Source organism: Gammaproteobacteria bacterium, assembly GCA_016705365.1.
Lineage (GTDB): Bacteria > Pseudomonadota > Gammaproteobacteria > Pseudomonadales > UBA5518 > UBA5518.
This window is the reverse complement of sequence record JADIYI010000008.1, coordinates 1199267-1256937: the sequence shown is the minus strand read 5'-3', so window position 1 is coordinate 1256937 and position 57671 is coordinate 1199267. Positions and strand designations below refer to the sequence as shown.

The window sequence follows — 57671 nt, the reverse complement described above, 5'->3', positions numbered from 1 at the left end:
ATGTGGGATGCCATAAGATTCGAAATACCAAATCCTCGTGGATTAAGTGGTGTTGCAGGGACAAACTCCTATGATCGGTTCAGGCGAAAAACGGACGCTTTTGCGGCTGTTCTTCCTGGGATAGTGGATTCAATCAGTACGAAGGCCCAACAGTTCTACGACGAACACTTTGCTGCTGATGACCCTGCAAAAGTGAATTTAAAAATCGCAGTGACAACAACACCGCGATCAATTGGCTCAACCCAAAGCACGTTCATATTTACGAAGCCAGTAATATCCTTCGGCATCCAGATTGATGATGAAGAAATCAAGCGACCTCAAAGCTTCTTGAACGAGGCAAAGCTAACTCAATTGGCACTGTCCGTCCGTTTTGCCGCGTCACTCGTCAATCTGCACGAATCCGACCTCAAGCTCTTGGTTCTTGATGACCTACTGGTCAGCCTGGACATGAGCAACCGCATGAAGGTGGTGGACATCCTGCTATCCGACACCTTCGCCAACTATCAGAAAATCATCCTGACCCACGAACTTGGGTTCTTCCGCGAGTTTCGCCGCCGCATCGGAAGCGGTCATGCCGAGTGGCAATTCGTGCGCTTGCAGGGCAACGCCGCACAGAATGTCAAAGCTGAAAACGATAAGCGCGATATTGAAAAGGCCGAGGACTACCTCAATGGCCATGACATTGAAGAGGCAGCGATGTTCCTGCGCAAGGCGGCGGAGGATATTGCCAAGCACGCTCGTGAATGGGCTGACGGAAAATCTCTTCCGCCAGGAGAGTTCGTCTCGTTGACTGAGAATTTGCGCAAGGCGCGGAAAAGGCTACTGGAGAGCGTGCCTGTTGCCCTTTATGCTCGGGCTCTCAAGGGCATTCCCGAAGAGCATCGCGCTCTATTGCTGTCTGCCGATGACAGTGATCTTGATGGCAACGCCAACTTGTCGCCACAAGAAAGGGGCATTCTCAAGTCGAAGCGCAACGCACTTCGCAAGGTGCTGAATGACGATGGCTGGGCCAAGATGGAGGCCGTGGAGGCCGTTGACCGCGTGCTGGAAATGACCGAGCGTGTGCTCAATCCTGCATCCACGGTAGCGCCACACCGCTCTACGAAGAGGAAGTGCGCCGCGCCAAGAAGCTGATAGATCGTCTTGAGCAGGTGCTGCTGGAGGTGCAGCGATGACGCGACCAAATCTATCCCAATTGCTGCACAGCCTGATGGCCACCTGGGAAAACGAGGAGGTGGAGTTCAAGCAGACTGGCAAGGCCTACTTTCCAAGATAGATAGAAGTGACTTGCAACCGCTCGTGCCCAAGCTCTCGGCTGATGATTTGTCGTGCTGCGGTATCCTGGGTTCGCTGTGTAGCACTCAGCGTCCTGACGGGTGGCCCACCCGCTGCAGGTGCTGACCACCCCGTCAGAGTCTCATAGCGGCTTTGCGCGTACTGATGGCGAAGGCCATGCATATGACTCAGACCCGCCGCCTTGCACTGTCCATCGTAGACGTGCCGCTGCTGGATGTAGGTCTTGTTTGCCGGGATCAATGATCCTGTGCCCGCCAGGCGGTGTGCTGCGTGGAGTGCGTCGCGTTGCTCTGTCGTGGTGATGGGCACAGTTCGCTCCCGACCGCCCTTGGTCCACGATCCCTTGAGGGCGATGTGGTCGCCCCGATCCGCGTAACTGGGCTGGAACTTGATCGCTTCCTCCCGACGCAATCCGAAGGCGGCCTGTAGCTGAAGGCTCATGCGTACGTGCGCGTCGGTGACCTGTTCAAGACCTGTGCCCAGTTCTTGGGCCTTGCTGATGTTGGTCACATAGCGGCGCTCGGCCACGCCGAGTTGCGTGTTGTCCGCCGGCAGAATGCCGGCCTTGCCGATCTTCTCGGCCCACCAGCGCAGGTGAGAGAGCCGATTCTTGATGGTGCCGGACGACAAGCCTTCTCCCTGCCAGCGATCCAGCAGCGCCTGGACGTGCTTGCCCTTGAGCGACGAAGCCTTCATCTGCCGGAAACCGGCCTCGCGTAGTTGCCGTGCAGCCAGCGAGAGAGAACGCATCCGGTCAGCCTGTGTGTTGTGGCTGCCGTCACGGTTGCGCTGGCATAGATGCCGCAGGGTATAGGTCAAGTCGTCCATCTTCCGGCCTCCAAGCAAAGCGCCGTACTGCGTTGTCCTGAAACTCAATGGTTAGTGTTGGTGCCAACTCGCCAAGGCGAGATCCCGTGAGGGCAAGGGCATGGTGTTCAGGAGACACCAGAGCCTCGAATGAGGCATCCGTCTTGCTTCCTGCTGGAAGCCCGGACGGAGGTACTACAAGACGAAAGTGATGTGAACGTGGACGAGTCCTCCTATGAAAGAGAGTGGGATGAGAAAAGCAGCGGGAGCCCTGTGCGTTGCGCACAGGCAATTGCCGCAAAGGACAGTGCGCCAGGCGGCGCGGTAGGGATGAGTTCAAACAGACGAAGAAGGCTCCGCCCTGGGTAGGGCCGGTATGCGGTCGGAGCCTGGGCATACCTGGGATGGTTCCGCCTTGACGGGCCAGCGCTTGCAGGAACCTGCGCTGTTGGGGTTGCCGATGTACGAAGCCCATCGGTCTTGGCAACTACCCGGGCAGTTTAGGGCGGCCATCATCATGTATGCCGCACGCAATAGGGACTGGCTTTCGCCCGCATTGTTGGCGGTGTTGCGCGGGTCGTCACTGCGGCGTGCAGTGACGACCGCGGTTTGCGGCAGCATTTGCTACGCAGGATGCGGCTGCCATCCCCTGGCCTGCATGGCCTGCGCTGCGATGTCCCCAGCGTTCGTCGGGGCGTTCAGCATCTTGCGGATGTTGGCGATGTGCGCCAGGGCGGTTTCACGCGATGCCGGTGGCGCAGTCGGTTCTGGGCGGTTTTCGATATGCGGCGGAGCTGCAGGCCGATGCTCGGCAGTCCGTGGGGTGGCAGACATCTCCTTACGACCTGCCCACAGGCGGAATTCGCCAGCGAATACGCGCTTCACCAAGGCGAAGAAGTAGGCCACGACATTGCGCACGGTGCCGCTCTGGCTGCGTGCCTGCAACTCGTCGAGTACCTCCTGGCGATGTTGCGGCGGCAGCCGCCGCAAGGCGGCCTGCACGTCCTTTTGCTGATCTGCCTTAGCATTGCTCAGGCAAGGCGGCAAGCTCACCGAAGGCGATACCGAATCGCCATCGCCTTCGCGCGCGCGGTACGTACGTTCCTTTTTATACATATACGTCTTATACGTACTGCCCTGCTCAGCCGTCATGTGGCGAGCGTGTTCGGTCTGTTGCGGAACAAGCGTGCTGCCAGCGGAATCGCCACCCAATGGCAGTGGGTCGGCTGCCTCGCTCTGCTGCGACGGCGGGGTAGGGGGCAAATCATCGTCATCGTGGCGCTGATCGTGGGTCGCAATGGAAACAGCTTCCGGCGCTTGCGCCAGCGTTGCCTGAATGTGGACAGCCACCCGATCCACCTGGTTGTTTTCGTGGCCGATGGAGGATTGCAGAAGCGCGAACAGACTGGCATCGAGTGCGCAGGCCTGCTCGAAGTGCAGGGCGCTTTCGTGAACCTGATATAGCTCGCTGAGCACATGGCCGGTCAGAGGGTCGCGGTGCTGGCCCACCAGACTGATCCACCCCGTCAGCCGAAGCACGACGAGAACGCGCCGGGCCGTCTCGTACCCGGCCCGCTGCCCCAGCGGGGTAGAGGTGAGATAACGGCGCAACTGCCCCAGGTTCGCCAGTGGGCTGATGCCCTCGGCAGAGCGCAGCATGCGTAGTACCTGCCAACCATTGCGTTCCAGCGGCGTGAGGCGGGCATCGAGCATGAGCGAGGCAGGTGTAGCGAACAGGGCATCTTGCCCCAGCGAGTTGTGGCGGGTGTGGTGGTCTGTCATGAGAGTTCTCCAAGGTCTGGGCCACAGCGGCCCGTTCCCCTGCATCTCATCGCGTACCGTTCCATGCGTCAGCCAACAATGCGGTCTGCGCCATAACCGTTTTATCCGGCAGGGTGCAGCGCTGGCACCGGCATCCGGACTGATCTATCATCCCGATACCCCCTTGGGGGTACAACTGGGGGTACTTCCAACGATTCCCGCAAAGGCCGTGGCTCGATTTCCCCGCGAAACCTAGCATTCACAGGCCTTTGCCGACCGATCAACGTTTAAACGTGTGATCAACGTCTGAGCAGATTGCCGGATTGCGGCGAACTTCGCCGGACAACAAAACCCCCGTATGGCCAAGCGCTTGGCGGGTCTTTTGTTCCTTGCTGGTTCGGGCTGATCCGGCCTGATCCGCCTTTGTCCATTCGGAGGGTATTCCAGTAGAGTAGCGGCCTTGCCGCACTTGCCCGGAACTACGCCCCTCCATGTTCGAACAAGCCTTCAAGAATATCGACGCCGATCTGCGCAACGAGGCCGGTTGCACCACCGAGCTCGACTACACCGAGCAGACCTCCTGGCTGCTGTTCCTCAAGTATCTCGACGGGCTGGAGCAGGACAAGGCGATGGAGGCAGAACTGGAGGGCAAGAAGTACGCCTTCATCCTCGACGAAGCCTACCGCTGGTCATCGTGGGCCGCGCCCAAGGACAAAGACGGCAAGCTCGACCACAACAAGGCGCAGACCGGCGACGACCTGCGCGAGTTTGTCGATCGCAAGCTGTTCCCCTATCTGCACGGCTTCAAGCTCAAGGCCAGCGGCCCGAACACCATCGAATACAAGATCGGCGAGATATTCGGCGAGATCAAGAACAAGATCCAGAGCGGCTACAACCTGCGCGAGATCATCGACCACATCGACGAACTGCGCTTCCGCTCGCAGGCCGAGAAGCACGAACTCTCGCACCTCTACGAAGCCAAGATCAAGAACATGGGCAACGCCGGGCGCAACGGCGGCGAGTACTACACCCCGCGCCCGCTGATCCGGGCGATGGTGCAGGTGGTGCAGCCCAGGGTTGGCGAACGCATCTACGACGGCGCCTGTGGCTCGGCCGGCTTTCTCTGCGAATCCTTCGATTACCTGCGCGGCCAAATCAGGCTGACCGCCGACAATCTCAAGACCTTGCAAGAACGCACCTTCTACGGCAAGGAGAAGAAGCCGCTGGCCTATGTGATTGCGATCATGAACATGATCCTGCACGGCATCGAAGCGCCGAACATCCTCCACACCAACACCCTGACCGAGAACCTCGCCGACATCCAGGACAAGGACCGGATGGACGTGATCCTCGCCAATCCGCCCTTCGGCGGCGGCGAGCGCAAGGAAGTGCAGCAGAACTTCCCCATCCGCACCGGCGAAACCGCCTTCCTGTTCCTGCAACACTTCATCAAGATGCTCAAGGCCGGTGGCCGGGCGGGCGTGGTGATCAAGAACACCTTTCTGTCGAACACCGACAACGCCTCGGTTTCCCTGCGCAAGCTGCTGCTCGAATCGTGCAACCTGCACACCGTGCTGGATTGCCCCGGCGGCACCTTTCAAGGCGCCGGCGTCAAGACCGTCGTGCTGTTCTTCGAGAAGGGCGCGCCGACGCGCAAGGTCTGGTACTACCAGCTCGACCCCGGCCGCAACATGGGCAAGACCAACCCGCTCAACGACGCCGACCTCGCCGAGTTTGTCGAACTGCAAAAGACCTTTGCCGACTCGCCAAAAAGCTGGAGCGTAAAAGTCGGCGCTGGCGACACGGCGTCCTTCGACCTGTCGGTGAAGAACCCCAACGGCAGCGAGGAAGTCATCCACCGCAGCCCGCAGGCCATCATGGACGAGATCGCCGCGCTGGATGTTGAGAGTGCGGAGGTGCTGGCAAAGATCAGGGAACTGCTATGAAACGCGCCGTTGCCAGTCAGGACGCACTCTACAAACACATCCGCGAGTTGATCGTTGCCGCACGGCAGACCATTGCCCGTGGCATTGATCTGGTGCAGGTGCGTACCAATTTCGAGATTGGTCGCCATATTGTCGAGCACGAACAGCAGGGCGAGCAACGCGCGACTTACGGTAAAGAGTTGCTAACGAGCTTGGCCGAACGCCTGTCCAATGAGTTTGGCAAGGGCTTTGCGCGCAGCAATATTGCCTACATGCGCAGCTTCTACCTTGCTTATTCGGAGCGTGTGGCAAATGTCCAGACAGCGTCTGGACAATTGGCTGACCGGGAGGATGCGACAGACAGCGCGGCCTTCCGGATTGTCCAGACACGCTCTGGACAATCCACCCGTCCCTTTTCGCTCAGTTGGTCGCATTACGTCTTTCTGCTCGGCGTCAAGAACGCCGATGAACGCAGCTTCTACGAAATCGAAGCCGCCGAGCAAAGCTGGACGCTGCGCGAACTCAAGCGCCAATTCGACAGCGGCCTCTACGAACGTCTTGCCCTGAGCCGCGACAAGGAAGGCATCCGCAAGCTGGCGCGCGAAGGCCAGCTCATCAGCCAGCCGCAAGACCTGCTCAAGGAACCGCTGGTGCTCGAATTCCTAGGCCTGGCCGAGCAAAGCCGCTATTCCGAATCCGAGCTGGAAAGCGCCATCATCGACCGCCTCGGCCAGTTCCTGCTCGAACTCGGCAAGGGCTTCCTGTTCGAGGCGCGGCAAAAACGCTTCAGCTTCGACGACGAACATTTCTTCGTCGACCTCGTCTTCTACAACCGCCTGCTGCGCTGCTATGTGCTGATCGACCTCAAGCTCGGCAAGCTCACGCACCAAGATCTCGGTCAGATGCAGATGTACGTCAATTACTTCGACCGCCACGTCAGGATAGAAGGCGAAAACCCCAGCATCGGCATCGTGCTATGCAAGAAAAAACACGAGGCGCTGGTAGAAATCACCCTGCCCAGGGACGCCAACATTCACGCCCGGGAATACCAGCTCTACCTGCCGGGCAAGGAGGAATTACGGCAGAAGCTGGAGGAGTGGATGGCGGAGGTAGGAGGGTGAGGGCGGGGTGGCAGACGAAGAATCTCGGCGACGTTTGTGAAGTCATTGGCGGAGGAACCCCATCAAAAGACAACCCAGCCTACTATTTGGGAGAAATTCCTTGGGCGACTGTCCGCGATATGCGGCAAGAAGTCATTACTGAGACAGAGTGCCAAATCACGAAGGAAGCCGTTAAGAGTAGCGCGACCAATATCATTCCGTCAGGCAACGTTGTTATCGCGACTCGCGTTGGTCTTGGGAAAGTATGCCTACTCGGTCAAGACACAGCGATCAATCAAGACCTTCGCGGCATCATTCCCCGAAATCCCAATGTATTGCTGGTCCGGTTCTTGTTCTGGTGGTTCAAAAGCATTGCAGACGTTATCGTCGCAGAGGGAACCGGTGCGACCGTTCAAGGCGTAAAGCTTCCATTCGTGAAGTCTTTACCGCTTCCAGTTCCCCCGCTTTCGAACAGCACCGCATCGTCGCCATCCTCGACGAAGCCTTCGACGGCATCGCCACCGCCAAAGCCAACGCCGAAAAGAACCTCCAGAACGCCCGCGCCTTGTTTGAAAGCCACCTGCAATCCGTTTTCACGGAGCGGGGTGAGGGGTGGGTGGAGCCTGCAAAGCAACTCTCCGAGTTGTGTGAGCTGATAGTTGATTGCGAACACAAGACTGCACCGATACAAAAGGTGGGCTTCCCATCAATTCGTACGACCAATATAGGCAAAGGGAAGCTGCTACTCGACGGAGTAAACCGCGTTTCACAAGAAACCTACGATGCTTGGACTCGTCGCGCAATTCCACAACCGGGCGATTTAATCTTCGCAAGAGAAGCACCTGCTGGAAACGTAGCAGTTATACCGAACGGACTCAAAGTCTGTCTTGGTCAACGAACGGTTCTGATTCGTTCCAAGATGGCGGTGTTCGATTCTGACTTCCTTGCCTCCTTGTTGCTCACGCCGCAGATGCAACAACGATTGGTTGCTCACTCGAAAGGGGCTACCGTAAAGCACATCAATATGAAGGACATTCGGGCACTAGACGTTGGGGCAATACCGTCCCTAGATGTCCAGCGAGTTTTGGCGAGAATAATGTCAGACGTATCGAACGAGCGGGAGCGCCTCGAAACCATCTACCAGCAAAAGCTGACTGCCCTCGACAACCTGAAAAAATCCCTCCTTCACCAAGCCTTTTCCGGCCAACTCTAGCGAGATCCGCAATGTCCACCCAACGCTATACCGTCACACCGCATCCTATCGAAACCATTCTGACCTGGATCAAGTCCGGCGAGATCGCCATTCCGGAGATCCAGCGACCGTTTGTCTGGGAAGCGACCAAGGTGCGCAACCTGCTGGATTCGCTGTATCAGGGCTATCCGGTCGGCTATCTGATCGCGTGGCGCAACCACACAGTCAAGCTGAAGGACGGCACCACCTCGGCCGGCAAGCGCATCCTGATCGACGGGCAACAGCGGGTGACGGCCTTGATGGCGGCCCTGATGGGCATAGAGGTACTAAATGACGACTACGATACGGTGCAAATCCGCATCGCCTTCAACCCGCAGATCGAGGCATTCGAGGTGGCGAATCCGGCGATCCGAAAGAACGCGGCCTGGCTGCCGGATGTGGCCGCAGTGTTCGACCCGGCGGTCAGCGTATTCCAGCTGGTCAGCGACTATTGCTCGGCGAATACCGGTGTGTCGCAGAATGATGTGTTCAAAATCATTGAGAAGCTGCGCGGCATCGTCCATAACCACGTCGGCATCATCGAACTGTCGGAGAACCTCGACATCGAGACGGTGACAGAAATCTTCATCCGCGTGAATTCGGCCGGGTCGCCGCTCTCGCAGGCCGACTTTGCAATGTCGAAGATCGCCGTCAATGAGACCTTTGGCGGCAACATGCTACGCAAGGCCATCGACTACTTCTGCCATCTGGCCGTGGCGCCCGAGTTTCTGGGCAAGATCAGGAAGGGCGACAAAGCGTTTGTCGAGTCGGAGTTTTTCGACAAGATGAAGTGGATCGCCGATGTGAATGACGACATCTACGACCCGAGCTACACCGACATGCTGCGGGTGGCCTTCACCTCGGAATTCGGGCGCGGCAAGTTGCAGGACCTGGTGGCCCTGCTGTCGGGCCGCAACTTCGAGTCCAAGCAGTATGAGGAGGCGATTGCCGAGGAGTCGTTCGGCAAGTTGAAGAACGGTATCCTGGCTTTCATCAACAAGACACATTTCGACCGTATTACGATGATCCTGCGCTCGGCGGGCTTCATTACCAGCAAGCTGATCAACAGCCAGAACGCACTCAATTTCGCTTATATCCTTTACCTGCGTGGCCGAGCCGAGGGAATCCCGCCGGCCGATCTGGAGCGGGCGGTGCGCCGCTGGTATGCGATGTCGGTGCTGCGCGGTCGATACAGCGGGTCGCCGGAATCAACCTTTGATTTTGACATTCGCCAGGTCGACAGCCGGGGCGTGCTGGCCTTTGTGGAGTCGGTGATTCCGAACGAACTGCCGGATAGCTTCTGGACCGGGATGTTGCCGCAGTTCATGGATACCTCGTCGATCAACAGCCCGTATTTCATCTGCTACCAGGCTGCGCAGGCCAAGCTGGGCGACAAGGGCTTCCTGTCGCGCGACATTACTGTGACCGATCTGCTGCTCAACCGGGCCGATGTGCATCACGTCTATCCACGCCAGTATCTGAAAGACCAGAAGCTGACCAAGGGAACCTATAACCAGATCGCCAACTACGTCGTCGCCCAGAGCGAAATCAACATCGCCATCGGCGCCAAACCGCCGGCCCGCTACTTCAAGGAACTGGCGGAGCAGTGCAGTGGCGGCGCGAAGAAATACGGCGGGATTACGGACAAGGTGGAAATGGCGGCCAATCTGGCGGCGAACTGCATTCCGGCGGCGATACTGGATGGGGAGATCAAGCAGTTTGGCGCGTTTCTGGAGGAGCGGCGGAAGTTGATGGCGTTGAAGATCAAGAGTTGGTTTGAGGTGTTGTGATGAGCGCACCTTTACCGGCAGCAGTCGAAGTGAAGGTCAAAATGCCCATCAGGACTTTGCTGCGATGAGCAAGACCGACCGGGTTCGGGCGTGTTATCAGCATTGCTGCCTGATGTATGTGAGCAACCGGCGCATGTCGAACCAGTCGCTGCGAGAGCGCTTCGGCCTACGGCATGCCGGAGTCGAAGGCGGCAACGGTTTCGCTGGTGATCGGTGCGGCCAAGGACGCAGGTGCGATCAAGGCAGACGAGTCGGAAACCAGCTCGACCCGCTATGCCCGCTACCTGCCGTTTTGGGTTTGAGAGTGCTTTAACGCAAACCCAGCCTGACCGGCGACGCATTAAAAATTGCTTTTATATCAATTAACTAAGTGCTTTAAGGCAAACCCGGGCGCACCATGAACCATGCCAGAACCCAACGCCTCGAATCCCTCTACCAGCAAAAGCTGGTCGCCCTCGACAACCTGAAAAAATCCCTCCTGCACCAAGCCTTCAGTGGGCAACTCTAAGGAATCATCCCATGTCGGTACAACCTGCATTCTTCGAGACTCAAGCCATCCGCCGCGTCTATGACGAGGAAACCGAGACTTGGTGGTTCTCTGTGGTCGACATCATGCAGGTGCTTACCCAGCAGCCGGACTATCAGGCAGCCCGAAACTATTGGAAGGTGCTGAAAAACCGACTGGTCAAGGAAGGCAGTCAGTCGGTTACAAACTGTAACCGACTGATTTTCACGGCGCTGGCGGAGTTGTCGACACGCCAGATTGCCGAGACGGACGAGGCCACCGGATTGGCCGAAAACACCGACGCCGCCACCAAGGGCGGCGCGATCGCCAAGCAGGCGCGCAAGGCGCTGGAGGCGAAAACCGGCAAATCGGTGGTGACGGGTGACAACTTCCTGCCGCCGGGAAAGGTGCCGCCGCGCAAGGTGACGAAGAAATCCTAAATCCCGCCGTCCTGCCAGCGCCGACTTTCAACTCGGCTTGACTCATAACTTGACTGATACTTGACTGATTATCGGCTTTTACTTAGGCTGCCGTCATGGCCTATGTCCCTTCGTTCACCATCACCCCGGCCCTGCTGGCGCAAGTCGAGCAGGTGGCGGCGTTGCGTGAGCGCATCCAGAATGCGGTGGTGGATCTGGCTTGGATTCCCGCCCTGCAAAAAGACACCCGGACCCGCAACGTCCACGCCTCGACCGCCATTGAGGGGAACCCGCTGACGCTCGAACAGGTGCGTGCGCTGGAAGAAGGACGCGAACTTTCCACTCCCGGCGCCCGGCCCAAGCGCGAGGTGATCAATTATTTCGCCGGGCTGCGCTACGTGGAAAGGCATGCGGGCAAAAAGAAGACCGGCCATACGGATATTCTCGAACTGCACCGAATTCTGGCCGGCGAGGTAATGGACCAGGGCGAGGCCGGGAAGTACCGAATGATCAACGTTCGCGTCGGGCAATACCGTCCGCCACCATCCGATGCGGTTTCGGGGCTGATGTTCGAGTTGCTGGAATGGTGGAATGGCGCGGCGGCAAAGCTCTCGCCCGTACTGAGTTCGGCGATCCTGCATTACCGCTTCGAGGCGATCCATCCCTTCGCCGATGGCAACGGCCGTACCGGGCGCGCGCTGGCGCTGTGGGAACTCTACCGGCGAGGCTTCGACACGCATCACATCTTTGCCGTGGACGAGTACTACTGGGAGGATCGGCCCGCCTACTATGCGGCGTTGCAAGGCGTGCCCGAGGCCGGGGATGATTTGAGCGCATGGCTGGAGTATTGCGCGGCGGGATTGCGCCAAACGCTGGAACGGGTCTGGCTGCGAATTCAAACCGTGCAGGTGGGTTCCGCCGAGAAGCTGATTTTGCGTCCACGCCAGGAACAACTGCTGCATCTGTTGCGTGATCACGGCGGCATGGCACCGTCAGAGATCTGGGCAGCGCTGGACGTGTCGCGGCAAGGGGCGATGGATTTGCTGCGCCCGCTGCTGGATGCCGGCGTGGTCGAAAAGGTCGGCGGCAACAAGACCGGCCGCTATGTATTGAAGAACGCATGAACGAAGCTGAAACTCGCGCCGAGCACATCGATCCGGCCCTCGCTGCGGCAGGCTGGGGCGCGGTCGACGGCAGCCGCATCCGGCGCGAGTATCCGATCACGCTCGGGCGCCTGGAAGGGGCGGGCAAGCGCGGCAAGCCGCTCACTGCCGACTACGTTCTGGAATACCGCAATACCAAGCTGGCAGTGGTCGAGGCCAAGGCGTGGGACAAGGCGCTGACCGAGGGCGTCGCACAGGCCAAGGACTACGCCGGCAAGCTGGCGCTGCGCTTCACCTACGCCAGCAACGGGCAGGGCATCTACGGCATCGACATGCAGACGGCGGTGGAAGGCGAAATTGCCGCCTTCCCGTCACCCGAGGAGTTGTGGAAGCGCACCTTCGTCAGCAAGAGTGCCTGGCGGGATCGCTTTGCGTCCGTGCCGTTCGAGGACAAGGGCGGATTCTTTCAGGGGCGCTACTATCAGGACATCGCCATCGAGCGAGTGCTGGCAGCCATTGCGGCCGGGCAGGAGCGCATCCTGCTGACGCTGGCGACCGGCACCGGAAAAACCTTCATTGCTTTCCAGATCGCCTGGAAGTTGTTCCAGAGCCGGTGGAATCTGGCCGACGGGAAGAACGAGGGCGAACCGACGCGGCGACCGCGCATCCTGTTTCTGGCGGACCGCAACATTCTGGCCGACCAGGCCTACAACGCCTTTTCAGCCTTCGATGACAAGGCGCTGGTGCGAATCGACCCGGCCGATATCCGCAAGAAGGGCAAGGTGCCGAAGAACGGCAGCATCTTCTTCACCATCTTCCAGACTTTTATGAGCGGGCCACAAAGGGACGGTCACCCCTCGCCTTATTTCGGCGAGTATCCGCCGGATTTCTTCGATTTCATCGTCATCGACGAATGCCATCGGGGCGGGGCCAACGACGAAAGCAACTGGCGCGGCATCCTCGACTACTTTGCGCCGGCCGTGCAGCTTGGCCTGACCGCCACCCCGAAACGCAAGGACAACGTCGATACCTATGCCTACTTCGGCGAGCCGGTGTTCATCTATTCGCTCAAGGACGGCATCAACGATGGCTTCCTGACCCCATTCCGCGTCAAGCAGATTACGACCAGCCTCGACGAGTATGTCTATACGCCAGACGACACTGTGGTGGAAGGCGAGGTCGAGGCCGGTAAACGCTACGAGGAAAGCGACTTCAACAAGATCATCGAGATCAAGGCGCGCGAGAAGAAGCGCGTCGAGATTTTCATGTCACTGATCGACCAGCGGGAAAAGACGCTGGTGTTCTGCGCGACGCAGGATCATGCCCTGGCGATCCGCGATCTGATCAACCAGATCAAGACCGGCACCGACCCGAACTATTGCCATCGGGTGACGGCCAACGATGGGGCCTTGGGCGAACAATGGCTGCGGGATTTTCAGGACAACGAGAAGCACATTCCGACCATCCTGACCACGTCGCAGAAACTCTCGACCGGGGTGGATGCGCGGAACGTGCGCAACATCGTGCTGCTGCGGCCGGTGAACTCGATGATCGAGTTCAAGCAGATCATCGGGCGCGGCACCCGGCTCTATGACGGCAAGGACTACTTCACGATCCACGACTTCGTGAAGGCGTATCATCATTTCAGCGACCCGGAATGGGATGGTGAGCCGATTGAGCCGGAGATTTGCGAGAAGTGCCATTCGGCGCCGTGCCTTTGCTTCAAGGAGCCGCCACCGCTTTGTTATCTCTGCGGCAAGTCGCCCTGTGAATGCGCGAAAGACCCGTGTCTGAAGTGTGGTCAGCGTCCCTGCGTCTGCAAGAAGAAAGCGAAGGTGAAGCTGGCTGATGGCAAGTCGCGCACGATTCAGCACATGGTGGTCACCAGCTTCTGGCACCCGGATGGCACACCGATGTCGGCGCAGCAGTTCATGGAGGCGCTGTTCGGCAAGCTGCCCGATTTCTTCACCGACGAAGACGAACTGCGGGAGCTCTGGAGCGCGCCGGATACCCGCCGCAAGCTGCTGGAAGGCCTGGCCGAGAAAGGCTTCGGCAAGGACCAGCTCGCCGAGATGCAGAAGATCATCGACGCGGAGAAGAGCGACCTGTTCGATGTGCTGGCGCATGTGGCCTATGCCCTGGAACCGCTCACCCGCGAAGAACGGGTGGATCGTGCGATGGCGGTCATCAGCGAGGTCTTCAACCCGAGGCAGAAGGTGTTCCTCGATTTCGTGCTGTCGCACTATGTGGCGATCGGGGTGGAGGAACTGGATCAGGCGAAGCTGACGCCGCTGCTGAAGTTGAAGTATCACGACTCGCTTCCGGATGCGGTGGCCGACCTGGGCAGGCCGGAACAGATCGGAAAGGTGTTCAGTGGGTTTCAGCGCTATCTGTATATGGAGCCGGCGTAACCTGGAAACGTGAGTCGTGGCAACTGCAGACCCTGACCGCGGAGCTCAGCATCCCGGTTGCGCCATGCAGTGAAGACGCAAGTTTGCACATTGACACCTCGGACCCGAATCCGCAGAATTGCGGCCCCGTGGCGACGTAGCTCAGCTGGTTAGAGCACAGCATTCATAATGCTGGGGTCGGTGGTTCAAGTCCACCCGTCGCTACCACTTTTCCCCCGTTCGTTTTCCGACTCTCCGGCGCCATTGGCTTGCTTTCGTGCGGTTGCCACGGTGAGCTTTGCAACCCGTTACAAGCACAAGCGGTTGCCTGATCGCCAAGCTGAAACGGTGCAGCGTATTCAAGGCGAGGAGCGTTTGTCTTGCGCTCGGCAGGGACGTTGCCGAAATCGCCCTCTGCGCTGGGCATCCCCGGCTGAACGCTGAATCCGGGTTGTCTCGATCGGACTTGTGAGCTTCCCAATTGTGAGCGGGTTCGCGTGGGTCCACGAACTAGAGCATGCGCTCCAACCGGGCAATCTCGTTCTTCAGCCACCCGGTCTCCCAGAAGTTTTTCGCGCCCGAGCGCGCCAGCAGCGCCCGATGCGCGGCGAGCGACAGTTGCAGGGCCATGTTGTTGTGAGGGTCCTGCGCCAGCGCCGCCTCGGCAAACAGACAGGCGGCCTCGGGGTCACCCGCATCGAGTTTTTCGCTGCCGCGCGCGAGTACCGCATCGATGCCGGCAAGTGCCACCAGTTCGGCATGGATCTCGCGCGGCTGCGTGGGATAGAGTTCGCTGGTGGCCTCGGCCTTGAACCAGCCCATATAACTCTCCCAGATCGTGCGCACGCACCAGCTCACCTTGCCGTAGCCCTGTCCGACATACAGCGATTCGGGCAAGTCGATGGTGCGCATCAGGGTCCAGATATCCGTGCCCCGGTTCATTCCCTCCAGCGTTGCCTCGTGAACATGGCGGACCGCCGCCTCGAGCCGGTCGAGGCAGCTGCGGATCAGTTCCCTGCCCACCACCGGCTCGAAGCGGCCGGGGATCAGCATCTCGGGTTCGAGCGCACGCACCCGCGCGAGCGACTCCAGGTAGGGTTCCACGAAACGGTAGCGATCGCCGCGGATGGTGTTGAAATTCGGGAAATGCGGGAACAGCGGCCCGAACATGTTGCCGCTGAACACGATTCCGTGCTCGGGCAGCCACAGCGCGCAGCTGTCGATGGTTTCACCGCCTGGCACCGACAGCAGTTCGAGGTTGAGCCCTCCGAGTTCGAGTTCGAGCCGGTCATCGAAACTGATATCCGGCAACGGCTGGTCCTGGTGAAAGTCCGCCCCCGGCTGGCCCGCCAGCCGGGCCATATCCTTGATCTGCTCGCCAAACCAGATCGAGGACTGGCGCTGGCGCAGCGGGCGGATGCGCTCGTCATCGCGCTGGCACGCCGCGTTGTTGCGCTGGGCGATGAGCCGGGTGCCGGGCTCGCGAAACCGGTTCACACCGCCGAGATGATCCACGTGCCCCTGCAGCAACACGATATACGGCGTGGGGCCGGCACAGACTGCATCGAAGGCTTTCTTGTGGATCGCCGCTTCGATGCCGAGACCGGTGTTGATGATGATGCGTCCCGCCTCGGTCAGCAGCATGTACGCCCAGGTCGAGCCCGGCGAGGCATGGATGAAATCGTTGATCCGCGCCGCCCGTTCGAGATGCGCGAATCGGTTCGCGAAAAAATCCGGTCGGCTCTCGACCAGTTGCCTGACGATATCCATCGGTGCCTCCAACTATGGAAAAGTACGTGAACAGCGCTCCGCCGTGCGCTGGCGGGCAGTTTTTCACATAAGCCGTGCGCTGTGCGCCGTTGCGGATCAAATAGTCTTGATCACCGCGCCGTGCGCACCTCATTATGCTCTTGCGCCGGCCGCCACGGCGCGGCCGCACAAACCCGCCCTCGCTCACGATCCAGGTACAGACCCGATGCAGCTTTCCGTTCTCGACCAGTCCATCGTCCGCGCCGGCAGCGACGCCCGCACCGCGCTTGCCGAAACGCTGCAACTCGCGCGCTTCGTGGAGCAGCTCGGCTATGCCCGCATCTGGGTATCGGAACATCACGATTCACCGGTGATCGCGGGCAGTTCGCCCGAGGTGCTGCTGGCGGCAATCGGCGCCGCGACCCACAGCATCCGCATCGGCTCGGGCGGCGTGATGCTGCCGCATTACAGCGCCTACAAGGTGGCAGAGAACTTTGCGGTGTTGTCGAACCTGTATCCCGGACGGGTGGATCTCGGCGTGGGCCGTGCACCGGGCGCGGACATGAACGCGGCAATCGCGCTGGCTACTGACGGACGCCCGAAATTCGAACGCTTCCCGCAGCTGGTGAAAACCCTGACCGAGGCGTTGTGGAGCCCCGACTTCAAGCCGCGCGTGGGGCCGACGCCGTACGGATCGATCCCGGTCTGGGTGCTCGGCACCAGCGCGGACAGCGCACTGCTCGCGGCCGAACTCGGCCTGCCCTACAGCGTGGCATTGTTCATCAACCCGCAATTCGATCCGCGCATCGTGGAGCTTTATCGCCAGCGCTTTCGCCCCGGCGTGCTGCAGCGCGAACCGCGCGTGATGATCGCGATGAACGTATTCTGCGCCGACACCACACAACAGGCCGAGGCCATGACGCGCGCGGCCGATCTCACCTATATCCGCTTCCTGACCCAACGCGGCGCGGTGCAGGTGTGCTCGCCCGAGGAAGCGGAGCAACATCGATTCAGTGCCGAGGAGCACGCCTTTGTGCAGGGTGTTTCAGCGGCCCGCGCGGTGGGTACCGCGGAAACCGTGCGCGAGCGGGTGGAAGAGTTCGCCCGCCGCTACCGGGCCGACGAGGTGATGGCGGTATGCAATACCTTCCATTTCAGGGACCGGCTGCACTCGTTCGAACTGCTGGCCCGGGCTTTTGGTCTCGAGCCCGGCACCGTCGCTTCATAGTCTGAGCGTTCGCTCCGCGTATCAGGGCTGCCGCACACCGTCCACCGACAGGTGCAGCCGTACCGCACACGCAGCCGGGCCGATCAATGAACTGCACGATCAGCCCGCTCCGGCGCCTTCACCCGCGGGTAGCGCAGGTCTGTGTCGCGACTCGGTGACCGGCGTCTGGAAGCTGCCGACCACCTTGTCGTGTAACAGTTTCTCAATGTCGCTGTCGCCGTACCCCGCCTCCCGCAACACTTCCCGGCTGTGCTCACCCAGTCGCGGGGGGTGGCGGTAGAGGGCGGCGGGCGTCGCGGAAAGATGCCCCGGGTAACGCACATAGCGCATGGTGCCGGCTTCGGGATGCTCGGCGTCAAAGATGGTGCGGTTGTGCCTGGCCTGCGGATCCTCGGCGAATTCGCGCACCGTTTTAACCGGTCCGAAGGGGACGCCTACGGCGTCGAGGCGCAACAGCAACTCGGCAGTGGTGAAGCGCTTCATCACCTCGCCGATGGCCTCCAGCCAGGGACCGAAGTCCGCGATGCGCTCGCCCACATTGCGCATTCCCTCCCGCTCCAGCAGTTCGCTGCATTCCAGTGCCTGGCACAGGTTCCGGAAGTGGTTATCCTGCAGTGCCATGCCCACCACGAAGCCGTCACCGGTTTCGAAGGTGCGCAATACCGCCAGTGGCGCCGGGTCCTGCATATCGTTGGGCACGAAGCTGTCTACCGGCATCATGTCCGGCAATGAGTTGGTGGCCCAGGCGTCAATCATCGGTACGTCCACGCGCTGACCCAGCCCGGTGCCACCGGGGCGATCGCGGGCGTAAAGCGCGGCCATCGCCACCCCGGCGGCAGTGGTCGCCGTGGTCTTGTCGACAATGGCGGACTGGATCAGTTGCGGCTTGCCGCCAAAGGCCATGCCCTGGATATGCATCATGCCGACCAGGCCCTGAGCCAGGGGATCGTAAGCGGGTTTGTGGGAATAGGGTCCGGTAGGGCCGAAGCCAGTGATGGATACATAAATCAATTTTTCGTTCAGCAGGCGCAGGTCCTCGTAGCCGATACCCAGTCGGTCGGGCACACCGCCGCGAAAATTTTCCACCAGGATATCTGCGGTTTGCGCCAGCTTTTTGACGATGGCAATGCCTTCGGGATGTTTCAGGTCCAGTGCGAGACTGCGCTTGTTGCGATTCATCTGGGTATAAAAACCGCTGAGGCCCGCCTTCTGCGGCGGCGCCATCCAGCGTGCGACCTCCCCGTGGATGGGCTCTACCTTGATGACATCGGCACCGAGGTCACCCAACTGCTGGCTGCACAATGGGCCGGTGATCATGGAGGTGATATCGATGACGCGGATACCCTTGAGCGGGCCTTGGGCTGAGCCTGACAGTTGTACATCCATGGAAAATAACCTCGAGTGTCGATTGAGCCATCCTACACGCGCACACGCCTGCTTGCCTGCTTGATTTGTCCTCGACGGTTGACATCCCCCGCAGTCCTTTCCGTGCAAGCATCCACACCGCGCGCACGCTCCATGCGCAACACAGCTTTGCCATGGAACCATGGCAACACCATCTATACGCTGTACTCGAGTACCATCGACTTGTGCATCGTGCTCCGCTGCGGGCAGGACAAGGGCTCGCCGCGCGCACCAGCGCGCGTTATGATCTCCCGGTCTCGCTCATTTACCCGGGGGCCATGTGACTGCAACCGCCCAGAGTGATGCGACGCTCGCAACCGACGATGCCTGGTTCCGACCTTATTTTCTGGTCGACGACAAACTGCGCGTGTCCGGATGGCCCGATGTCACGGCACGGACCCTCGAGCGGCCAGCGGAGCGGACACTGGGTCGCCATTGCTGGGAGACGATGGAATCGTGGGGCTGCACGGGCAGCTGTCACAACCAGAACGCGGGGCTGTTTGGCACAGGTATGTGTAGCCGTTTACCGGTCGGCAACGGTCAGCGTGGCTGGATCGTATGGCTGAATCCGGACCGGATCGTCCGCAGCGATCCCGGCAGCGCGACGCTCGAAGGTCTCCTGGTGCGCGGTGCGCTGACCCACTGGGTGGCCACACAGCCACTCAACTCGATCCTTGATGCGATCCGCCATGCATGCGGCGCCGCGGACTGTGAGCTCTTCCTCCTCGAGGGTCAGCGCGAAGAGGTCGTGCTGCGTGGTTGCGTCGGAGCCGACCGGGAGGCTTTTCTGCAACGTACCCGCATGCCGCTTGGCCAGGGGTACCCCGGCAAGATCATCCAAACCTGCCAACCACTGTGCACGTCTTCGCTGCAGGAAGACGACCGATTTCTGCGCGATGCGGTCAAGCACAGCGGAATCCAGACCATTATCGGAGTGCCCCTGTTGGATGGGGCACATCCGATGGGGTACCTTGGCGTGGCCTGGAAACAGGGCTCGATTCCACTCGGTTGGGCACTGCACCTGGTCGAGGGCATTCAATCGCTTCTGATCGAGGCTGCGCGGCATGCCGCACGCCCCCACGCACCGTCACTGCCGCAATGTGTGCTGCGCTGCTTCGGACCGCTCGAACTCGAACACGACAACCGCCGCATGGCGCAGGACGCATTTCCTCGCCGCAAGGCACTCGACCTGTTGCGTCACCTGGTACTGGCCCGCGGTGCGCCTCTCCAGCGCGACGTGCTGGTGGAGCGCCTCTGGCCGGATGCGCATTGGTATGCCGGCGTGAACCGGCTCCACGTGACGATCAACGCGTTGCGCAGCACGCTGGCGACCATACTGCCGCAACACCGCGGAACGTTGATCACGCAGCGTCACGGCAACTATCGACTGGATATTGATGCGCTCGGGCCAATAGATGCTTTCGTGTTTTCCGATGCAATCGATGCCGCTCGCACGCGTTTGCGTGAAAACAATCCAGATGCGGCAATCCGCTTCCTGGAACAAGCCCTGCCCCTGTATCGCGGCGAGCTGTTTGCCGATGCCGAGGACATCGCCTTCGAACCGCATCGACAGTACTTTCGCCTGCGGTACCGTGAGGGGCTGAGAATGCTGGTGGACCTGTATCTGCACGAGGGACGCACCGAGACCGCGCTCGAAGCGCTGTTCGAAGCCCGCGAGCGCGCAGACGTCGAGAGCGATCTGCAGGATCTCATCGCGAGGTGTGGCGATGACTCCATGGCGCCACGCATGCCTGGAGCTCGCTAACGGATGCCAGTTGCCGTCCCGGGCCGGAATACCACCCATGCGGTCATGAGTGACGCCAAGGCCGGCAGTACCAGGATCAGTATGCCCCAGTGCAGCTTCAGTCGACCGTCGCCCGGATCGAAGGTCACGCAGCGCAGTGCAGGCCCGGCGGCGATCGGGTAATACGGCATCACTGACCCGCGCAGTTCCCACACCAGTTCGCGCAACCGCTGGGTCTCTTGCGGACCTCCCCGCAGCGCGCGCACCACGCGGCCGTCACGAACCGCCACCAGCAGAGAACCATGATCGTATTGGTCCGACCCGCCCTGTCGACGGAACCAGAATTCCAGAGCACCCGTGATCCTCGCCAGCGCATCGCGCTCGGTCACGGCAAACTGCCAGTCCGGATGATTCTGCAAGCCAAGCGCGCGCGCCTGTCCCGCAAGCTGAGCAATCCCGTCGCTCTCGTCGAAGCTCAACGCCAGAATCCGGTAATCGGTGCCGAGACCGCCAACTTCGGTGGTGGCGTCCGCGATCCACTGCAGAAAGGGTGTGCACACACCGGCACAACGACGGTAGAAGAACGTCAGCAGCAGATTCTGTCCGCGACCGAACTCCGAGAGCATCACCTCGCGGCCGTCAGCGAGTCGTAAGGGTATGTCGGGTACGGCGCGTCCCTCGATGCGCGATTCGGCACGCGTAGTGGAAAGCGTCTCCAACTCCTGGTACTCCTGGCCTCGCGATGGCAACGTTGGCGCGAGCAGTCCGAGCAGGAGCAGCAGGCGCACAACCGGGCGAGTGCTCAGTCGGTCACCGCCCGCCACCAACGCCTCCCGGTCTCGCCCAGGTAGGTGAGAAAACCAAGCAGGAACAGCAGTGCGCACAACATCCCCCAATGGGCGTAGGTGGTGCCGTGCGCCAACTCTGCCGGATAAAGGGCGAACCGGCGCGGAATCGAATAGGCTCCAGCCAGGTAAAACGTGAAAAACAGCCCATAAGCGCCGATCACCATGGCCAGCACCGCCACCCGCTGCAACACCGGGCTCTCGGTCAGATCCGTGGCTTTCTGGCAGATATGCTGAAAATAGGCCAGCACCAGAAACACCAATCCGGCCAGGTTGTAGGTATGGAAGTGAGCCGGCACCCAGAGGGTATTGTGCAACCGCACGTTGACGCTGATCGTGGAGTCGATCACGGCAGCGATACCACCAATGGCCCATCCCGCCAAACCGAGCACCAGCAGAATGGACGCCAGGGTCCAGCGCATCGGCGCGCGGAACACCAGCAACAGCGCACCGAACAACGTGACGACCGATGCCGGGATTGCACTCGCATATGAGGCGATCTGGCCGGCGTACTGGAGGGCACCCGGCTGGACAAAATCCATGTAGAGATGGTGGAAATACGCGAACAACACGATCAGCAGGACCAGATTCCAGGAGATCACGACAATCGTGTTGGTTTTCCAGGGGCGCCCGGCATATTCCGGGAGCACCTCGTAGGCCGCAGCCACACCGAGGTACATCGCCAGATTGACCACCGTATGGCCGAAGAAAAAGGTCAGGTTCTTCATCAGCAACGGGTCGTTGGTGATACCGAAGAACACTTCCAGATAATAAAGCACGAGCAGAATCACCGCCGAGACAAGTGCGGCAACCGATGCAATCAGACTGACCGTGATGATCAGAACCGCCGGGGGCAGGTGCGGCTCGCTGCGGCCCGCCAGGTAGTGCCAGCCGAGCGCATGCGCCAGCGTGTATCTGCGCGCGATCGCGCGCAGCAGATCCAGGGTCCAGATCAACCAGGACGCGCCCAGGACAGTCAGCGACAGCAGGAACATCAATGCCGCCCACTGCTCCCACTGCCCTTTCAGCGGCAATGGATAGAGGAAGTACCAGCCGCCCGCGAAGCGCCCGACGAAAACGCTGACGAGCAGCAGAACCACGCCGGTCACGGTTCCCCACAGCGCAAAGTTCGCCACTCCGGTGGAGGGGTGCACATAGCGCAGGAGCAGATCCGCTGAAATGGCCATCGCGGCGACGTACCACACACCGACCATGCCGACGCCATGCAGGGTCATCATTGGATAAAACCACGCTTCCATCGCTGCCAGATGACCGCCCTGCACCGAACGCATGAACGCACCGAGCAGAATCAGCACCGGAAATAGCAGGAAAACCACCAGCATCCAGCGCAGCGTGATCGGATCGACTCTCTGCATCGCTCGAATCTCCTGGTTCAGGACAATCATCGTACCGTCAGGCTGCTGCGCATACGGTGGTGGCCCGCCGCGCAGTACTCGAGGCACAGCACGATATAACTCCCGGGCTCATCGAGGTGCACCCGCAACCGGTTGACATAACCTGGCATCGCCTGGGTCTGCGCGACCAGCTGCCGCTCGGGCCCGTACAGGCCGAAGCCATGGTTCACGTCGAGACTCGAAACGCGAAATTCGACCGTTGAATCCCGATCGAGCACGACATCCCGCAGCCTCGGCACCCGCTCGATGTCTTCCCGGCTCGCTATGGGTTCGTCCGACCATATGAATTCGAACTGGCGGCCGGTGACGTAGATGACGCGGTCCACGGCGTCGTTCACGGTGTCATTCTGCGCTGCATATGGTGCATCGGGCAGTGTCATTGCCAGTACACCGACCACGGCCACCAGCGCTACCAGGAACAGCACCCGGCGGACTCCGTACGCGCGCGCGGTATCCACCTCTCGCGGCCGGCGCGTGCTGAATGCGACCACGCCGAACACCAGAACGATCGCGGCGCTGATACTTAGAAACACGCGCCACACACGCAGTTGCGGCTGGAGCATCGCAGGCGTGTCATAGACCACCGCGGGCGCCACTGCCGGCACGGCCTCCGTACCGCGCGCATCCCGCTCACTCAGATAGGCCAGAAGTGCCTCGGTCTTTGCTTCGTCCAGTCCGAGATTCGGCATCACGATGCGGTTGTAGCGATCGACCAGTTGCGTCACAACGGGGTCGCCCTTGGCGATCATCGCCGAGGGGTCACGAATCATTTGCCGCAGCCAGTCCGCCTCACGGCGCCGGCTCACACCGGCCAGGTCGGGGCCCACTCGATCGCCACCGCCGATACTGTGGCAGCCGGTGCAATGGGTTTCGAACACCACCGCACCGTCAGGTGCCGTTGCGGCTGCAGCAACCGAGCCGATGCTGGTGCTGAGCAGAACCATGAACAGCAGTGAATATCGCATGTTGTCACTTGTGTTCGGCCGATAATGGGCAGGAGTGTAGGCACGCGGACTTACAGGAAACTTAACTGGCCGTCAAAGCACACGGCGCGCGATTGCCGGGGCTGGCCGTGACGGGATGTGGTCATCCCGCACCATCGGTGAGCTCTGGAGAGAAGGGGGACTGGTGGGCGGCCTCCCCTTGGATGCGGGCTGGCGCCCAATCAGCCAATTGCCCGAGTCTGCGTCACCTCACGGCTCGAGCATTCGACCCGCATATTCAGGGCTGGCGCACACCTTCCACCGACAGGCGCAGCTGCACCTCGCGCGCAGCCGGACCGAGATCGAAATCGATGCCGAAATCCGCCAGCTTCAGCGTCGTGCTGCCGTCGAAGCCACGCCGGAAGCCACCCCACGGATCGGCACCACTGCCAATCTCGCGCGCATCGATCACCACCGCGCGCGTGACACCGTGCAGGGTCAGATCGCCGTGCAGGGCAAAGCGCCCCCCCTCACCCGCCTCGACGCGGGTACCGACGAATCTTGCCTCCGGAAAGCGTGTCACATCGAGGAAATCAACCCCCTGCAGGTGCTCGTCACGCTCGGCGTGATTGCTGTCGATGCTGCGGGTGTCGATCAACACCTCGACCTTGCTCCCCACCAGCGCGGGGTCGAACTCGAACCATCCGCTGAAGGTGTTGAAACGCCCGCTCAGCCAACTGTAACCGAGGTGCTGGATGCGGAACTCGATCGCCGCGTGCATTCCCTCGGTATCGATCAGGTAGCGTTCCAGCGCGCCGGCCGACGCACAGCCCAGCAACAGTGCAATGGCGATGATCGGTCTGCGCATCGGTCTTTCCCGTGTTGGGTGTGTGCAAAATCAGGACATTCGCCGCGACGGCTCGGCCATTCACGGCGCCCGCCAGGGGTAATGCCGGATGGTACTCGAGCCGATGCTGGATCGCATCAACTGGATGCGCGGCCGCGAATTCAGGGGGATGCCGCGCATTCATGCATACCGGGCCACCCGCAGGGGGCGCTGGCCGGGATTGATTGCGCTCATCGGCTCCGGTCCGTCCTGACACCCTGCGAAGTCGTCTCGGAGGCATTGGTCGCCAGGAAGTTCAGTGTGCCGTCGAAAATCTGCGTCTGCAGATCCTCAGCACGCCCTCGCACTCCGCATCATGGCGAGCGCAAGAGCTCGTGGCATCGGTTTGCGACACCATTTTCAGGCCGCTAATTGCTACTTGCATAACGCAACTTATAAAACTATGATAGCTGCGAACATTGAGCCTACGGATGGATCGTCAGGGGCTGTGGCCAGACTCGGAACCGGACAAGGGCTGCCCGGTTCCGCTTGCGGAGAGCGACGTAATGCACGCAGACCAGAAATTCGACACTATCGTGATCGGCGCCGGTGTGGCCGGCCTGGGAGCGGCAGCACTGCTCGCGCGCGATGCGGGGGAGCGCGTGCTGGTGCTGGAGCGTGCGCCGTTCATCGGCGGCAGGACGCTCTCCTTCGAGGGCCGCGGCAACAAGGTGGTCGCGGACGGCATCGAGATGGACGCCCGGGCATTCCGCAAGGCATTGCCGCTGGCGCACTGCTACCTCGGCAAATGCACGCCGAGCATCGAAACGATCTTCGACCAAGGCCTGCTGGATGGACGCACGTTCGAGGCAGGCGGGCACGGTCTGTTCTGGGGCAACAAGAGCCGCGTCGACTGCCTCATGAAGCACCTGGGCGTGCAGTGGAACCTGCCACTCAACCGCGGTCTCGGCTTCATCGCCTGGGAGGGCGAGGGCAAGCCGGGCAAGGCCTATCAGGTGCACAAGGGCCAGCCCTACCCGTGGATGTCCGAGGAAGGCTTCAATGCCACCATGACGCAGCTGGGCGACATGGCACGCACGAGCTTCGAGGACATGGCCCGCGTCATGAACGTGCCGCTGCAGAATTGGCTCGAGCAACGCAGCATGCATCCCGAGGCTTACGACTACATCAAGGTACTGGCGGCCTCGCAGACCGCGCAGGCAGAGCCGATGATGACCCCGGCCGGCGATTTCCTCGGCTACATGGCGATCGCCAACCGGATCCGCATGAACCTCGTAAGTGGCTCGGTGGCGACCGCCGACGCGCCGGGCTGCATCGCGATTCCGCAGCAGTTCGAAAAGGTCCTGCTCGCGCATGGAGGCACCGTCTTGCGCGGCACGCCGGCCAGGGAAGTGATCATCGAGGACGGTGTGGTCCGTGGTGTGCGGATCAAGTCCGAGGACAACGAGTACGAGCGCGACCGGATCATCCGGGCCGACAAGGTGATCTGCACCATTCCGCCGAAGTACATGTTCCGCGTGCTGCCGCGCCAGAACTTCCCGGCGCAATGGGTGGAAACCCTGGAGAAGAAGTTCTGGGGTGCCGGCCTGCTCACGGGCTGGTGCGGCACGACGCGCAGCCTGATGCCGGACCTCGGTCTCGAGGAAGGCTCGTTCGTCTACATGCCGGGTGTCATCCGCGGCGAGGGCTATATCGGTGCGGTGGACATGGTCATGTGCGATTTTACCGCCTGGAACAGCGGTACTGCGAAACGCGGGCCGCCGGGCAAGCGTGAGTATCTGTTCTCGACCGCGCTGACGGATGAGGAAATGCGCAACCCGGACCGTGTCAATCGGGTCATCGAGTTGTGCGAGCAATGGGCACGGGAGGCGTTCCCGACCTGGGACAAAGACGTCGAGTTCATTATGTGGACGCCCAGTCCGGAGGCGTATGGGCTGTGGCGTCCGGTCGGCGAGAATCGGCCGGACGTGAAATCGCAGTGGGTCAAGGGCCTGTACTTTGCGGGTGACCAGTACGGGCGGCGTCTGTGGGGCGGGGGTGTCGACGGCGCGGCCCTGTCGGCCGTCATGTGCGTCGACGCGATGAAGGGCAGCGACCTGGAGTCGACAATCATGCCCGACTTTCACCGCGGAATTCCCGACCTCGAGGCTGGCGCAGCCTGAGCGCCGGGTTTAGGCGGCCGGAGCCCATGCGGGCCGGAGGCAGGATGGCTCATCAAACGCGAGGCAGCACCGCGATCGTCGGCATCGGCGAGGTGCCAACCGGTCGATTTCCGGAGAAGGGCGCGATTGCGTTTGCGCTCGATTCGGCGCGACAGGCGATCCTCGACGCCGGGATCAACAAGGACGACATCGATTTCGTGATCCCGACGGGCTCGCTGTACAGCTCCCAGTTCAGCAACGAACTCGCGACTGCGCGGCTGGTCGAGGAGCTTGGACTCAACGGCGTGACCAGCAACTGCCAGGTGTTCTCGGGGGGATCCAGCAGCACGAATGCGCTCAGGATAGCGAGCGCGCTCATCGAGACCGGCCGCGCCCGCGGGGTGCTGTTCGTGCACACGGACAAGCTCGGCACAGGCGTCACGGCACAGGGTGGAATCGACCTGTTCTCGACCGCAGGCATCTCGGCGGAATGGGAGGTACCATTCGGCCAGCATTACTCGACGGTCGCCGCACTGGCCACGACCCGTTACAAACACGAAACCGGGTGCACCGATGAGGAACTGTCGGCGGTGTGTGTCTCGAACCGCAAGTGGGCCGAGCTGAACCCGCACGCATTCTTTCGTACGCCGATTAGCATCGAGGAAGTGATGGCGTCGAAGATGCTGTCCACGCCTCTGCGCGCCAAGCAATCGAACATGCTGTTCGACGGTGGCGGTGCCTTCATCGTCACGTCCGCCGAGCGTGCTCGCGATTTGAGCGAACGGCCCGCCTACGTCCTCGGCGACGGGGGGGCGGTCACGCACTTCGCGTATTCCCAGGAGCCGGACCTGACACGGTTCGGTTGGGCGCGCGCCGCGCGCCAGGCTTTCGAGGAGGCTGGCATCGGCCCGGGCGACATCGACGTGGCGGAGATCTACGACTCCTACCCGATCTACCAGCTGATCGCGTTCGAGGAAGTCGGCCTCTGCGGGCGCGGCGAAGCCGGGGGCATGTTCCTGCGCGGTGAGACCTGGCCCGGTGGACGGATCCCCACGACCACGGACGGCGGCATGCTCTCCAAGGGGCACATTGGTGCCGGGGGCTCCGTGTCGCTGCTGATCGAGGCGGCGCGCCAGGTCATGGGCAAGGCCGGGCCGCGGCAGGTGCCGGACGTGCGGTTCGCGCTCGAGACCGCCACCGGCGGCACCTACATGGACGCCCAGGTGACGGTGCTCGGCAACATGATCCCGGGAGGGTGATGGCCATGGCGACGCAGGAAACCAAGCCAAAGCCGGCACCGATCGTCAACCCATGGGCGCGACCGTTCTGGGACGGCGCCAAGGCGGGCCGCTTGATGATCCAGCGCTGCGACGACTGCCACGAGCGCGTGTTCTATCCGCGCGCCGCCTGCCCGCACTGCTTCTCGGAGCGACTCGCATGGGTGCAGGCATCGGGCAGGGGAACTGTCTACAGCTATACCGTGGTCTACAACAATGCGCCGAGCGCCTTTGCGCCTGACGTGCCTTACGTGGTGGCCGTGATCCAGCTGGCCGAAGGTGTACGCATGCTGTCCAACATCGTGCAATGCGAGCTCGACGGGTTGCGCTGCGACATGCCGGTCGAGGTCACGTTCGAGCGCCTGAACGAGGAGTTCACGCTGCCCAAATTCCGGCCAGTACCGGGCTGAACCGAGCGCAAGGAGTTTCCCGTGACACAGAAGAAGTACGGCGACGACTTCAAGGTCGGTGAGCTGTTCGAAACAGCCGCCATCACGCTGACCGAGGCGCACATCGTGACCTGGGCCGGCCTGACCGGCGACTTCTATCCCCTGCACATGGATCGAGAATATGCCGCGAAGACACAGTTCGGCGAGCGGCTGGTTCATGGGCCGCTGATCTTCGGGCTCGCCGTCGGACTCGTCTCCCTCGCCGGCATCGGCGGCGAAGCTGCCATCGCGTGGCTGGGGGTGGACGACATGCGGATGCTGAAACCGGTGAAGCTGGGCGACACGGTTCGCGTCATCGTGGAAGTTCGCGGGCAACAGTCGACCAGCAATCCCCGCAGGGGCGTGCAGGTGTGGCGCTATACGGTGCGCAACCAGCGCGACGAGGAAGTCATGGCGTTCGACTACAAGATGATGTTTCACATGCGTGGCTGAGACAGCTGCCGCTGTCGGGAGTGGCCATGATCGAGCAGACGGTAGCGGACTTGTACGAACGGGCAGTGCGGCTCGGCGGGGACCGCACGGCGCTCACCCAGGGCGAACGTTCGATGTCCTATCGGCAACTCGGAGAGAACGCGGCGCGACTGGTCAATGCATTCGCGGCGGTTGGCCTCGGCAGCGGGGACCGCGTCGCATTCCTGATGGCGAACTGCATGGAGTACGTCGCCTGCGAATTCGCCGTCGCCCGCATTGGTGCAGTGCGCGTGCCGCTCGCGGTGTTGCTCGCCAATGATGACCACGTCTACATGATGAACTTCGCGCGCTGCACGACACTGGTCTACCACGAGAAGCTGGCGGCGCGCGTCCTCGAAATGCAGCCGCAGCTGACGACCGTGCAGCACTACGTCTGCGTCTCGGAAGAGCCGGGCCGTGTCCCGGCGGGACACCTGCACCTGCAGGCGCTGCTGCAGGCGCACGACGCGACGCCGCGCGCCGCGCCAATCGACCCGGAGGACCTGGCGGGCATCTATTTCACCGGAGGAACCACCGGGCGTCCCAAGGGCGTGATGCTGTCGCATCGGTCCTTCGTCTTCACGTACTACATGGAGCTGCTCGACTTCGGCCTGGGTTGGCACGAAACCTTCGTGTTCGCGACGCCGCTCACCCATGCCGCCGGTTGCCTGCTGTTGCCCGTGCTGCTACGCCAGGGCCGCTGCGTGATCCTCGACCACTTCGACCCCGAGCTTCTGCTCGGCACGATCGAGCGCGAGCGCGCGACGACAACGCTGCTGGTGCCGACGATGATCTACATCCTGCTCGATCACCCGCGGCGCGACGCATTCGACCTGGGCAGCCTGCGCAACGTGCTCTACGGTGCTGCTGCGATCGCGCCGGAACGATTGAAACAGGCGATCGAAAGGTTCGGGCCGGTGTTCACCCAGTTCTTCGGCCAGACCGAAGCGCCGATGGCGCTCACGTCACTGCCGCGCGAACTGCACGTCGTGGCCGACCCCGTGCGCCAGGCCATGGTCCTTGCGTCGGCAGGAATTCCCACCCATCCGACGCGGATCCGCCTGCTCGACGAGCAGGGTCATGACGTGCCGGAGGGTGAGCCCGGCGAGATCGTGGCGGACGCGCCCAACGTGATGAGCGGCTACCTCGATGACCCGGCCGCGACCGCTGAAACCCTGCGCGACGGCTGGTTGCATACCGGCGACATCGCACGCCGCGACGCCGAGGGTTACCTGACCATCGTCGACCGCCGCAAGGACATGATCGTCAGCGGCGGCTTCAACGTCTACCCACGCGAGATCGAGGACGTGCTGTTCGAGCATCCGGCCGTGGCGCAGGCCGCGGTCATCGGCGTGCCGCACGAGCGCTGGGGCGAAGAGGTCAAGGCGCTGGTAGTGCTGCGCCAGGGGCACTGCGCGACGAAGGGCGAACTCATCGAGTTCGTCAAGTCACGCAAGGGCAGTCTCACCGCACCAAAGTCCATCGAGTTCGTCGCGGCCATTCCGGTTACCAACCTCGGCAAGGTGGACAAGAAGGCCCTGCGTGCACGCTACTGGAGCGGACGCACGCGCAATGTCTGAGCGTGTCGCCGACTACTGCAAGGAAACGCCATGAATTTCGATGAAGCAGAACAGACCACGATGTTGCGCGACACGCTGCGGCGCTTCGTCGACAAGGAGATGCCGCGCGAGCTGGCGCGCACGCTCGACCAGAACGCGAGTCATTCGCGCGAGGCGTTCAGGAAGCTCTGTGATCTCGGGGTCACGGCGCTGGCGGTCCCGGAAGAATATGGTGGCAGCGGCGTCGACATCCTGTCGGCGATCGTCGTGATCGAAGAGCTGGCGAAGCGCGGCACGTCGCTGGCCGGGCCGTTCATCCACTGCGCGTTTTACGGTGCCCTCAACATCCTCGAGAATGGCAGCGAGGCACAGAAGGCCGACCTGCTGCCGAAGTTCGCGCGCGGCGAGATCCTGTTCGCGTACGGCCTGAGCGAGCCCGACGTCGGGGGCGACCTGGCTTCGGTCAACGTCGCGGCCACGCTCGGCGCGGACGGCGAGTCCGTCGTCATCAACGGCACGAAGCGCTGGGTCACCGGCGCGCGAATCGCCGACTACGTCTACACGCTGGTGCGCAGCGGGCCGAAGACGGAGCGCTACGGCAACCTCTCGCTGGTGCTCGTGCCGACGAAGTCGCGCGGCTTGACCATCGTCGACATCGACCACATCGGCCTGCGCTACGCGGAGACCACCGACGTGATCTTCGACGACGTCACGGTACCGCTCGCGAACATCGTCGGCGGCCCCGAGGCCTGGAACAAGGGGTGGCCGATGCTGGTCGGTCGCGGGCTGGACATCGAACGCCTGGAAATCACCGCGACAGCGTTTGGCATTGCGGCAGCCGCAGTCGCGGACGCCTGGCAGTACTCGCAGGAGCGCGTGCAGTTCGGCCGCAGGATCTGTTCCCACCAGGCCGTGCGCAACATGCTCGTCGAGGCACGCACGAAGCTCGAGGCCTGCCGCCACATGCTGTACCACGGCGCGTGGCTCGCGACGGAGGGACGCGACTGCAGCGTCGAGAGCTCGATGGCCAAGCTCTTCGTTGGCGATACCGCCGTGGAGATCGTGCTGACCTGCCAGCGGGTCATGGGTGCCTATGGCTGCGCGCGTGACTACGACATGGAGCGTTACGTGCGCGACATCATCTGCATGCCGATCGTCGGCGGCTCCTCCAACATGCAGAAAAACAACATCTCGAATCGCCTGGGCCTGCCGACGAAGTAGTACCCAGCCATGACCACCACAGCACAGATAACGGAACGCCCCGGGACACGGCCGACGGCCGAGCGTCACCGGTTTGACGAAGCACGGCTCGCCGCGTGGCTCGAGCGGAACCTGCCCGGGTTTGCCGGCCCCTTGGCGGTGCGCCAGTTTGCGAGTGGCCAGTCCAATCCGACGTTCCACCTGCAGTCGCCGGCGGGCGAGCACGTGCTGCGCAAGAAGCCGCAGGGGACGCTGGCGGAATCGGCTCATGCCATCGATCGCGAATACCGCGTGCTGGGCGCACTGGCGGCGGGCGACGTGCCGGTGCCGCGCACGCGTGTCTACTGCGACGACGCCGCGGTCATCGGCACGCCTTTCTACGTCATGGACTACCAGCCGGGCCGGATCTTCACGGATCCGCTGCTGCCCGGCCTGACGCCGACCGAGCGTGCGGGTATCTACGACGCCATGAACGATGCGCTGGCACGACTGCACAACTTCGACTGGGAGGGCAGCGGCCTCGGCGATTTCGGCAAGCCAACCCGGTACGTGGCACGCCAGATCGCGCGGTGGCGCAAGCAGTACATCGCGGCAAGCGCCGAAACAGTTCCCGCCATGGACCAGTTGGGTGACTGGCTGGTCGCCCACGTGCCCGCCCGCGAATCGGCGGCGATCGCGCATGGCGACTTCCGGATCGGCAACCTGATATTCGATGAACGCGAAGCGCGGGTGGTGGCCATCCTCGACTGGGAGTTGTCGACGATCGGCGAGCCGCTCTGCGACCTCTCGTTCAACTGCATGACCTATCACCTGCCAGCGGGGGATCCGGTCGCTGCCGGCTTCACCGGCGTGGACATTGCCGCTCTCGGCATCCCTTCGGAGACGGACTACCTGGCTGCCTATGCCCACCGCACCGGGCACGCGGACATTCCGGACTGGCGGTTCTACATGGCCTTCAGCCTTTACCGCACTGCTGCCATGCAGTGCGGCGTGTATCGGCGCGCGCTGGCCGGCAATGCCAGTTCGGAGACGGCACTCATGTTTGGGGACTGTTATCGAAAGGTCGCGGCATCCGGCTGGGCTCTGGCCAGTGGCGGTTGACCCGGGACGTTACCATCAACTCGGAGGAATGAAGCATGTTTGACCTGACCGGCCAGGTGGCCGTAATTACCGGCTCCAGCCGCGGGATCGGTCGTGCCACGGCGCAGTGCATGTCCCGCGCCGGCGCAAAAGTGGTCGTCTCCAGTCGGAAACCTGCCGCCTGCCAGGCGGTGGTCGATGCAATCACGGCAGAGGGTGGCGAGGCCATCGTCGTTCCCTGCAACGTGTCCGAAAAGGAGCAGTTGCAGAATCTCATCGACCAGACCGTGGCGCGGTTCGGGCGGCTGGACATCCTGGTGTGCAACGCCGCCGTGAATCCGTACTTCGGGTCGATGGCAAAAATGCCCGACGAGGTCTATGACAAGATCATGAACAGCAACGTCAGGAGCAACTTCTGGCTGTGCAACATGGCGGCGCCGCACATGGTCGCAAGCGGTGGCGGCAGCATCATCATCGTCTCGAGCATCGGCAGCCGCCAGGGCAGCCCGACGCTGGCGGTCTATGGCATGTCGAAGGCCGCGGACTCCTCGCTGGCGATGAGCCTTGCCGTCGAATGGGGCGCGGACGGCATACGCGCCAACTGCATCGCACCGGGCCTGATCAAGACGGATTTTTCAAAAGCTCTCTGGGAAAACGAGACATTGCTGAAGCACGTGGAGCAAGGCACGCCTGCGCGGCGGATGGGGGAGCCCGCGGACATCGGCGGGGTCGCGGTGTTCCTCGCGTCGCGGGCGGCGGCGTACATCACCGGGCAGACCCTGATCGTGGACGGGGGCATCACCATCAGGGAGCCGTCATGATGACGGGTCGACGGTGGAATTCAGTTGCGCCGGAAACTGACCTCGTGCGGATCGAGCCGCCCGCTGCATTGATCACACGCGACAACCGCGTCGAGCACGTGATTGCAGCGAGCGCAGTACAGGATCAGGGGCGGGCCGGACTTTCCGGCAAGCCAGCGATCACCCCACTTCATCAGGGTCAGGATGATCGGGTAGAGGTCCATGCCCTTGGGCGTCAGGACATACTCGTGATGACGCGGGTCGGCAGCACAGGCGCGCCGTTGCAGCGTGCCGTGCTCCACGAGCAGCTTCAGTCGATCGGCGAGGATGTTGGTGGCCACGCCGCACTGGGTGCGGATGTCATCGAAACGTCGCGCGCCGAGGAAGAACGTCGACAGCACCTGCTGCGTCCAGCGATCGCCGAAATGGTCGATCGATTCGCCAGCCAGCAGGTGAAGCTTTGCGCCCTCGTCCGGCGGCGCGGCAATTCGCCGGCTGGACTTGGGCGAGGGCATGCGCTCGAGTCCGGCGCCGGGCCCATCCTCGTAGCGGACGTCGCGTGCCCGGACCGTCGCACGACAGTGTGCACAGACGAGGACCGGGGTCATCACGGCGCCGCAGGCGGCATGCGTCAGGGTCGTCGGCTGCATGGCGCGTCGCTGCGACCAGAGGCGGTCGAAGCGCCAGAACATCAGTGCCGTTGGATAGAGATCGGCGCCCATCGGGGTCAGCCGATATTCCTGGCGCCGTTTGCCGTCCGCCACCACGGCCTTTCGCAGGCAGCCGAGAGCGACGAGCCGCTCCAGGCGCGAAGTGAGAATGTTGCTGGAAATGCCGATGCCGTTGCGCCATTCATCAAACCGCTTCGTACCCTGGAATGCCGCGGCCAGGATCAGCAGCGACCAACGGTCGACGACTGCAGCCAGCGCCCGGGACACCGAGTTTGCCCGAATGAATTCGGGTCGCCTGGTCGTCAAAGTGGTCGTGTGCGGACGCGTCGTCATGGTTTCCCAGAATGCAATAAATTCATTGTGCTAAGCAAGCGCGCCATGCGCCAGAATCCCACGCTCGGCCTGCTGCAATTGGAGGTCTCCGGTCATGGATTTTGAATATTCCCCGCGAACCGAAGCTCTCCGGCACCAGCTGCTGGAGTTCATGGAACGCTACATCATTCCGGCGATGCCCCGCTACGCGAGCGAACTGGCAGCCGGCAGCCGCCATCCGCCGGTGGTGGAGGAACTGAAGCAATTGGCGCGCTCGGAGGGGCTGTGGAACCTGTTCCTGCCGGGCCTGAAGGACGACGAGCCGGGGCAGCGACTGAGCAACCTCGAGTACGCGCCGCTGGCCGAAATCATGGGTCGCGTTGCATGGGCCTCGGAGGTGTTCAACTGCAGTGCCCCCGACACCGGCAACATGGAGATACTGCACCTGTTCGCAACGCCCGGTCAGCGCGAACACTGGCTCGACCCGCTGCTCGATGGAACCATCCGGTCCTGTTTCGCCATGACCGAACCGGATGTGGCGTCGTCGGACGCGACGAATATCCAGACCTCGATTCGACGCACGGGCGAGCAGTACGTCATCAATGGCCGCAAGTGGTTCATCTCCGGTGCGGCGCACCCCCATTGCAAGGTCGCGATCGTCATGGGAATGACCGACCCGGATGGGCCCTCGCACCAACGCCAGAGCATGGTTCTCGTCCCGCTCGATACACCGGGCGTCACAATCGTGCGCGACTTGCCGGTCATGCAGCACTTTTCGGCCGAAGGCCACTGCGAACTCACTTTTCGAGACGTTCATGTGCCCGCCACGAACCTGATCCTCGACGAGGGCGCCGGGTTCGCCATCGCGCAGGCAAGGCTCGGCCCGGGACGCGTGCACCACTGCATGCGCTCCATCGGCCAGTGCGAACTGGCGCTCGAACTGATGTGCGCAAGGGCGGCCGAGCGTCGGACCTTCGGCAGGTATCTTCATCAGCACGGCACCGTGGCCGAGTGGATCGCGCTGTCGCGCATCGAGATCGAGCAGGCGCGCCTTCTGGTGCTCAAGGCAGCATGGCTCATGGATCGCGCGGGGCTGCAAGCGGCAGCGCACGAGATCGCCATGATCAAGGCGCTGGTGCCGCGCGTGCAGGCGGCAGTCTGCGACCGCGCCATGCAGACCTTCGGGGCCATGGGGCTCAGCGCCGACACGCCGCTCGCGATGCTCTGGACCTGGGGCAGGGTTTTGCGCCTGGCAGATGGGCCCGACGAGGTGCACCTGCGTTCGGTGGCGAAACAGGAGATGCGGCGCGCCGGCAAGCGGCGCGGCGGGTTGGACGCGTACCTGGTGCAGAGCGAGACTGGCATGATGTGCGCGACGCAGGAGCCGGCGGGAGCCCCTCGCGGCTGAGCAGGACCGCGAGGGGGCCCTGGGCCGTACCGCCCCCTGAACCCGGAAAAGCCGCGGGCGTCGACACCGCTTCGACCCGATCCCGCACTTGATGGATTGCGTCTGCGAAGTCAGGATAGGGCCCGCGTTCGATGGTGCAAGCGGCCGGTCCATGCCGGCGCAGGAGTCCGAGCAGTGCGAGTCACGATGCCCACGCCCGAGCAGGTGCGACAGCTTCCCGAACTGGCGCGGGTGCGCGTGCCGAAAGAGTGGGAGGACATGAACGGTCACGTCAACGTGAAGCATCACCTGACGATGTACGACCTGACGAGCGATCCATTGCTCGAACTGCTCGGCATCAGCGAAGAATGGGTGCGCACGCAGCGGGTCGGTCTCTTCGATCTCGAGCACCACATCTGGTTTTTGCAGGAGGTGCACGTGGGCGAGGAAATCTCGCTGTTCCTGAGATTCACCGCCCGCAACGAAAAGCGCGTGCAGGGGCACGTGTTCCTGCTCAACATCACGCACGACCGGCTCGCCAGCGTCGTCGAGTTCGTTTCCGCGGCTGCCGATCTCGACGCGCGGCGCACCGTACCGCTGCCTGTCGTTGTCGCAAACGGCATCGATGTATTGATGGCGCGCCAGCGCGCTCTGGACTGGACCGCGCCGCCGAGCGGCGCGATTTCCATCTGAACGATCCGCGACGGCTCAGTCATTCACGGCACCCGCCAGGCGTGACGCCGCAGCCAGCTCCACGATCCGCACCAGGTAATCCTTCAGCGCCGAGACGTCCTCATCGTCTATCAGCGACAGGCAGACCACCACCAGATCACGCGAGGGCACGACGATGATCGATTGTTCCTGGTGCCCCTGCGCCATGAACGCATCCGCGGGAAATTCGCGCGTGGCATGTGCTACCCGGCGGGGGCTCGCGAATCCCGACAGCCACCAATGCGCACCGTAGCGACCGCCGGCTCCCGCGGTCGGTGTGCTGGCGTGGCGCACCCAGCCCTCGGGCAATATCCGCCGACCGTTCCATACACCACCGCGCAGATACAGCAAACCGAAGCGCGCGTAGTCCCGCGCACTCATGAAAATCAGCGAGGAGGCGATAAGCGTGCCGGAGGCGTCGAACTCGAGAACCGCATCGCGAATGCCGATCGGCTCCAGCAGTTCGCGTGCGATGAACCCGCGGTAGGCGTCCTCGGTGCCGCCGGCCAGATCACGGATCACCCGCGAGACGATATTGGTGGTGCCGGAGGAATACTCCCAGTGCGTGCCGGGTGGATACAGCAGCGGCCGGCTGGCCGCGTAATGCCCCATATCGCCGGCACCATCACCGAACAGCATGCGAATCGCATCCGAGCTGGCGAGACGTTCATAGTTCTCGTCGAAAGCGAGCCCGGTCGACATGCGCAGCGCGTTATCGAGCGTGATCGCGCGCCGCGGATCGTCGGCCACGAGTTGCCACTCGGGCACCGGCAGCGGTGTGTCGAGCGCGATGCGCCCTTGGCGCACCATGATGCCGGCCAGCGCATGCGCGAAGCTCTTGGCCATCGACCACGACAGGAAACGGCTCGATGCGTCGAACCCGCCACGGTAGCGCTCGGCAACGATCTCGCCTCCCCGCACCACCAGCAACGCCCGCACGCCCGCGAGCGGTGCCGGCGCAGCCTCGGCGAAAGCCGTGTCCACCTGCGCATCGAGCACGGGGTCAATGCGGTGCACGGCCCACTCATCACCGGGCCACTGCGCCGCGAGCACCGGCGCGGCGAGCAGCCACGCCAGCGCCAGGATCAGTCCTCGAGCCGGCACCCGCGGCCCTCCGTGTAGTGCGCGCGCCCGCTGGCCCAAAGCGCCTGGGCGGTCACCGCGTGCGCCGCGCGATCGACATCGATAGCGAGCCATTCCGCCTGCGGCGGCAGATCGGCGAGACAGTCCGGCAAATCGCGTCCGCTAACGTACACGCAGGAGCAACTCATGCGCGCGGCGTAACGCGTTGCATTGTCCAGCGAGCGCGAGGCATCGCAGCCCGTCACGACGAAGCCCACCATCAGGAGCGCAAGCACGCGGGCGCGCCGCGATGCCAAGGCAAGAACATCCATTGCCACGCTCAGTCGGGGTTGCGATACAGGTGCATGAAGCGATCGGTCTTGCCACGCAGACCGGGCGCAAAGGCCGATTGCGTGCGATCGTCGCCGGGATTGCGCAACAGTTCGCTGCTTTTGACGAATTCGAATCCGAACGACTCGATCGAGGCGCGCGCCGACGACTCCTCGACGCGGTGCAGCTCCTGGGCCGCCAGGGTGCCTGCCCCCGGCCTGGCACGGTGATCCACTACCAGCAGAAAAGCACCGGGCTTCAGCGCCGCACGCAATTGCGGCATCACCTGCCTCGCGGTAACCGACCAGTCCTTGTCACTGAAAAAGAAATCATGATAGGCGAGCACCAGAAACACCCCGTCGAGACCCGCGGCCGGCAAGCCGAGCGCATCCGCCTCGCTGTCGAGTCGCGTCACATTGGGCAGGCGGTTGTCCTGCAGGCGCTTCTCGAGCGCCTCGCCCACGAAACCCAGGTAGGCCGCGTTGTTGTGCAGAAAAACCCGGCCCTGCGGCCCCACGATCTGCGCGACCAGCTCGGCGTAATACCCCGTGCCCCCGAAGACGTCCGCAATGACCATCCCGGGTTGCACGTCCGCGAACGCCAGCACTTCCTGTGGATGATCCAGGGCATCGCGCTTGAGGTCCGTGTCCGGGCGCCCCGGCGCGGCAAGATCCGCTGTGGCGCCTGCCAGCGCCGGTGATGCGAGGACCCAGCAGGCGAGCATCATCGCGAGTATCGATTTCATCACGCCGCCTCCTGCTTTGCTTGCACGATGTTGCGAGCCTGATCATACACACTGCACGCTCCACGACAAGACACGGCTCAGCACGACAGCTGCACCACCCGGGCGCGCTTGTTGCGCATCAGGTGCTTCACCAGCAGCTTGTAGGTGTCCATGTCGAAGGCCGGACGCCGTGCAAACAGGTCCGGCTGACGCAGTTCCTCCTCGTCGCTGAAGCTGCCCAGATAACACCAGCGATCGATCACGTGCAGTTCCTCGCGCGCGCTCGCCGCGTGCTGTTCGCGGATGCCGATGGCGCCCTTCCACGGCCAGCTCACGAGCTTGAGTCTGGTCAGCGCGGCAGCAAGCCGCGCCTGGTGTTGCAATGGATTTTCATGCCCGGCGCAGGCACCACTGCATTTGCCTACCTGGTAGCGGAAGCAGGCACCGCGACCCGCCTTCTCGAGACCGATCAGGCGCAGGCACAGGCGATGTTCGTCGGCGAGCTCGAGCAGGATTTTTTTTGCCTGCGCCCTGGAGCGGAACAAGCCGTGGAGATTGCCAAGGCCACCCGCATGCACTTCGGCGCCGCCGACAATCGAGGGCATCGCATCCTCGACCATGTTCCAGCGGATGCTGACCAGTGCCGCGTGGCGGCGCAGCTGGCGGTTGTATACCGGCGCCAGCTCCTTTACCAGTTGTGCCTCGCGCAACAGTGCACCCAGTTCACCGGCACATTCCTGCCAGTCGACCTGCGCGGTCTGCCGGGCGATCTGCATCTCGCGCTGACTGCTGTGATCGGCCGCGAAATGCGCGAGCACCCGGGTGCGCAGGTTGATGCTCTTGCCAACGTAGAGCGGAGTACCCCGCTCGTCGTAAAACAGGTACACGCCGGGTGTATCCGGGATCTGCTCGAGCCGCTCCCATGACAGCCTTGGCGGCAACGATGGCCTCCGGGTCAGTTCGGAGATATGCGCCTGCACCGTCTCCGCCGCCCCGTTTTCCACAACCAGCGACACGAATTGCCGGATCGCCTCCGCATCGCCCATCGCACGATGGCGTGAAGCGCACTGCAGACCATGGCGCTCGATCAGTGCGTCGAGATTGTGACGCGAGTGCTGCGGAAACAAGCGCCGCGAGAGCTTCACGGTGCACAGCACCGGCCCGCGCAGCGCCAGCTCACTGCGCTTCAGCGCGTTGCGCAGAAAGCCGTGATCGAAACGTGCGTTGTGAGCCACGAATGTCACGCCATCGAGGCGCTCGTGCACTTCGGTCGCGAGCTGTTCGAAGGCGGGCTGCTCGGCAACCATTGCGTTGCTGATACCGGTCAGCGCCTGTATCGATTCGGGAATGGAGATGCCGGGGTCGATCAACTGCTGCCAGCGCTCGGTCACCACGCCGTCACGCACACTGATGATCGCGATTTCGGTAATGCGGTCATGTACCGGGTTGCAACCGGTGGTCTCGATATCGACGTAAGCATAGGCGCCTTGCAGCATGCCGCACCATCCGGAAACTGTATCCATGTACAGTCATTGTGGCAGCAGCGTGGCCGCGGGGCAATCTCGGGCGTCGATCTCGGGCGTCGAACCGTGCACGCCTGCGGCGATGGCGCTGCCGCAACGGTGCAGGGCTAACGGCGCCGGGTGATCCAGCCAACGCCATGACGAGTAGTATCATGTCAGGCCGGCAATCGCGAAAGGCGGCAGCGACGGTTGCGCGACTGCAATCAATCCATCATCAAGGGGTAGCGCATGACATCTATCTACGAGTTCAGCTGCAATACGTCGAAGGGCGAGAAAAAATCGCTGAAGGATTATCAGGGCCAGGTAATGCTGATCGTGAATACCGCCAGCAAGTGCGGCTTTACGCCGCAGTTCGAGGGACTGGAGGCGCTGCACGAAAAATACGCCGCAAAGGGTCTCGCGATTCTCGGCTTCCCCTGCAATCAGTTCGGTCACCAGGACCCCGGCAACGATGCCGAGATCCTGAGCTTCTGCCAGACCAAGTTTGACGTGAAGTTTCCGATGTTCGCCAAGGTCGAGGTGAACGGCAGCGACGCCGACCCGCTGTTCAAGTATCTCAAGGCCGAGGCCCCGGGACTGCTGGGATCAACGGGAATCAAGTGGAACTTCACCAAGTTCCTGGTCAGTCGCAAGGGCAAGGTGCTCGAGCGCTTTGCGCCGACCGTGACGCCCGCGGATCTCGAGGAAAAAATCACGGCGCTGCTGTGATCCGGATGTCACCGCGGCGCATGAGGACTGACCGCGAATTGCAGCCACCTGGTGTCGAAGCGCTGGCGCCAGTCAGTGTTCACGGGTGGCGCGGAAACGGATGTCCGGCCAGCGCTCCATCGTGAGATTGAGATTGACGCGGGTCGGCGCCAGGTAGGCAAGATGCCCGCCGCCGTCGAGCGCAAGGTGCTCGTAGGCCTTGGTCCGGAATTCCTCCAGCTTGCGTTCGTCCGGGCAATCCACCCAGCGCGCGGTGTACACGTTGACCGCCTCGTAGACGCAATCGACCTTGTACTCGTCCTTGAGCCGGAATGCGACCACCTCGAACTGCAGCGTACCCACCGCGCCGACGATCAGTTCGTTGTTGCGCAGCGGCATGAACACCTGCGTCGAGCCTTCTTCCGAGAGCTGCTGCAGCCCCTTCTGCAGATGCTTCATCTTCAACGGGTCACGCAGCCGGATGCGCTGGAACAGCTCCGGCGCGAAGTGGGGTATGCCGGTGTACTTCAGTGCCTCACCCGCGCTGAAGGTATCGCCGATCTGGATCGTGCCGTGATTGTGCAGGCCGATGATATCGCCGGCCATTGCCTCCTCGGTCTGCGAGCGTTCGCCGGCCAGGAAGGTCACCGCATCGACCACCTTCACGTCCTTGCCGAGGCGCACATGGTGCATTTTCATGCCGCGCTCGTAGGTGCCCGAGCACACCCGCATGAATGCGATGCGATCGCGGTGCCGCGGATCCATATTTGCCTGGATCTTGAACACGAAGCCGCTGAAGGCCGGCTCCACCGACTGCACCATGCGCGTTTCGGTGGCGCGCGCGGCCGGTGCCGGCGCCCACTCGATAAAAGCGTCGAGCATTTCGCGCACACCGAAATTGCCCAGTGCGGTACCGAAGAAAACCGGCGTGAGCTTGCCCGCGAGATAGTCTTCCTTGGCGAAAGCATGGCTCGCGCCACGCACCAGTTCCACCTCTGACTTCAGCTCCTCGAGCAGATCGCCGAGCAGCGTCGCCGCTTCTGCACTGTCGATGCCCTTGATCCGCACATCGTCCGGGATACGACTGCCCTGCCCTTGACGGTACACGTGAATGGTATCGGTGTAGAGATCGTAGAGGCCCTTGAAACGTTTGCCGCTGCCGATCGGCCAGTTGACCGGCGCGGCCTTGATGCCCAGCACGGATTCGATCTCGTCGAGCAACTCGATCGGCTCGCGGATTTCGCGGTCGAGCTTGTTGATGAAGCTGAGAATCGGCGTATCACGCAGGCGACACACCTCCATCAGCTTGATGGTGCGATCCTCCACGCCCTTGGCCGCGTCGATGATCATCAGCACCGAATCGACCGCGGTCAGGGTGCGGTAGGTATCTTCCGAGAAATCCTCGTGGCCGGGTGTGTCGAGCAGGTTCACCACCCGGTCGCGGTACGGGAACTGCATCACCGAGGAAGTGACCGAGATGCCGCGCTCCTGCTCCATCGTCATCCAGTCGGAGGTCGCGTGACGGCCGCTCTTGCGCGCCTTGATCGTGCCCGCGAGCTGGATCGCATTGCCAAACAGCAGCAGCTTCTCGGTAATCGTGGTCTTGCCCGCATCCGGGTGCGAGATGATCGCGAAGGTGCGGCGGCGGGCAACTTCCTTCTTGAGCGCCTGGGGATCCATCAATCGAGACGACGTCCGCGGCTGGCCGCGATGCGCATGCGCAGCGCGTTGAGGCGGATGAAGCCCTCGGCGTCCTTCTGGTTATAGGCGCCGCGGTCATCCTCGAAGGTCGCGATATGCGCATCGAACAGGCTGTCGTCGGATTTGCGCCCGACCACCGACACCGAGCCCTTGTAGAGCTTGAGACGAACGGTACCGCTCACCCAATGCTGGGATTCATCGATCGCGCTCTGCAGCATGCGCCGCTCGGGTGACCACCAGTAGCCGCTGTAGACGAGCTTCGCGTAGCGCGGCATCAACTCGTCCTTGAGATGCGCGACCTCGCGATCCAGGGTCAGCGATTCGATGGCCCGGTGCGCCTTCAGCATCACGGTACCGGCCGGAGTTTCATAACATCCGCGCGATTTCATGCCCACATAGCGGTTCTCGACCAGATCGAGACGCCCGACACCGTTGTCACCGGCAACCTTGTTGAGATGCAGCATCACGTTTGCAGGACTCATCGCCTGCCCGTCCACGCTCACCACGTCGCCACCACGAAAGCCCAGCTCGACGTAGGTCGGCTTGTCGGGTGCCGCCTCCGGCGCCACCGACCAGCGCCACATGTCCTCCTCGGGCTCGCACCACGGATCCTCGAGGTTGCCACCCTCGTAGGAGATATGCAGCAGGTTGGCATCCATCGAATAGGGCGACTTCTTGCCCCGCTTCATCTCCACCGGAATACCGTGCTGCTCGCAATACGCGAGCAGTGACTCGCGCGAGCCGAGATCCCACTCGCGCCAGGGCGCGATCACCCGCACTCCGGGCATCAACGCGTAGGCGCCGAGCTCGAAACGCACCTGGTCATTGCCCTTGCCGGTGGCGCCGTGCGAGATCGCGTCCGCGCCGCAGGCCGCGGCGATTTCCACCAGCCGCTTGGCGATCAGCGGACGCGCGATCGAAGTGCCCAGCAGGTACTCGCCTTCATAGATCGCATTGGCGCGGAACATCGGGTAGACGTACTCGCGGGCGAATTCCTCGCGCAGATCCTCGATATGGATTTCCTTCACGCCGAGCAGCTTGGCTTTCGCGCGCGCCGGCTCGACCTCCTCGCCCTGGCCGATGTCCGCGGTGAAGGTCACCACCTCGCAACGGTATGTCTCCTGCAGCCAGCGCACGATCACCGAGGTATCGAGGCCGCCGGAATAGGCCAGCACCACTTTTTTCACAGCTGTCATATGAGATCCCCTGCAACTGACCGGAGCGTCGAATGAAGGGGCGGTATTTTAGCGATGCGGACTGCGCGATCCCAGTACGAAGGCGGGCAAAATGGCGTATTTGTATCCGGAATCCTGTTTGCAAGCGCGATACCCGCGCGCGCTGGCCGCCCGCGGCGATTATTCGATGCGCACGGTCACCCGCCGGTTCTGCGCGCGGGCCGCGGCGCTGCGACCGGGTGCGGCAGGGTAGCGCGAACCGTGAAAGCGCGTGGTAATGAGTGATGCTGCCACACCCCTGCTGACCAGATAGCTGGTGACGCCCTGGGCGCGGCGCTGCGAGATCTCGCGATTGATGGCGTCGCTTCCGGTATCGTCGGTGTAACCATCGACGTAGATGGCTTTCAATCCCTCTTGCTGCTGTACATGCAACGCAACACTATCCAGCCGCGCACGCCCGGCCCCATCCAGCCGGTACACCCCGGTCGCAAACGGGATACGGGTGCGCCCGGGATCCTGGTCACCGACATCGTGATCGGCGGCGGCGGGCAGCGTCGCGACACAATCCCGGTAGTCCGTGTAGGCACGGCGGAAATTGACCGCGACCAGCCCGACGGAATTGGTCCCGGTGACCGCATACGAAGGTATGGCATCGAACACCGGCGACAGACCCTCGAACAGCGCGGCAAGCATTCTTCCCGCCAGTGCCTCGTCGAGCTCGACCGGCACCGCACCCGGGCGCACCACCACCAGACCCAGATCCACCGGCTCGATCGGTTCCCGCCAGGGTGGCGCTTTCACCAGCAGGCGCGAGGCACCGGCCCATACCATCTGGCTGGTGCTGAGACGGAACTGGAGCGCCTCGCCTTCGCGCTGCCGGAACACGGCTTCGCCGAAATACGGAATCGGCTGTGACAGGCGACATTCGTGTGCCGACGTTTTCAGGCGCCACTGCGCCTCGGCAGCCACCGGGATATATTCCGTGGCCTGACACAGCACCGCGAACAGCGCCAGCCACACGGACAGCAACACGCCGGGGCATTTGCGCATTGCCCCGAGTCCGTGTCCGACCCGACCGAAATTTTTGTGCACCATCCACCCGGTGACAGGAATCCACGCCGATGTTATCGACGACCACCGCGGGAACTTTACCCCACCCTCGCGCAAACGGTACCTCTGGAGGCGCTTTTCCGCTAGCATCGCCGGCTCTTTCGCCCCACAAGCGCCACGATGCAACATCTCGATATCCTCAGGCCGGATGACTGGCACCTCCATCTGCGCGACGGCGAACTGCTGCCGCTGACCGTGAATGCGACGGCACGGATATTCCGCCGCGCCATCGTCATGCCGAACCTGAAACCACCGGTCACGACCACGGCAGCCGCACTGGCGTATCGCGAGCGGATCCTCGCGGTGCTCGATCCACGGCTCGCCATTGCCGACTTCCAGCCGCTGATGACGCTTTACCTCACCGACGCGACCGACCCCGGGGAGATCGCCCGCGCCCAGGCGAGCGGCTGCGTGCACGGCGTGAAGCTGTACCCGGCCGGAGCAACCACCAACAGCGAAGCCGGCGTGACCGACATCCGCCGGGTGCACGCGGTTCTGGGCGAGATGGAACGCCGCGGCATGCCACTGCTGGTACACGGCGAAGTGACTGCGCCGGAGATCGACGTGTTCGATCGCGAACAGGTATTCATCGATACGGTGCTCGAACCGCTGCTCAGGGATTTTCCGGGGCTGAAAGTGGTATTCGAGCACATCACCACCAAACAGGCCGTGGATTTCGTGATGGCCGGCCCGGCGCAACTCGCCGCCACCATCACCCCGCACCATCTGCTCTACAACCGCAATCACCTGCTGGCAGGCGCGGTTCGACCGCATCTCTATTGCCTGCCGGTGCTGAAGCGCAATCTTCACCAGCAAGCGTTGATCGAAGCCGCCACGAGTGGTTCGCCGCGTTTTTTCCTCGGCACGGATTCGGCACCGCATACGCGCCTGACCAAGGAGTGCGCCAGTGGTTGCGCCGGCATCTTCAGCGCGCATGCCGCGCTCGAACTCTACGCGGAAGTGTTCGAGGCGCACGCGGCACTCGAGCGGCTGGAAGGCTTCGCAAGCCTCCACGGTGCGGATTTCTACGGCCTGCCACGCAACGCCGACCGGATCCGGCTGCGGCGCGAAAGCTGGACCAGCCCGGCAAGCCTCGCGCTTGGCGACGACACCCTGATACCCATGCGGGCCGGCGAGCAACTCGCATGGCGCATCGACGGAGCAGCGAGCTGACATGCAACGGGAATGGCTGACCGAGGCGGAAACGGACCGTGACTCCGATGCGCCGATGGCGGAGCGCTTTCGCGGTTATCTGCCGGTGGTGGTCGACGTGGAAACCGGCGGCTTCGATTCCCGCAGCGATGCCCTGCTCGAAATCGCCGCGACCCTGCTGACGATGAACGGCGCCGGATACCTCGAGTGCGAGCGCACCATCTGCCACGCAGTACTGCCCTTCGAGGGCGCCAACATCGAACAGGCATCGCTCGATTTCACCGGCATCGACCCCTATGCGCTCGAGCGCGGAGCGATCGCCGAGAACGAGGCGATGCATGCGCTGTTCGGCGATATCCGCCGCGCGGTCCGCGAGGCGGGCTGCAAACGCGCGATCCTGGTCGGTCACAACGCATTCTTTGATCATGGCTTCGTGTTTGCGGCCGCCGAGCGGCAGAAGATCAAGCGCAATCCCTTCCACCCTTTCAGCACCTTCGACACCGTGACGCTGGCCGGCATGGCGTACGGCCAGACCGTGCTGGCAAAAGCCTGCGAAATGGCGGGGATCGCTTTCAACACCCGCAAGGCGCACAGCGCCAGCTACGATTGCTCGAAAACCGCGGAATTGTTCTGTGCGGTGGTGAACCGCTGGAAAGATACGGGCGGCTGGCCGCCCGTCATCGAGGGATCCTGATCAGCTTGCCGCGGCAGTGCTGACGGCGTCCTTTACCAGGGGCAGCAACTCGCCCTTCTCGTGCATCTCGGCAATGATGTCCGATCCACCGATCAGTTCACCCTTGATCCACAACTGCGGAAAGGTGGGCCAGTTGGCGTAGGCCGGCAGGTTGGCGCGGATATCGGGATTGCTCAGGATGTCGACATAGGCGAAACGCTCGCCGCAGGCCATCAGCACCTGCGAGGCGCGCGCGGAGAAGCCGCACTGCGGCTGGTTCGGCGAACCCTTCATGAAGAGAATGACCGGGTTGCTCTCGATCTGCTGCTTGATGACTTCAATGATTTCCTGCGACATGGTGCGCCTCTGCCGGTAGTTACTGCTGCAATGCCGAGGGATTCTACACAACTCACCGGCAATAACCTAGCAAGACGATCGGGATTAGTCCCTCACCCCCCCTTCCCGATTTCGCGCGCGTGACAATTGCCCCGGATTCCCATTTGTCACTGCCCCCTGTTTGTTGATAGCATCCGCGCTCTTTCGGGGAGGCAGCGTGTGCTGCCTCTTTGCGTTTTGGCACGGAGAACACATGGGCACGCAGCCGATCATGCCAACCTACAAGCGCCTCGATGTGTGCTTCACGCACGGCGAGGGCGCATGGCTTTTCGATACCGAGGGCCGGCGCTATCTCGACGCCCTCGCGGGCATCGCGGTGTGCGGCCTCGGGCACGCACACCCGGGCGTCACCCGCGCGATCAGCGAGCAGGCGGGCCGCCTGCTCCACACCTCGAACCTCTATGCGATTGCCCAGCAGCAGCAACTCGCCGCCAGGCTGGTCGGGATCAGCGGCATGGACAACGTTTTCTTCGGCAATTCGGGTGCCGAGGCAAACGAGGCGGCAATCAAGATCGCGCGCCTCTACGGACATGGCAGGGATATCGAAAAGCCTTCGATCATCGTCATGGAGAACTCGTTTCACGGGCGCACCCTGGCGACGCTTTCGGCCACCGGCAGCCGCAAGGTACAAGCCGGCTTCGAGCCGCTGGTCGGCGGCTTCGTGCGCGCGCGCTTCGGCGCCATCGAGGAACTGCAGGGTATCGCGCGCAACAACAGCAGCATCGTCGCGGTGTTGCTCGAACCGATCCAGGGCGAAGCGGGTATCCGGCTCGCCCCGGAGGGCTATCTCGAGGCGGTGCGCGCGCTGTGCGACGCGCAGGGCTGGCTGATGATGCTCGATGAGGTGCAGACCGGCAACGGACGCACGGGGCGCATGTTTGCGTTCCAGCACACTTCGGCCGTTCCCGATGTGCTGACCACCGCGAAGGGTCTCGGCAATGGCGTGCCGATCGGTGTGTGCCTTGCGCGCGGCGCGGCGGCAGAGGTGTTCCATCCGGGCAATCATGGCTCGACCTTCGGCGGCAATCCGCTGGCCTGCGCGGCCGCCAACAGCGTGCTCGATACCATCCTGACCGAGGATCTGTGCGGCAATGCCGCGCGCATGGGCGAGCGGCTCGTCGCTGGTCTGCAGGCGCGACTGGCCGGGCTGCCCGGGGTCGTCGAAATCCGCGGACGCGGACTGATGGTCGGCATCGAAATGGGGGCACCCTGCGCTTACCTGGTCGAGGCGGCGCTGGAACGCGGCCTGCTGATCAACGTCACCGCGGATAAAGTGGTGCGCCTGCTGCCGCCGCTGATCATCACCGCACAACAGATCGACCGGATCGTCGAGACCCTGGCCGGCCTGCTCGCAACCACGACAGGCGCCGCCCACGACGCGGCCTGAAACTCCGCACTTCCCCGAGAGGCATGCACGATGTCGGTACGGCATTTCCTGACGCTGTTGGACTTCAGTCCCGCGGAACTCGAGGCGCTGATCGCGCGCGCCATTGAAATGAAGCGCGCTCCGCGCGGCACGCAGAGCTGCGCCAATCGCGTGATGGGCATGATCTTCGCGAAGTCCTCCACCCGTACCCGCGTCTCCTTCGAGGTCGGCATGGCACAGCTCGGCGGCCATTCGCTGTTTCTCTCGCCGCGCGACACCCAGCTCGGACGCGGCGAACCAATCGAGGACACCGCCCGGGTGATCTCGTCCATGGTCGATATCGTGACGATCCGCACCTTTGGACATGACATCATCGAGCGATTTGCGGCGTTCTCGCGGGTACCGGTGATCAACGGGCTCACCGACGAATATCATCCCTGCCAATTGCTGGCCGACGTGCAGACGTTCGTCGAGCACCGCGGCAGCATCCGCGGCAAGCGCGTGGCCTGGATCGGTGATGGCAACAATATGTGCCATTCCTATATCAACGCGGCACGGCAGTTCGATTTCGAGCTGCGCATCGCCTGCCCCGGGGATTATCAGCCCGATGCCGCGCTGGTGGCCGCGAATCGCGACCGCGTGACGGTACTGCGCGATCCGCGCGAAGCGGCACGCGACGCCCATCTGCTCGCCACCGATGTGTGGGCCTCGATGGGACAGGAAGAAGAGCAGGCCCGCCGTTGCGTGGCCTTCGCCGACTACCAGCTGAACTCGAGCCTGCTGGATGTGGCGGCACCGGATGTGCTGTACATGCATTGCCTGCCTGCGCATCGCGGCGAGGAAATCAGCGCCGAACTGATGGACAATCCGGACACCGTCATCTGGGACGAGGCGGAGAATCGACTCCACGCCCAGAAGGCGCTGATCGAATTCTTGCTCAACGCCTGAGCCGCGAGCCCGCCAAGGCCGCACCGCGGCTTCAGCCCGCGGACGGCGGCTCGCTCGCGGAGCGCGACGGAGTCCGCACCCGCGCAACCGCATCCAGCCAACCGGCGTAGAGTTGTTCGCGCCGGGCATCACTCATGCCGGGAGTGAAGCGCCGGTCCTCACCGCACAGCGATGGCAGATGAGCCAGCGATGGCAGCACGCCCTGGCGATAGCCCGCAAGGCTGGCCACCCCCAGCGCGGTCGTCTCGGTCATGCGGGGGCGACTGACCGGCATGCCGAGCAGGTCGGCCATGAACTGCAGCATCCAGTTGTTTACCGACATGCCGCCATCGACCCGCAGCGCTTGCAGCCGCGTACCGTCGCGCCCCATCGCCTCGAGCAGATCACGCGTCTGGTAGGCCATCGACTGCAGGGTTGCGGTCACGATCGCATCGAGCCCGCTGTCGCGGGTCAGACCGAGAATGGCGCCACGCGCCTGGGGGTCCCAGTGCGGCGCGCCGAGACCGGTGAATGCCGGTACCAGGTACACACCGCCCGCGTCACCCGCGCGCGCGGCGATGCTCTCGGTATCGGCGGCGTGCTCCACCAGGTGCAGCGCGTCGCGCAGCCATTTGACCGCGGCACCAGCGACAAAAATACTGCCCTCCATCGCGTAGCTGGTCCTTCCGTCCACCCGAAAGGCCACCGTGGCAAGCAGTCGGTTGCGCGAATAAACCGGTGTTTCACCGGTGTTCAGCACCAGGAATGCGCCGGTGCCGTAGGTACACTTGGCCTGCCCCGGGCCCAGGCAACCCTGGCCGATCAACGCAGCCTGCTGATCACCCGCCATACCGCATATCGCCACTCCCGCCGCGGGCAATCCGGCCGCAACACAGCCAAAATCGGCGCTGGAATCGAGCACTTCCGGCAACAGCGCAGCGGGAACGCGCAACAGCTCGAGCAGATCCTGGTCCCATTCCTGGGTCCTGATGTTGAACAGCAGGGTGCGCGCGGCGTTGCTGGCGTCGGTGCAATGACGTGCGCCGCCAGTGAGCCGCCACAGCAGGAAGCTGTCGATGGTGCCGAACGCGAGTTGGCCCGCCTCGGCACGCTGCCGACAGCCATCCACGTTATCGAGTATCCAGGCCAGCTTGGTGCCCGAGAAATACGGATCGAGCAACAAGCCGGTACGCTCGGCAACCCATTCCTCGCACCCCGCATCCTGCAGCCGCCGGCACTGCTCCGCGGTGCGCCGGTCCTGCCATACGATCGCCGGATACACCGGCTTGCCGCTGCCACGATCCCACACCACCGTGGTCTCGCGCTGGTTGCTGATACCGATCGCCGCGATCTCGTCGCTGGTCGCACCGAGCGCCGCGATGACCTCGGCCAGGGTAACCAGCGTTGTCTGCCAGATATCCTCCGGATCGTGCTCGACCCAGCCATCGCGAGGGAAATGCTGGGCGAACTCCTGCTGGGCGCTGGCGAGTTGGGTGCCATGCTCGTCAAAGGCGATGCACCGCGAACTGGTGGTGCCCTGATCGATCGACAGGAGAATGCTCATCGGTGAACCTCGCGTGAAATGGGGCTTGATCGAACAGCCACACATCAATAGAATTTTTCATGCACTTTGTCTCGAACATGCGAACGATTCAATCGAACCCTTCGCCGACCGGAGCATTCCCATGGCCAGGATCGAATTACGCCATCTTCGCACGCTGGCGGCATTGCGTGACACCGGCAGCCTGGTGGAGGCCGCGGAGCGCTTGTGCCTCACCCAATCCGCGCTGTCGCACCAGATCAAGGATGTGGAGGATCGGGTGCAATGCTCGCTGTTCATGCGCAAGACCCGCCCGGTGCGCTTTACCAGCGCCGGGCAACGCCTGCTGGCGCTGGCCGACGAGATCCTGCCGCAGCTGCGCGCCGCGGAAATCGATCTCGACCGCCTTGCCGGCGGCGAAACCGGCCGCCTGTACCTGGCCATCGAATGCCACAGTTGCTTTCAATGGTTGATGCCTACCATCAACACCTTTCGCCACCATTGGCCGGAGGTCGAACTCGACCTTTCGACCAGCTTCAGTTTTGCTCCGCTGCAGGCGCTCGCGCGCGGCGATCTCGACCTGGTGATCAGCGCCGACCCCGTCGATATCCCGGGGCTGCATTACGAAGCCCTGTTCCGCTACGAGGTGCGCCTTGCCATGTCGCCGCGGCACGCGCTGGCTGCAAGGGAATACATCGCACCTTCCGACCTGGCGCAGCAAATACTGATCTGTTATCCGGTCGAGCGCTCGCGCCTGGACCTGTTCAGCCAGTTCCTCGATCCTGCGGGGGTGGAACCCGCCAGCCTGCGCACGGCCGAGCTGACCATGATGATTATCCAGCTCGTGGCCAGTAATCGTGGTGTGGCGGCATTGCCGAACTGGGCCATCAGCGAATACGAGGGCAAGGATTTCCTGGTATCGCGGCCACTCGGCGTGAACGGGCTGTGGACCACGCTGCATGCCGCGATCCGCGCCGAGCAACGCGACCATGCCTATATCCGCGATTTCATGGGCTTTGCGCGCCAGACCTGTTTCGCGAACCTGTCCGGCATCATTCCCGCAGCCTGATGTTCCCCGAATATGGCGCAGTCGATGCGCGCATACTGGTCTATCCTTGTGCGAGGACATCGCCCACTGCATGTTGTGGCCATGCCCCGGGCTCACCCCATATCTGGGGCCATCCCATTCAGGCAGGCCGCACCGTGGCCGACGGAGGCGTTTTGATGAGTGAGAAGAAATCTCGCCCGATGAGCCCCGAGTCGATTTTCTCGACGCTCGAGCATATCAGCCAGGCCATCGACGCGATGACCGCGGTGGTGGGGGAATTGCGCAGCTACCTGGACGAGCATTGGGAAGTCATCGAAGTATCGAGCATCGCTCTCGAGCCCGAAGAGCTCGAACTCGCCGAAATGGAAGCAAGCACCCGTACCGTGCATTGAGATTGCGCGCGCAACGGCCGCAAGCCCGTTAGCCACGGGTGGTGAAACCTGCCGGTAAATTTGTCACAATCCTGCTGTAGCGCATTGCGCGGCGCTAGTCATTGATTGCCCGCCCCCTGCAGTCGCTCTATAGTTCGCGGGATAGTCGGTTTACTGGAATGCATTGAATAATGACCAGCCGGATTTCACGCCTCGCGCCCATGCTGCTCTGTCTCGCAGTCCTGCTACAGGGATGCCAGAGCGCGCCAGTGAAACCGGCAACTCCGCCACAAACCGAATTGCCGGCACCCGAGCCTGCCCCCCCTGCGCTGGAACCGACACCTGAGCCGGAACCGGAACCCGCGCCGGCACCGCCAGCGCAGGAGGAGATCGTCGAGCCCGCACCACCGGAACCTGCACCGGTAGTGTGCGAACCGCCTCCGCCTGCGCCCAAACCGCAGGCGCCGGAGCGTCCGAAGAGTGTATTACCCATCCTGGGTGGCATTGAATACGTGGCAATCGACCCGCCGGGGCTCAAGATGAAAGCGCGACTCGATACTGGCGCCACCACATCCTCGCTCGATGCGCGCGACATCCGCGAGTTCGAGCGCGATGGCAAGAGCTGGGTGAAATTCCAGCTGATCGATCGCGAATCCGGACAGGCCACCGAGATCTCGCGTCCGGTGGTACGATCCGCAGCGATCGCCAACGGAGGTGGGCGCCGCTACGTCATTTCACTCAAGGCCACGATCGGCAGCATCGACCAGTTCACCGAATTCTCGCTCGCCGACCGCTCCACCTACAATTATCCGGTCCTGCTCGGTCGCAATTTCCTGCGCGACCAGGCGCTGGTCGATGTCGCGCGCCGCTTCACGATCAACAACGCCAAACCGTAATCGCGCCCTCCGGGACCCGTCGCAATGAAAGAAAAGCTCAAGGTGTATTCGGTTGCGTGCCTGCTGGCAGTGGTCGGGATCAGCATGGCGCTGTACAAGCATTTCGCACTTGGCCTGCCCTTGTTGCCGAACCAGAAAACGGCGGTGTGGACGCTGGAAGCCAAGGTCGAGTTCGAAACCTCGGGCGCTCCGGTCCTGGTATCGCTGGCGTTGCCGGATACGCAGCAGGGAATCGAGATCGGCAACGAGAATTACACGACATCGGGCTACGGGTTCGCGGAAATCGACCAGCCGGATGGCAGCCGCAGGGCGCAATGGACCCGACGCGACGTCACCGGCAAGCAGGTACTCTACTACCGGGTGCAGGTCTACCCTGCGGTGCTGGACCAGGATCCGGAAGTCCATGCACCCGACACCCCCACGCCACCGGAATACGACAGCGCCAAGGCTTCCTCCGCTTCGGCATTGCTCGACGAGATTCATGCGGTATCGGCCAATACCGAAACCTTCGTGGCCCAGTTGCTGCGGGCCCTGACCGTGGAACCGCTGTCGCAAAACGCGGCCTTTCTGCTCGGCGAGAAACGCGATCCCGCGCATATTGCCGAAACCGCGCTGCAATTGCTCTCGCTGGCCGGCATACCGAACCGGATCGTGCGCGGTCTGATGCTCGAGGATGGCCGGCGACGGCAGAAGCTCGTCGATCTGGTGGAAGTCTGGGACAAGAAGGGCTGGAAGATTTTCGATCCGCGCAACGCGCGCCCCGGACTGCCCGAGAATTTCATCATCTGGCGCCGCGGCGACGTATCGCTGCTCGACGTCGAAGGCGGTCATGACTCGCAGGTCACCTTCTCGATCCTGAGCAGTTATCGTCCGGCCCGCGATCTGGCGCTGGCCAGCGCCGTCGACAACCGTGCGGCCCTCATCGACTTTTCCATCTATTCGTTGCCGATCGAGGAACAGACCGCGTTCAAGACCATTCTGCTGGTACCGATCGGAACGCTCGTGGTCGCGATATTCCGCATCCTGATCGGCTTGCGCACGTCCGGGACTTTCATGCCGATCCTGATTGCGCTGGCGTTCATCCAGACCACGCTGTTGTGGGGCCTGCTGCTGTTCATCACGGTGGTCGGCATCGGTCTTTACATACGCTTTCACCTGGCCCGATTGAACCTGCTGCTGATCGGGCGAATATCGGCGGTGGTGACGGTGGTGATCGGGCTGATGTCTGGCATCAGTATTCTCAGCTACAAACTCGGGCTGAACCAGATCCTGACCATCACCTTCTTCCCGATGATCATCCTGTCATGGACCATCGAGCGCATGTCGATTCTCTGGGAGGAGGAAGGCCCGCACGAGGTTGCGATCCAGGGCGGGGGCAGCCTGCTGGTTGCAACCGCGGCCTATCTGCTGATGAGCAACGAACTGGTCGCACACCTGACCTTCAATTTCCCGGAACTGCTGCTGGTCCAGTTGGCGCTGATCCTGCTGATCGGCCAGTACACCGGTTATCGCCTGATGGAACTCAAGCGCTTCGCACCGCTGGTGGAGGACCGCTGAGATGCGCTTTGCCGATCCGCGGCGGCTGCGCGAGTTTGGACTGCTCGGGATGAACGAACGCAATTCGTTCATTTCGCGCTTCAACCGGCGCCAGCTCTATCCGCTGGTCGATGACAAGCTGAAAACAAAGATGCTCGCGGAGCAGCGCGGTCTCGCGGTGCCGAAACTCTACGGCGTGATACGCGCGCAGCACGAAGTCGGCGCCATGGGCCCGCTGCTCGACGCCCATGACAGCTTCGTGATCAAACCGAGCCGTGGCAGCGGCGGCAAGGGAATCAAGGTGATCGTGCGCCGACGCGGCAACGGCTTCGTCAAGGCCAACGGTGAAGACGTCTCGCGCCTCGACATCACCCGCCATGTCTCGAATATCCTGAGCGGGCTCTACAGCCTTGGCGGCAAGCCCGACGTCGCGATGATCGAGGCGCTGGTCGAGATGGACCCGCAATTCGAGGGGCTGAGCTACGAGGGCATCCCCGATATCCGCATCATCGTGTTTCTCGGCTATCCGGTGATGTCGATGATGCGGCTCGCCACCCACGCATCCGACGGCAAAGCCAATCTGCACCAGGGCGCGGTGGGTGTCGGGCTCGATCTTGCCAGCGGCAAGTCACTCTATGCGGTGCAATACAACCGCCCGCTCGAACTGCACCCCGACACCGGGCTGCCACTCAACACCCTGACCATCCCGCACTGGCACGAGTTGATGTGTCTCGGTGCGAGTTGCTTCGAGATCACCGGCCTCGGCTATCTCGGAGCCGACATCGTGATGGATCGCAATCGTGGCCCGCTGATCATGGAGCTCAATGCGCGTCCCGGGCTGTCGATCCAGATCGCCAACAATACCGGCTTGTCTCCGCGTATCCGCCGCATCGTGCGCGAGGCGGCCGAAAACCGTTCGGTGGAAGAGCGCGTGCTCTACAGCATGAATGTATTTCGCTCGGAACCAAGCCTCGCGAAAGCAGTCTGAGCCCTTGCCGCTCAGCTGGCACGCTCGCTGGAACTGCATTACAGGAGCTGGATTCATGAGTCGTTCGACATGCTTGCTGATCATCGTTTCCCTGCTCGGCCTGCCGGTGCATTCGGCGGGCGCACAGGAACAGGAAGCGCAACCCGAGGCGGTATCGACACCGGCGGGGACCGAAGCCGAGCGCTGTGTAAGCCTCAGGAGCATCAGCAGCACCAGGGTGCTCGACGATCAGACCATCCTGTTCGAAATGAACGGCAACAGGACGCTGGTGAATCGCTTGCCGCGGCGCTGTCCGGGCCTGCGTTTCGAAAAGCGCTTCGGCTACCAGACCAGCCTCAGCCAGCTGTGCAGCACCGACATCATCACGGTGATCACCGATCACGGACGCGGCGCGAGCTGCGGCCTCGGAACATTCACGGTCTGGGTACCGCCGGAGGAAGTGGCAGCACCGGCCGGGGACGGCAAGCTGGTGCCGGTGGAGACGCCAGCGGAAAAATGAATTGCGCTAAATGAATGCGGAATCGCGCACGAAGGGATTGTTCCGGCGCTCACGGCCGAAAGTCGAGCGCGGCCCGTGACCGGGAATGAACGTCACCTCATCACCCAGCGGCCACAGCCTGTCACGAATTGAATCGAGCAGTTGCTGATGGTCGCCACGCGGCAGATCCGTACGCCCGATCGAACCGGCGAACAGCACATCCCCCACGATTGCCAGTTGCTGCTCGGGGCTGTAAAAAACCACGTGCCCCGGTGTGTGCCCGGGACAGTGCAGCACCTGCAGCACGCACTCCCCGACGCTGACCGTATCGCCCTGCTCCAGCCAGCGATCGGGGGTGAAGCTCTCGCAGGCACCGAGCCCGAACATTCTGCCTTGTTCCGCCAGCCCCTCGATCAGGAACTGGTCATCGCGATGCGGCCCTTCGATCGGCACCTTGAATTCGCGCGCAAGCTCCGCGGTGCCACCCGCGTGATCGATGTGTGCATGGGTCAACAGGATCTTCACCAGCCGCGCACCCGCTTTCGCCAGCACCGCACGAATTCGCTCGAGATTGCCGCCCGGATCGACGACCGCTGCCTGCAGTGTCTCGCCGCAAACGATAACCGAGCAGTTCTGTTCGAACGGTGTGACAGGAGTCACGTAGATTTTCAGCGCCATGGGTTCACGCACAAATATTGAACTGGCGCAAGAATAGCAGCATTGCAGACGACGGCATACGAGCCCGGCAACCGCAAAAGCAATTGAGGTGACGCCGCGCTTGCAGTATCGGGTTGCTGGCCGTCACTCGCGTCTTCACCCGCGCGACGACGCCCTCAAAGGGGTTGCGAATCATCTGGCCATCGGCAGCGTGTATTCTAGCTGCATGTCGACCTGCCAAGGTGCGATGTGAAATCGATCAGTTCAAAACCGCGATAGCGGGGGAGAATGCTATGCGAGCGGCAGTATTCAAGCGCGCACTCGGCCGCCTGGTGGTGGAACAGCATCCTGACCCTTCGCCCGAAGCGGGGGAGTTGCTGATCCGCATCGCGCGCGCCGGGATTTGCGGGAGCGAGATCCACGCGACCTCGCATCCGGCGCGACCGGTCGGTGGTGACACGATACTCGGGCACGAAATCTGTGGCGAAGTGATTGCGCTGGGCAAGGGCGTGGAGCGGTTTCGTGTGGGCGATCGTATCGTCCCGATGCCGTACGTGGGCTGCGGGCGTTGTAGTGCCTGCCTCGCCGGCAAGCCGCACCTGTGTCCCGGGGCACGGCTCGGCATCGTTGCCGGTTACTGTGAATATACGCGTGTCGGTCAGAACGAGTGTATTCGCGTGCCTGCGGAAGTATCCGACGAGGAAGCTGCCCTGATCGAGCCGCTGGCCGTGGGCCTGCAGGGAGTGCGCAAGGCGGAACTCGCGGTGGGTAATCGCGTGCTGGTCACCGGTGCGGGCCCGATCGGCCTCGCC

General features: G+C 62.7%; 51 protein-coding genes, 1 tRNA gene and 2 pseudogenes (2 of these 54 running past the window's edge). 35 read left to right on the top strand and 19 right to left on the bottom strand.

All coding sequences use genetic code 11. The features are described from left to right. A pseudogene (locus tag IPF49_13440) lies at nucleotides 1–1175 on the top strand (hypothetical protein) (it extends 507 nt beyond the left edge of the window). An 85-nt stretch (nucleotides 1176–1260) separates the two neighbouring features. On the opposite strand, the gene IPF49_13435 reads toward IPF49_13440, so the two are convergent. Both IPF49_13435 and IPF49_13430 read right to left on the bottom strand, forming a co-directional pair. Next, nucleotides 1261–2124: an integrase domain-containing protein gene (locus IPF49_13435; GenBank protein ID MBK6288610.1), complete on the bottom strand. Its 864-nt coding sequence runs from the start codon at nucleotides 2122–2124 to the stop codon at nucleotides 1261–1263. A 603-nt stretch (nucleotides 2125–2727) separates the two neighbouring features. Further along, the gene (locus IPF49_13430; protein ID MBK6288609.1) at nucleotides 2728–3885 is read right to left on the bottom strand and encodes a hypothetical protein; all 1158 of its coding nucleotides are present in this window, start codon (nucleotides 3883–3885) and stop codon (nucleotides 2728–2730) included. A gap of 470 nt (nucleotides 3886–4355) precedes the next feature. Between IPF49_13430 and IPF49_13425 the strand changes: the two genes are divergently transcribed. The 10 genes and pseudogenes from IPF49_13425 to IPF49_13380 all read left to right on the top strand — a co-directional run bounded on the left by IPF49_13425 (nucleotide 4356) and on the right by IPF49_13380 (nucleotide 14555). Further along, a complete protein-coding gene (locus IPF49_13425; protein ID MBK6288608.1) occupies nucleotides 4356–5810 on the top strand; it encodes an N-6 DNA methylase in 1455 nt (484 codons plus the stop codon). Then, entirely contained in the window at nucleotides 5807–6910 is a 1104-nt protein-coding gene (locus IPF49_13420; GenBank protein MBK6288607.1) for a DUF1016 family protein, read from the top strand. The genes IPF49_13425 and IPF49_13420 overlap by 4 nt, the downstream gene beginning before the upstream one ends. Beyond that, nucleotides 6907–7545: a restriction endonuclease subunit S gene (locus IPF49_13415; protein ID MBK6288606.1), complete on the top strand. Its 639-nt coding sequence runs from the start codon at nucleotides 6907–6909 to the stop codon at nucleotides 7543–7545. Before IPF49_13420 ends, IPF49_13415 begins: the two co-directional genes overlap by 4 nt. Beyond that, on the top strand, nucleotides 7533–8102 hold the full coding sequence (locus IPF49_13410; protein ID MBK6288605.1) for a restriction endonuclease subunit S: 570 nt from the start codon (nucleotides 7533–7535) through the stop codon (nucleotides 8100–8102). Before IPF49_13415 ends, IPF49_13410 begins: the two co-directional genes overlap by 13 nt. Before the next feature lie 11 nt (nucleotides 8103–8113). Further along, a complete protein-coding gene (locus IPF49_13405) occupies nucleotides 8114–9910 on the top strand; it encodes a DUF262 domain-containing protein (GenBank protein ID MBK6288604.1) in 1797 nt (598 codons plus the stop codon). Nucleotides 9911–9953: 43 nt separating this feature from the next. Then, nucleotides 9954–10212: pseudogene (locus IPF49_13400) on the top strand (MloB). Between the two features lie 217 nt (nucleotides 10213–10429). Then, nucleotides 10430–10855 carry a hypothetical protein gene (locus IPF49_13395; GenBank protein ID MBK6288603.1) on the top strand — a complete coding sequence of 142 codons (426 nt, stop codon included), beginning with the start codon at nucleotides 10430–10432 and terminating at the stop codon, nucleotides 10853–10855. Between the two features lie 95 nt (nucleotides 10856–10950). After that, nucleotides 10951–11958, top strand: coding sequence for a Fic family protein (locus IPF49_13390; protein ID MBK6288602.1), 1008 nt, complete (start codon nucleotides 10951–10953; stop codon nucleotides 11956–11958). Next, nucleotides 11955–14348: a DEAD/DEAH box helicase family protein gene (locus IPF49_13385; protein MBK6288601.1), complete on the top strand. Its 2394-nt coding sequence runs from the start codon at nucleotides 11955–11957 to the stop codon at nucleotides 14346–14348. The genes IPF49_13390 and IPF49_13385 overlap by 4 nt, the downstream gene beginning before the upstream one ends. Nucleotides 14349–14478: 130 nt before the next feature. Beyond that, nucleotides 14479–14555: transfer RNA gene (locus IPF49_13380), tRNA-Met, on the top strand. 282 nt (nucleotides 14556–14837) lie between these two features. Here IPF49_13380 and IPF49_13375 read toward each other — a convergent pair. Then, nucleotides 14838–16097, bottom strand: a complete 1260-nt coding sequence (locus tag IPF49_13375) for an MBL fold metallo-hydrolase (GenBank protein ID MBK6288600.1) — start codon at nucleotides 16095–16097, stop codon at nucleotides 14838–14840. Nucleotides 16098–16302: 205 nt separating this feature from the next. On the opposite strand from IPF49_13375, the gene IPF49_13370 reads away from it, so the two are divergent. Continuing rightward, the gene (locus IPF49_13370; protein ID MBK6288599.1) at nucleotides 16303–17304 is read left to right on the top strand and encodes an LLM class flavin-dependent oxidoreductase; all 1002 of its coding nucleotides are present in this window, start codon (nucleotides 16303–16305) and stop codon (nucleotides 17302–17304) included. A gap of 99 nt (nucleotides 17305–17403) precedes the next feature. On the opposite strand, the gene IPF49_13365 is transcribed toward IPF49_13370, so the two are convergent. Continuing rightward, a complete protein-coding gene (locus tag IPF49_13365; GenBank protein MBK6288598.1) occupies nucleotides 17404–18690 on the bottom strand; it encodes a CoA transferase in 1287 nt (428 codons plus the stop codon). Between the two features lie 298 nt (nucleotides 18691–18988). Here IPF49_13365 and IPF49_13360 point away from each other — a divergent pair, with 298 nt between their 5' ends. Further along, complete coding sequence (locus IPF49_13360) at nucleotides 18989–20473, top strand: GAF domain-containing protein (GenBank protein MBK6288597.1); 1485 nt, start codon at nucleotides 18989–18991, stop codon at nucleotides 20471–20473. Here IPF49_13360 and IPF49_13355 read toward each other — a convergent pair. The 4 genes from IPF49_13355 to IPF49_13340 all read right to left on the bottom strand — a co-directional run bounded on the left by IPF49_13355 (nucleotide 20470) and on the right by IPF49_13340 (nucleotide 24503). Beyond that, nucleotides 20470–21276, bottom strand: a complete 807-nt coding sequence (locus IPF49_13355) for a hypothetical protein (GenBank protein ID MBK6288596.1) — start codon at nucleotides 21274–21276, stop codon at nucleotides 20470–20472. The two genes, IPF49_13360 and IPF49_13355, sit on opposite strands and share 4 nt — an antisense overlap. Continuing rightward, on the bottom strand, nucleotides 21255–22673 hold the full coding sequence (locus IPF49_13350; protein ID MBK6288595.1) for a cbb3-type cytochrome c oxidase subunit I: 1419 nt from the start codon (nucleotides 22671–22673) through the stop codon (nucleotides 21255–21257). The genes IPF49_13355 and IPF49_13350 overlap by 22 nt, the downstream gene beginning before the upstream one ends. Nucleotides 22674–22699: 26 nt before the next feature. Further along, entirely contained in the window at nucleotides 22700–23677 is a 978-nt protein-coding gene (locus tag IPF49_13345; GenBank protein MBK6288594.1) for a c-type cytochrome, read from the bottom strand. 256 nt (nucleotides 23678–23933) lie between these two features. Then, nucleotides 23934–24503, bottom strand: a complete 570-nt coding sequence (locus IPF49_13340; protein MBK6288593.1) for a YceI family protein — start codon at nucleotides 24501–24503, stop codon at nucleotides 23934–23936. 524 nt (nucleotides 24504–25027) lie between these two features. Here IPF49_13340 and IPF49_13335 point away from each other — a divergent pair. The 8 genes from IPF49_13335 to IPF49_13300 are packed head-to-tail and all read left to right on the top strand — an operon-like array spanning nucleotide 25028 to nucleotide 33459. After that, the gene (locus IPF49_13335) at nucleotides 25028–26644 is read left to right on the top strand and encodes an FAD-dependent oxidoreductase (GenBank protein MBK6288592.1); all 1617 of its coding nucleotides are present in this window, start codon (nucleotides 25028–25030) and stop codon (nucleotides 26642–26644) included. A 44-nt stretch (nucleotides 26645–26688) separates the two neighbouring features. Beyond that, a complete protein-coding gene (locus tag IPF49_13330; protein ID MBK6288591.1) occupies nucleotides 26689–27882 on the top strand; it encodes a thiolase family protein in 1194 nt (397 codons plus the stop codon). Between the two features lie 5 nt (nucleotides 27883–27887). Then, nucleotides 27888–28310, top strand: a complete 423-nt coding sequence (locus IPF49_13325; protein MBK6288590.1) for a Zn-ribbon domain-containing OB-fold protein — start codon at nucleotides 27888–27890, stop codon at nucleotides 28308–28310. A gap of 21 nt (nucleotides 28311–28331) precedes the next feature. Continuing rightward, nucleotides 28332–28781 carry a MaoC family dehydratase N-terminal domain-containing protein gene (locus tag IPF49_13320; protein MBK6288589.1) on the top strand — a complete coding sequence of 150 codons (450 nt, stop codon included), beginning with the start codon at nucleotides 28332–28334 and terminating at the stop codon, nucleotides 28779–28781. 26 nt (nucleotides 28782–28807) lie between these two features. Then, nucleotides 28808–30379: an AMP-binding protein gene (locus tag IPF49_13315; protein MBK6288588.1), complete on the top strand. Its 1572-nt coding sequence runs from the start codon at nucleotides 28808–28810 to the stop codon at nucleotides 30377–30379. Nucleotides 30380–30409: 30 nt separating this feature from the next. Then, nucleotides 30410–31579 (top strand): acyl-CoA/acyl-ACP dehydrogenase, encoded by a 1170-nt coding sequence (locus tag IPF49_13310; protein ID MBK6288587.1) that lies wholly within the window; start codon nucleotides 30410–30412, stop codon nucleotides 31577–31579. A gap of 9 nt (nucleotides 31580–31588) precedes the next feature. Next, nucleotides 31589–32659 (top strand): phosphotransferase, encoded by a 1071-nt coding sequence (locus IPF49_13305; protein ID MBK6288586.1) that lies wholly within the window; start codon nucleotides 31589–31591, stop codon nucleotides 32657–32659. A gap of 35 nt (nucleotides 32660–32694) precedes the next feature. Then, on the top strand, nucleotides 32695–33459 hold the full coding sequence (locus IPF49_13300) for an SDR family oxidoreductase (protein MBK6288585.1): 765 nt from the start codon (nucleotides 32695–32697) through the stop codon (nucleotides 33457–33459). Between the two features lie 20 nt (nucleotides 33460–33479). On the opposite strand, the gene IPF49_13295 is transcribed toward IPF49_13300, so the two are convergent. Then, nucleotides 33480–34376: a helix-turn-helix transcriptional regulator gene (locus IPF49_13295; protein ID MBK6288584.1), complete on the bottom strand. Its 897-nt coding sequence runs from the start codon at nucleotides 34374–34376 to the stop codon at nucleotides 33480–33482. A gap of 160 nt (nucleotides 34377–34536) precedes the next feature. Between IPF49_13295 and IPF49_13290 the strand changes: the two genes are divergently transcribed. Both IPF49_13290 and IPF49_13285 read left to right on the top strand, forming a co-directional pair. Then, nucleotides 34537–35829: an acyl-CoA dehydrogenase family protein gene (locus tag IPF49_13290; protein ID MBK6288583.1), complete on the top strand. Its 1293-nt coding sequence runs from the start codon at nucleotides 34537–34539 to the stop codon at nucleotides 35827–35829. A 174-nt stretch (nucleotides 35830–36003) separates the two neighbouring features. Next, entirely contained in the window at nucleotides 36004–36501 is a 498-nt protein-coding gene (locus tag IPF49_13285) for a thioesterase family protein (protein MBK6288582.1), read from the top strand. A 15-nt stretch (nucleotides 36502–36516) separates the two neighbouring features. On the opposite strand, the gene IPF49_13280 is transcribed toward IPF49_13285, so the two are convergent. The 4 genes from IPF49_13280 to IPF49_13265 form a co-directional block, all read right to left on the bottom strand. Continuing rightward, nucleotides 36517–37623: a serine hydrolase gene (locus IPF49_13280; protein MBK6288581.1), complete on the bottom strand. Its 1107-nt coding sequence runs from the start codon at nucleotides 37621–37623 to the stop codon at nucleotides 36517–36519. Then, nucleotides 37605–37913 (bottom strand): hypothetical protein, encoded by a 309-nt coding sequence (locus IPF49_13275; GenBank protein MBK6288580.1) that lies wholly within the window; start codon nucleotides 37911–37913, stop codon nucleotides 37605–37607. The genes IPF49_13280 and IPF49_13275 overlap by 19 nt, the downstream gene beginning before the upstream one ends. A gap of 8 nt (nucleotides 37914–37921) precedes the next feature. Further along, a complete protein-coding gene (locus tag IPF49_13270) occupies nucleotides 37922–38656 on the bottom strand; it encodes a class I SAM-dependent methyltransferase (GenBank protein MBK6288579.1) in 735 nt (244 codons plus the stop codon). A 77-nt stretch (nucleotides 38657–38733) separates the two neighbouring features. Continuing rightward, entirely contained in the window at nucleotides 38734–40131 is a 1398-nt protein-coding gene (locus IPF49_13265; GenBank protein MBK6288578.1) for a GIY-YIG nuclease family protein, read from the bottom strand. A 255-nt stretch (nucleotides 40132–40386) separates the two neighbouring features. Between IPF49_13265 and IPF49_13260 the strand changes: the two genes are divergently transcribed. Further along, the gene (locus IPF49_13260) at nucleotides 40387–40866 is read left to right on the top strand and encodes a glutathione peroxidase (GenBank protein ID MBK6288577.1); all 480 of its coding nucleotides are present in this window, start codon (nucleotides 40387–40389) and stop codon (nucleotides 40864–40866) included. 72 nt (nucleotides 40867–40938) lie between these two features. Here IPF49_13260 and IPF49_13255 read toward each other — a convergent pair whose 3' ends face one another. The 3 genes from IPF49_13255 to IPF49_13245 all read right to left on the bottom strand — a co-directional run bounded on the left by IPF49_13255 (nucleotide 40939) and on the right by IPF49_13245 (nucleotide 44390). Further along, on the bottom strand, nucleotides 40939–42525 hold the full coding sequence (locus IPF49_13255; GenBank protein ID MBK6288576.1) for a peptide chain release factor 3: 1587 nt from the start codon (nucleotides 42523–42525) through the stop codon (nucleotides 40939–40941). After that, a complete protein-coding gene (locus IPF49_13250) occupies nucleotides 42525–43742 on the bottom strand; it encodes an argininosuccinate synthase (GenBank protein MBK6288575.1) in 1218 nt (405 codons plus the stop codon). The genes IPF49_13255 and IPF49_13250 overlap by 1 nt, the downstream gene beginning before the upstream one ends. 159 nt (nucleotides 43743–43901) lie before the next feature. Then, nucleotides 43902–44390, bottom strand: coding sequence for an OmpA family protein (locus IPF49_13245; protein ID MBK6288574.1), 489 nt, complete (start codon nucleotides 44388–44390; stop codon nucleotides 43902–43904). A 561-nt stretch (nucleotides 44391–44951) separates the two neighbouring features. Here IPF49_13245 and pyrC point away from each other — a divergent pair. After that, the gene (pyrC, locus tag IPF49_13240; GenBank protein MBK6288573.1) at nucleotides 44952–46004 is read left to right on the top strand and encodes a dihydroorotase; all 1053 of its coding nucleotides are present in this window, start codon (nucleotides 44952–44954) and stop codon (nucleotides 46002–46004) included. Between the two features lie 55 nt (nucleotides 46005–46059). After that, on the top strand, nucleotides 46060–46677 hold the full coding sequence (gene rnt, locus IPF49_13235; GenBank protein MBK6288572.1) for a ribonuclease T: 618 nt from the start codon (nucleotides 46060–46062) through the stop codon (nucleotides 46675–46677). On the opposite strand, the gene grxD is transcribed toward rnt, so the two are convergent. Beyond that, nucleotides 46678–47013 carry a Grx4 family monothiol glutaredoxin gene (grxD, locus tag IPF49_13230; GenBank protein ID MBK6288571.1) on the bottom strand — a complete coding sequence of 112 codons (336 nt, stop codon included), beginning with the start codon at nucleotides 47011–47013 and terminating at the stop codon, nucleotides 46678–46680. Between the two features lie 250 nt (nucleotides 47014–47263). On the opposite strand from grxD, the gene IPF49_13225 reads away from it, so the two are divergent. Together IPF49_13225 and argF are read left to right on the top strand one after the other, a co-directional pair. Next, nucleotides 47264–48439, top strand: coding sequence for an aspartate aminotransferase family protein (locus IPF49_13225; protein MBK6288570.1), 1176 nt, complete (start codon nucleotides 47264–47266; stop codon nucleotides 48437–48439). 30 nt (nucleotides 48440–48469) lie between these two features. Further along, the gene (gene argF / locus IPF49_13220; GenBank protein ID MBK6288569.1) at nucleotides 48470–49366 is read left to right on the top strand and encodes an ornithine carbamoyltransferase; all 897 of its coding nucleotides are present in this window, start codon (nucleotides 48470–48472) and stop codon (nucleotides 49364–49366) included. Nucleotides 49367–49397: 31 nt separating this feature from the next. Here the strand turns inward: argF and glpK are convergent, their stop codons facing one another. After that, nucleotides 49398–50909, bottom strand: a complete 1512-nt coding sequence (glpK, locus tag IPF49_13215) for a glycerol kinase GlpK (GenBank protein MBK6288568.1) — start codon at nucleotides 50907–50909, stop codon at nucleotides 49398–49400. Between the two features lie 121 nt (nucleotides 50910–51030). Between glpK and IPF49_13210 the strand changes: the two genes are divergently transcribed. The 6 genes from IPF49_13210 to IPF49_13185 all read left to right on the top strand — a co-directional run bounded on the left by IPF49_13210 (nucleotide 51031) and on the right by IPF49_13185 (nucleotide 56223). After that, on the top strand, nucleotides 51031–51954 hold the full coding sequence (locus tag IPF49_13210) for a LysR family transcriptional regulator (GenBank protein ID MBK6288567.1): 924 nt from the start codon (nucleotides 51031–51033) through the stop codon (nucleotides 51952–51954). 155 nt (nucleotides 51955–52109) lie between these two features. Further along, on the top strand, nucleotides 52110–52325 hold the full coding sequence (locus IPF49_13205; protein MBK6288566.1) for a hypothetical protein: 216 nt from the start codon (nucleotides 52110–52112) through the stop codon (nucleotides 52323–52325). Between the two features lie 491 nt (nucleotides 52326–52816). After that, entirely contained in the window at nucleotides 52817–53200 is a 384-nt protein-coding gene (locus tag IPF49_13200; protein MBK6288565.1) for an ATP-dependent zinc protease, read from the top strand. Nucleotides 53201–53224: 24 nt separating this feature from the next. Beyond that, on the top strand, nucleotides 53225–54757 hold the full coding sequence (locus tag IPF49_13195; GenBank protein MBK6288564.1) for an inactive transglutaminase family protein: 1533 nt from the start codon (nucleotides 53225–53227) through the stop codon (nucleotides 54755–54757). Nucleotide 54758: 1 nt separating this feature from the next. Beyond that, complete coding sequence (locus IPF49_13190; GenBank protein ID MBK6288563.1) at nucleotides 54759–55724, top strand: alpha-L-glutamate ligase-like protein; 966 nt, start codon at nucleotides 54759–54761, stop codon at nucleotides 55722–55724. A gap of 55 nt (nucleotides 55725–55779) precedes the next feature. Continuing rightward, on the top strand, nucleotides 55780–56223 hold the full coding sequence (locus tag IPF49_13185; GenBank protein ID MBK6288562.1) for a hypothetical protein: 444 nt from the start codon (nucleotides 55780–55782) through the stop codon (nucleotides 56221–56223). Between the two features lie 6 nt (nucleotides 56224–56229). Here the strand turns inward: IPF49_13185 and IPF49_13180 are convergent, their stop codons facing one another. After that, nucleotides 56230–56874, bottom strand: a complete 645-nt coding sequence (locus tag IPF49_13180) for an MBL fold metallo-hydrolase (protein ID MBK6288561.1) — start codon at nucleotides 56872–56874, stop codon at nucleotides 56230–56232. Nucleotides 56875–57152: 278 nt separating this feature from the next. On the opposite strand from IPF49_13180, the gene IPF49_13175 reads away from it, so the two are divergent. Further along, nucleotides 57153–57671, top strand: partial view of an alcohol dehydrogenase catalytic domain-containing protein gene (locus IPF49_13175; protein MBK6288560.1) — the 5' portion only. 501 nt of this gene lie beyond the right edge of the window; the window shows 519 of its 1020 coding nt (coding positions 1–519); it begins with the start codon at nucleotides 57153–57155; its stop codon lies off the right edge, out of view.

What these genes read in the sequence shown, in the direction of transcription:
- IPF49_13435 (MBK6288610.1), bottom strand. Translation starts at nt 2,124, where the DNA reads ATGGACGACTTGACCTATACCCTGCGGCATCTATGCCAGCGCAACCGT.
- IPF49_13430 (MBK6288609.1), bottom strand. Translation starts at nt 3,885, where the DNA reads ATGACAGACCACCACACCCGCCACAACTCGCTGGGGCAAGATGCCCTG.
- IPF49_13425 (MBK6288608.1), top strand. Translation starts at nt 4,356, where the DNA reads ATGTTCGAACAAGCCTTCAAGAATATCGACGCCGATCTGCGCAACGAG.
- IPF49_13420 (MBK6288607.1), top strand. Translation starts at nt 5,807, where the DNA reads ATGAAACGCGCCGTTGCCAGTCAGGACGCACTCTACAAACACATCCGC.
- IPF49_13405 (MBK6288604.1), top strand. Translation starts at nt 8,114, where the DNA reads ATGTCCACCCAACGCTATACCGTCACACCGCATCCTATCGAAACCATT.
- IPF49_13395 (MBK6288603.1), top strand. Translation starts at nt 10,430, where the DNA reads ATGTCGGTACAACCTGCATTCTTCGAGACTCAAGCCATCCGCCGCGTC.
- IPF49_13390 (MBK6288602.1), top strand. Translation starts at nt 10,951, where the DNA reads ATGGCCTATGTCCCTTCGTTCACCATCACCCCGGCCCTGCTGGCGCAA.
- IPF49_13385 (MBK6288601.1), top strand. Translation starts at nt 11,955, where the DNA reads ATGAACGAAGCTGAAACTCGCGCCGAGCACATCGATCCGGCCCTCGCT.
- IPF49_13375 (MBK6288600.1), bottom strand. Translation starts at nt 16,097, where the DNA reads ATGGATATCGTCAGGCAACTGGTCGAGAGCCGACCGGATTTTTTCGCG.
- IPF49_13370 (MBK6288599.1), top strand. Translation starts at nt 16,303, where the DNA reads ATGCAGCTTTCCGTTCTCGACCAGTCCATCGTCCGCGCCGGCAGCGAC.
- IPF49_13365 (MBK6288598.1), bottom strand. Translation starts at nt 18,690, where the DNA reads ATGGATGTACAACTGTCAGGCTCAGCCCAAGGCCCGCTCAAGGGTATC.
- IPF49_13350 (MBK6288595.1), bottom strand. Translation starts at nt 22,673, where the DNA reads ATGCAGAGAGTCGATCCGATCACGCTGCGCTGGATGCTGGTGGTTTTC.
- IPF49_13345 (MBK6288594.1), bottom strand. Translation starts at nt 23,677, where the DNA reads ATGCGATATTCACTGCTGTTCATGGTTCTGCTCAGCACCAGCATCGGC.
- IPF49_13340 (MBK6288593.1), bottom strand. Translation starts at nt 24,503, where the DNA reads ATGCGCAGACCGATCATCGCCATTGCACTGTTGCTGGGCTGTGCGTCG.
- IPF49_13335 (MBK6288592.1), top strand. Translation starts at nt 25,028, where the DNA reads ATGCACGCAGACCAGAAATTCGACACTATCGTGATCGGCGCCGGTGTG.
- IPF49_13330 (MBK6288591.1), top strand. Translation starts at nt 26,689, where the DNA reads ATGGCTCATCAAACGCGAGGCAGCACCGCGATCGTCGGCATCGGCGAG.
- IPF49_13325 (MBK6288590.1), top strand. Translation starts at nt 27,888, where the DNA reads ATGGCGACGCAGGAAACCAAGCCAAAGCCGGCACCGATCGTCAACCCA.
- IPF49_13315 (MBK6288588.1), top strand. Translation starts at nt 28,808, where the DNA reads ATGATCGAGCAGACGGTAGCGGACTTGTACGAACGGGCAGTGCGGCTC.
- IPF49_13310 (MBK6288587.1), top strand. Translation starts at nt 30,410, where the DNA reads ATGAATTTCGATGAAGCAGAACAGACCACGATGTTGCGCGACACGCTG.
- IPF49_13305 (MBK6288586.1), top strand. Translation starts at nt 31,589, where the DNA reads ATGACCACCACAGCACAGATAACGGAACGCCCCGGGACACGGCCGACG.
- IPF49_13300 (MBK6288585.1), top strand. Translation starts at nt 32,695, where the DNA reads ATGTTTGACCTGACCGGCCAGGTGGCCGTAATTACCGGCTCCAGCCGC.
- IPF49_13290 (MBK6288583.1), top strand. Translation starts at nt 34,537, where the DNA reads ATGGATTTTGAATATTCCCCGCGAACCGAAGCTCTCCGGCACCAGCTG.
- IPF49_13275 (MBK6288580.1), bottom strand. Translation starts at nt 37,913, where the DNA reads ATGGATGTTCTTGCCTTGGCATCGCGGCGCGCCCGCGTGCTTGCGCTC.
- IPF49_13270 (MBK6288579.1), bottom strand. Translation starts at nt 38,656, where the DNA reads ATGAAATCGATACTCGCGATGATGCTCGCCTGCTGGGTCCTCGCATCA.
- IPF49_13265 (MBK6288578.1), bottom strand. Translation starts at nt 40,131, where the DNA reads ATGCTGCAAGGCGCCTATGCTTACGTCGATATCGAGACCACCGGTTGC.
- IPF49_13260 (MBK6288577.1), top strand. Translation starts at nt 40,387, where the DNA reads ATGACATCTATCTACGAGTTCAGCTGCAATACGTCGAAGGGCGAGAAA.
- IPF49_13255 (MBK6288576.1), bottom strand. Translation starts at nt 42,525, where the DNA reads ATGGATCCCCAGGCGCTCAAGAAGGAAGTTGCCCGCCGCCGCACCTTC.
- IPF49_13250 (MBK6288575.1), bottom strand. Translation starts at nt 43,742, where the DNA reads ATGACAGCTGTGAAAAAAGTGGTGCTGGCCTATTCCGGCGGCCTCGAT.
- pyrC (MBK6288573.1), top strand. Translation starts at nt 44,952, where the DNA reads ATGCAACATCTCGATATCCTCAGGCCGGATGACTGGCACCTCCATCTG.
- rnt (MBK6288572.1), top strand. Translation starts at nt 46,060, where the DNA reads ATGGCGGAGCGCTTTCGCGGTTATCTGCCGGTGGTGGTCGACGTGGAA.
- grxD (MBK6288571.1), bottom strand. Translation starts at nt 47,013, where the DNA reads ATGTCGCAGGAAATCATTGAAGTCATCAAGCAGCAGATCGAGAGCAAC.
- IPF49_13225 (MBK6288570.1), top strand. Translation starts at nt 47,264, where the DNA reads ATGCCAACCTACAAGCGCCTCGATGTGTGCTTCACGCACGGCGAGGGC.
- argF (MBK6288569.1), top strand. Translation starts at nt 48,470, where the DNA reads ATGTCGGTACGGCATTTCCTGACGCTGTTGGACTTCAGTCCCGCGGAA.
- glpK (MBK6288568.1), bottom strand. Translation starts at nt 50,909, where the DNA reads ATGAGCATTCTCCTGTCGATCGATCAGGGCACCACCAGTTCGCGGTGC.
- IPF49_13210 (MBK6288567.1), top strand. Translation starts at nt 51,031, where the DNA reads ATGGCCAGGATCGAATTACGCCATCTTCGCACGCTGGCGGCATTGCGT.
- IPF49_13205 (MBK6288566.1), top strand. Translation starts at nt 52,110, where the DNA reads ATGAGTGAGAAGAAATCTCGCCCGATGAGCCCCGAGTCGATTTTCTCG.
- IPF49_13195 (MBK6288564.1), top strand. Translation starts at nt 53,225, where the DNA reads ATGAAAGAAAAGCTCAAGGTGTATTCGGTTGCGTGCCTGCTGGCAGTG.
- IPF49_13190 (MBK6288563.1), top strand. Translation starts at nt 54,759, where the DNA reads ATGCGCTTTGCCGATCCGCGGCGGCTGCGCGAGTTTGGACTGCTCGGG.
- IPF49_13185 (MBK6288562.1), top strand. Translation starts at nt 55,780, where the DNA reads ATGAGTCGTTCGACATGCTTGCTGATCATCGTTTCCCTGCTCGGCCTG.